This window comes from Micromonospora rubida (genome assembly GCF_009908295.1).
Classification (GTDB): Bacteria; Actinomycetota; Actinomycetes; order Mycobacteriales; family Micromonosporaceae; genus Micromonospora; species Micromonospora rubida.
In genome coordinates, this window is the sequence record NZ_JAAALO010000002.1 from 895,095 (window position 1) to 951,415 (window position 56,321).

Consider the following 56,321-nt stretch of genomic DNA (forward strand, 5'->3'; position numbering starts at 1 on the left):
CTTCGCCGCCTGGGGCTCGTCCCGGCCGAGCTGGTTCGGCCCCATGGGCACCGCCCCGGAGGCGGAGGGCACGGGGATCGGCGGGGCGCTGCTGCGCCGGTGCCTGCGCGACCAGCGGGCCGAGGGGGTGGAATCCGCCCAGATCGGCTGGGTGGGCCCGGTGCCCTTCTACTCGGGCAGCGCGGGGGCCCGGATCGAGCGCGTCTTCTTCCTGTACCGGAAGGCGCTGCCGGCCACCAAATAAGCGAAGTCGCCCGGGCCGGTGCACGGGACGCCGGGCGCGTGGCAGGCCGGGACGGCGGATGCACGGCAGGCCGGGACGGCGGACGCGTGGCAGGCCGGGCGCGAAACGGGCATGGGCCTGTATAGCGCCGTTCGGCCGCGTCGGCCATCGACGGCCCCTACCGTCTGGGTAGAGGAGGCGGCCATGACCACGGACGACGAGCAGACCGACGACACACAGCCGGCCACCTGGGTGCCGGTCGAGGAGATCCCGGGGCAGCTGCCGTTCGACCGGCTGGACTACGGCGACGCAGAGCAGCTCGCGGAGATGACGGACGACGCGCCCCCGACCGAGGAGCCCGTGGTCCTGGTGGACGAGCCGATCCGGATCCACCCGCCGTACGGCCGGACCCGGAAGCGACGCAACCAGCGGCCCCTGCCGACGTGACCGGCGGCCCGGCAGACGACGGAAGGGGCGGGCCGTTTCAGCGGCCCGCCCCTTCGGCGTTCGGTGGAGCTGGACTCAGAAGTCCATGTCCCCGCCACCCGGGCCAGCCGGGGCGGCCGGGGTCTTCTCCGGCTTGTCCGCGACGACGACCTCGGTGGTGAGGAAGAGCGCCGCGATGGAGGCGGCGTTCTGCAGCGCCGACCGGGTGACCTTGGCCGGGTCGATGATGCCCGCGGCCAGCAGGTCCACGTACTCGCCGCTCGCGGCGTTGAGGCCGTGGCCCGGGTCGAGGTTACGGACGCGCTCGACGACCACGCCACCCTCAAGGCCGGCGTTGACGGCGATCTGCCGCAGCGGGGCGTCCAGCGCGATCTTGACGATCTGCGCGCCGGTCGCCTCGTCGCCGGTCAGGTCCAGCTTCTCGAAGGCGGTCTTGCCGGCCTGCACCAGCGCGACGCCACCACCCGGGACGATGCCCTCCTCGACGGCCGCCTTCGCGTTGCGAACGGCGTCCTCGATGCGGTGCTTGCGCTCCTTGAGCTCGACCTCGGTGGCCGCGCCGACCTTGATCACCGCAACACCGCCGGCCAGCTTGGCCAGGCGCTCCTGCAGCTTCTCGCGGTCGTAGTCGGAGTCGCTCTTGTCGATCTCGGCCCGGATCTGGTTGACCCGGCCCTGGATCTGCTCGGCGTCACCGGCACCGTCGACGATGGTGGTCTCGTCCTTGGTCACCACGACCTTGCGGGCGCGGCCCAGCATGTCGAGGCCGACGGCGTCCAGCTTGAGGCCGACCTCCTCGCTGATGACCTCGCCACCGGCGAGGATGGCGATGTCGGCCAGCATGGCCTTGCGGCGGTCACCGAAGCCCGGCGCCTTGACGGCGACCGACTTGAAGGTGCCACGGACCTTGTTGACCACGAGGGTGGCCAGGGCCTCGCCCTCGATGTCCTCGGCGATGATCAGCAGCGGCTTGCCCGACTGCATGACCTTCTCCAGGATCGGGAGCAGGTCCTTCACCGACGAGATCTTGCTGTTGACGATCAGGAGGTATGGGTCGTCGAAGACGGCCTCCATACGCTCCGGGTCGGTCATGAAGTACGCGGAGATGTAGCCCTTGTCGAAGCGCATGCCCTCGGTGAGCTCAAGCTCCAGGCCGAAGGTGTTGCTCTCCTCGACGGTGATGACGCCTTCCTTGCCAACCTTGTCCATCGCCTCGGCGATGATCTCGCCGACGGTGCTGTCACCGGCGGAGATGGAGGCGGTGGAGGCAATCTGCTCCTTGGTCTCGACGTCCTTGGCGAGCTTGGACAGCTCCTCCGAGACGCTGGCCACGGCGGCCTCGATGCCCCGCTTCAGGGCCATCGGGTTGGCGCCGGCGGCCACGTTGCGCAGGCCCTCACGGACCAGGGCCTGGGCCAGGACGGTCGCCGTCGTCGTGCCGTCACCGGCAACGTCGTCGGTCTTCTTCGCGACCTCCTTGACCAGCTCAGCGCCGATCTTCTCGTACGGGTCCTCGAGCTCGATCTCCTTGGCGATGCTCACACCATCGTTGGTGATGGTGGGGGCACCCCACTTCTTCTCGAGCACCACGTTGCGGCCCTTGGGGCCGAGGGTCACCTTCACGGCGTCGGCGAGCTGGTTCATGCCCCGCTCGAGGCCACGGCGGGCCTCTTCGTCGAACGCGATCATCTTGGCCATACGGCGTTGTCCTCCTGGACACTCACGGGCCACCCGAGTGTGTGTCCCGGATGGGCCGCCTGGTGTACGCACCTTGGGACGTCGCCACCTGGCGACGACGACGTCTCCTCGGCCGGGCCGGATAGCCCGCGACGACCGGCCATGCGCACCCGACAGTTGCCCGCCGGGGGCCCGTGGCCCCACCGTCCCGACCATTGGCACTCACGGTATGCGAGTGCCAATGACCTGTTTAGCACTCTGCCTTGCCGAGTGCAAGCACGATGCCGTGTCCGGACCCGGCCCGCGCGCCCTGACCAGCGCCGTCCGGCCGCCGACTCGGCCAAGTTCACCCGCCCGCCGGACGGCGGTCACCGGGCCACCGCACGCCCGCCACCCGGGCACGCCCGACGCGGCGGGGCGCCCGCCGAGGACACCTCATGCCATTCAACGAAGATCGACTTACGGGCGGGCTGGTCCGATGCCGGACAGCTCACGCGATCAGTTACAACGATTGATGTAAACAGTGGCGAGGCGAGACGGAGGGAAACAGCAATGCGACGTATCGCTGACCTGCCAGCGCGGGCCCTGGCAGGCGTGGGCCTGCTCGCGGCCACGGCCACGCTGGCGGGCGGGTGCGCGGCCGGGACCACCGACGCCGGCCCGGCCGGGCCTCGGTCGGCTGGCGTACAGCAGTCCCTCGACCGGCTCGCCGGGCAGATCGGCGGCGGCCTCGACGATCGCCGCGCAGGCCAACTCCTGACGTACGTGGCGTATCAGCGGCCCATCCGTGACTGCATGGCCGACGCGGGATTCGACTACACGCCACCACGGTTCGTCAACCCGTACGAGCACTGGCCGGCGGTGCGTCCGCTGAGCATGTATGACGAGATCGTGCCGGTGGACCCCGCCCACGTCACCGCCAACGGCCTCTACGTCGCCGCCGACCTGGCACGAACGCCGACCCCCGACAGCGACGATCCCGGCCACGACCGGCTGAACAAGGCGGGCAAGGCCGGGTACGGCGCACAGGTCGACAAGTGCGAGCCGCCGTCGAAGCAGTACCAGGACGTGGGCACTCCGGCGCTGGCCGCCAAGCTGTTCGGCGACCTCGACACCCTGGTCGGATCCGTCGCGGGCACCTCGAAGGTCAAGGCGCACTCCGCGGGCTACGCCACGTGCATGGCGAGACGCGGCATCAGCGCGGCGAACAGGGAGGAACTGACCGGCGTGGTCCGCGACAGCTACGCCGCGCTCCTCGACACCGAGTCCGGTCGGCTGGCCGTCGCCACGACCAGCCCGCAGTTCGTCACCGCGAAGGCCGGCGAGCAGGCGGCCGCTCAGGCGGACGCAAACTGCCGACGGGCCGCGTACGAGCTGACTCTCGCGCTGCTGGAGCCGAAGTTGGCCGCGTTCGAGGCTGACCATGCCACCGAGCTGACGCGGTTGGCTGCCGACTGGGCCGATGTTCGGGCCCGGGCGGCTCAGGCGGAGAAGACCATCGACTGGTAGCCGGTTCCGGCCCGGCCCGGGCCCGCCCAGCCACGGGCCGCGGACCTGGTCGGAGGGTCAGGCGACGACGCGGACCCGCTCGGCCTGTGGGCCCTTCTGCCCCTGGGCGATCTCGAACTCCACCCGCTGTCCGTCGTCCAGCGCCTTGTAGCCGTCCATTTCGATCGCGGAGAAGTGGACGAAGACGTCCTGCCCCCCGTCGACGGCGATGAAGCCGTAGCCCTTTTCGGCGTTGAACCACTTCACGGTGCCCTGTGCCACGGTGCACTTCCTCACGTCGCGCGGCCTGCCAACCCGGCGGGACGCCGGCACGAACCGGCGGCCCCGGACCACCGACTCCGGGGTCGACGACGACCCCGAATTCAGTGACCAAAATCGCACGGTACACGAGCCGTCACGGAGGCGCACGACCGCAAATCAGGCAATATCGGACCGACCTCCACCCGGAAGTACATAGGCGGGCGTCATTGCGGTAGGCATGCGGGATGACAGCAGGTTCCCGCCCGTCGGTCGCCGGGCGTCCCAGGCCGGACGGGACGGTCGCACTGGCCACCCGGGCGGCCGTCGTCCGCCGGGTGACCCCGTGGGACGCGGCCCGGATGCGCGCGCTGCGGCTGGAGATGCTCGCCGACGCCCCGCTCGCCTTCCTGGAGACCCTGGCGGACGCCGCCGCCCGCCCGCACGCCGACTACGCGGCCCGGATCGCCTCGGTCGCCGTCGGCCAGCACACCGCGCAGTTCGTCGCCGACCCGGGCGCCGACCGCCCCGGCGGCCCCGCCGGCCGATTCCTGGGGCACGCCGGCGGCACGGTCGCTGCAAACGAGCCGGGCCTGACCGTGGTGTACGCCGTCTACGTCACCCCGCAGCGGCGGGGCACCGGCCTGCTCGCGGAGCTGATCGACGCGGTGGCCGGCTGGTCCCGCGCGTGCGGCCGGCCCGAGCTGATGCTGGAGGTGGTGGTCGGCAACGAGCGCGCCTACCGGGCGTATCAGCGGCTGGGCTTCGTGGACACGGGCGTCCGGGTCCCCCACCCGGTGATTCCCGATCTACGCGAGCTTCAGATGCGCCGCCCGGCCTGAGCGCCCCGGTGGGTGGGGCCCTGGGGCCCAGCCCGACGCCCCGCGCGCCGAGAGGGCCCCTTCCCGCCCCGTCAGGCGGGGCGGCGGCTCTGCACGACGCGGAACCGGTTCGCCACGTACGCGCCGTCGGTCAGGGCCGCGTTGGCGGCCGGGTTGGCGCCGCTGCCGTGGAAGTCGGAGAACGCCGCCGACTGGTTCACGAAGACGCCGCCGGTAAGGTTGCACGACAGGTGCACCCCCGCGTCGACCGCAGCCGCCTCGGCGGCGTCCAACACCGCCTCGTCGGTGGAGTAGACGGCCGCGGTCAGCGCGCCCTTCTCCTTCACCGTGGAGCGCAGGATCTCCAGGCCGTGGGCGGTCGAGTCGGCCGCGATGACGAACGAGATCGGCCCGAACCACTCCCGCGAGTACGTCCCGGTGTCGCCGGCCGCCAGCTTCACGATCGTCGGGGTGCGGACCACCGCGCCGGGGAAGGACGGGTGCTCGACGGCCCGCGACTCCAGCACGGCCTCGCCGACCTTGGTGACCTCGTCGAGGCGCTCCAGCACCCCGTCGTTGACGATCGCCCCGGTCAGCTCGACGCCCCGGGCCGGGTCGGCGGTGATCTTGCCGACCGCCGCGGCGATCCCGGCGGCCACCTCGTCGAAGCTCTTGTGCCCCTGGTCGGTGGCGATCCCGCCGGACGGGATCAGCAGGTTCTGCGAGGTGGTGCACATCTGGCCGCTGTAGAGGGTCAGCGTGAAGCCCAGGTTGCGGCACATCCCGGCGAAGTCGTCGGTGGAGTCGATCACCACCGTGTTCAGGCCGGCCTTCTCGGTGTAGACCGCCGCCTGCCGGGCGTTGGCCTCCAACCAGTCGCCGTACTCGGTGGAGCCGGTGAAGTCGACGATCTTCACGGCCGGGTGCAGGGCGAGCGTCGAGGCGAGCTTCTCGCCGGGGGCCTCGGGGGCCAGCAGCACCAGGTTCGGGTCGAAGCCGGCCTCGGCGAGCACCTCCCGGGCGTACCGCACGGTGATCGCCAGCGGCAGCACCGCGCGCGGGTGCGGCTTGACCACCACCGGGTTGCCGGTGACCAGCGAGGCGAACAGCCCCGGGTACGAGTTCCAGGTCGGGAAGGTGTTGCAGCCGATGACCAGGGCCACCCCGCGCGGCACCACGTGGAACGTCTTGCTCATCCGCAGCGGGTCGCCCTTGCCGGCGGGCTTCTCCCAGCCGGCCGTCCCCGGGAGCCGGGTCATCTCCGCGTACGCGTAGGCGATCGCCTCCAGCGCCCGGTCCAGCGCGTGCGTCCCGCCGGCCTGGAAGGCCATCACGAACGCCTGCCCGCTGGTGAACTGCACCGCGTTGGCCAGCTCGAAGACGTGCTTGTGCAGCCGGTCCAGGATCTCCAGGCAGACCCCCGCCCGGGCCTGCGGGCCGGCGTCGCGCCAGGCCGGCAGCCCGGCGGAGGCGGCGGCGACCAGCTCGTCGGCGCCGGCGTGCGGGTACCGGACGTTCAGCTCCAGCCCGAACGGGCTCGCCTCGGTGGCGACCCGGTCGCCGGAGCCCGGCTGGTCGAGCGGGAAGTCGCCGTTGAGGTACGCCTCGAAGGCGGCCTTGCCGTCGGCGGCGGCGGTCTCGCCGTACACCCGAGGGCTGGGTGATTCCGGGTAGGCGGACCAGTACCCACGCTCCGCGATCGCGGTCAGCGCACGGTTGAGGGTGTCGGCGTGCCTGTCGTGCAGGGGATGCGGGGTCTCCGTCATGCCCGCCATCATGCCCCAGCCGCGAACCGGACAGTAGGGGCCAGCGACCGCCGTCGGCGTGCCGGGACGTCGGCGAGGTGCAGGCCGGTGGTCGGCTCGTCGAGGACGCCGCCGGCCGGGACGGCGCGGCGCTGAACAGCCGGGCATCGCGCCGGCGGGCCGGTCAGAGGGTGAGCTGCCAGTCGGTCCAGGCGTCGACGGGGCGGAAGCCGAGCCGCTCGTTGATGGCGATCATGTGCCCGTTGGCCGCCGCGTTGTAGGCGTCCACGAAGCGCAGCTCCGGCTCGTGGGCGAGGGCGTACCGGAGGTTCTCCACCTTCGCCAGCAGCCCGAGCCGGTGCCCCCGGTGTGCCGGGTCGACGATGGTGATCTGCTGGAACGCGTGCCACGACGCGCTGGGGCCGACGTCGAGCAGCGTCCAGGCGACCAGCCGACCGGAGGCCACGTGCACCGCCCCGTGGTGGTAGCAGCGGCGGCCCCGGGCGTCGAGCGCCCGTTCCATGCCCCGCATCCGCTCGACGTCGATCCGCTCCGGCTCCCACTCCAGGTCCCCCAGTGGGGCGTCGGTCATCAGCCGGCCTTCGAGGTAGGCCACGTCGGCGACGTATTCCTCGGGGGCGGGCCCCCGCCAGCGGACGATGCGGTAGCCGGCCGCGCCGGTCCGGGCGTCGGCGAGCAGGGCGTCGAGCGCGGCCGGGTCGAGCCGGGCGGCGTCGAGCCGGCGGCGGACCTGGGCGAGCACCGGTCGCCCGCCCACCGCGGCGGCGAACGCTCCGCCTGCCTCGTCGCGCTCCGGCCCGTCGGGCAGGGCCGAGACGGCCATCCCGACGACCCGCTTGCGCCCCCGCTCGCGCAGCACCCGCAGGCCGTGCTCGTGCAGCGCCCGGCCGACCCCGTGCCGGCGGTGGGCGGGGTCCACGAACAGGTTCGCGGTGGCGTTGTCGGTGTTGTCGAGCTGCGGCAGGTCCAGGCCGAGGTAGCCGGCCGGCACGCCGTCGCGGCGGGCGAGCGCCCAGACCGGCACCCCGCCCGGCATCGGGTGGCGGAGCCACCCCTCGAACCGCCGCCGGCACAGCGGCGGGAAGTCGGGGACGTCCGCAGCTTCGGCCGCCGCCCTGATCCGGTACGCCGCGTCGACCGCGCCCTGGTCTGCCGGTTCGATCGGCGTGATCGTGATGCCCATGGGCTGAGAGTGACCCGGGAAAGACGATCGGGCCAGCGAATTAATCACTGGCCCGATCGGACGTTGGTCGGGAGGGACGATCGCACAACGCCTTCGGCGTTGGGTCGCAAGAACTGAAAGTCTTCGGCGAAACGCCCTCCCGCACCGAGCATCCTGCGCCGTCCGGTTCCTGCCGTCAAGTCCTCGACGGCGGGTTTCTCTCACCCAGGGCAAAAATTCGGTTACCCGGTGGATCCGCCGGCTCCCCCGTCCGGGTGATCCACCTGTCCACCGAACGGTCGGGGCGGCCGGGCACGCGTGCGTCTCCGGGCCAGGTCAGGGGAAGGGCCGCAGGCCGCACCGGGGTCGATCGGGCAGGTCAGCCGAGCAGGCCGGCGTCCCGGGCGGCGCGCAGCGAGGGCCTGATCCGGTGGGTCGGGCCGACCTGGCCGGCGACGGCGTCGATGGTCTTCAGCCCTTCGCCGGTGTTGAACACCACAGTCTCCGCCGTCGGGTCGAGCCGGCCGGACTCGACCAGCTTGCGCAGCACCGCCACGGTCACCCCGCCGGCCGTCTCGGCGAACACCCCGGTGGTCCGGGCCAGCAGCCGGATGCCGTCGCGGATCTCGTCGTCGTCGGCGTACTCCATCCAGCCGCCGGTGCGTCGGACCGCCTCCAGGGCGTACAGGCCCGCGGCCGGGTCGCCGATGTTGAGCGACTTGGCGATGCCGGTCGGCCGGACCGGGGTGATGGTGTCGGTGTCGGCGTGCAGCGCGGCGGCGATCGGGTTGCAGCCTGCGGACTGGGCGCCGAAGACCTTCCAGCCCCCGGCCGGGGCCTCGACGAGGCCGATCTCGACCAGCTCGCTGAACGCCTTGTCGATCTTGGTGAGCAGCTCGCCGCTGGCCATCGGGATGACCACCTGGGCCGGGATGCGCCAGCCGAGCTGCTCGGCCACCTCGTACCCGAGGGTCTTGGAGCCCTCGGCGTAGAACGGGCGGACGTTGACGTTGACGAACGCCGTGTCCTCGAACTCGTCGGTCTCCACCAGCTCGCCGCAGAGCCGGTTCACGTCGTCGTACGAGCCGTCGACGGCGACCAACTCGCCGCCGTAGACGGCGGTGGTGACCACCTTGCCCGCCTCCAGGTCGCTGGGGATGAACACGACCGAGGGGACCCCGGCGCGGGCCGCGTGCGCGGCGACGGAGTTGGCCAGGTTGCCGGTCGAGGCGCAGGCGAACCGGGTGAAGCCGAGCGCCCGGGCGGCAGTGAGCGCCACCGAGACCACCCGGTCCTTGAACGAGTGGGTGGGGTTCGCGCTGTCGTCCTTGACCCAGAGCGGGGCGGTGATGCCCAGCTCGGCGGCGAGGTTGGGCGCGGCGACCAGCGGAGTCAGCCCCGGGTCGACGGTCACCCGGGTCGCCGGGTCCTGGCCGGCCGGGAGGAGGGCGGCGTACCGCCAGATGTTCTGCGGGCCGGCCTCGATCTGCTCGCGGGTCACCCGGGCCAGCGCGGCGGCGTCGTAGTCGACCTCAAGGGGGCCGAAGCACTCGTAACAGGCGTGCTGCGCGGCGAGCGGGTAGCGCGCGGCGCAGGCCCGGCAGACCAGGGCGCGGGCGGGGCTGGCGGTGGTGTCGATGCCGCTGCCGGGGGTGGTGGTGGCGGCGCCGGACGCGGCGAGGGTCGACGTCATGTCGAGGAGGTCCTCTCATCTTTCCCCGCATCGCACCCTGCGGCGGGGACGGAATTGGCACCTGTCCGCACCGCTCGTCTTCGAGCGCGCGGGTGGTTGCCGGGGCTTCGTCGGGCCGTATCCCTCTGCCCCTCTGGATGAGGTATTCAGTTGTGGCCACGAGTCTACGGCGAATCCCCCGCGCCGCCACCCGGGGTTCCCAGGGTGTGGGCCATGCCGCGGACGCAGATCAGTCACACCGTCACCGTCGGCATCGGCGCCACCACTGCCCGACAATTCGGCCCTGATCAATGCATTGGGGGGTCTGCGTGCGGGGTGGCCTGGGGTTTCTACGCTCACCGCGTGACGTACCCCCCGATGCCCGGCACGCCCGGGCCACCGCCACCCCAGAAGTCCCGCGGGCTCAGCCGGACGACCCGCACCGTGATCATCGTGGTCGCCGTGGTGGCACTGTTCTGCTGCGCCGGAGCGGTCGGCGGCGGCTTCTGGCTGTTCCGCACCGTGCAGGGCACCATCACCCCGGCCCGGGACGCCGCGACGGGGTACCTGGACGACGTGGAGGCGGGCAACTACCCGGCCGCGTACGCCCGGCTCTGCGAGCGACTGCGCGGCCGGCAGACCGAGGCGGAGTTCACCCGGGCCCGGCAGGCCGAGCCACCCCTGGACGGGTACAAGGTCACCGACACCCAGGTGCACACCACCACCAACGGCGACACCAGCGCCGAGGTGACCGTCAAGATCGCGGACCGGAACAGGGTCATCAACCTGGTCAAGGAGGGTGGCGACTGGCGGGTCTGCGGGACCTGACCGGGTGACCCCGGCCGGCCGGGCCCCGCGTCCACCCACCCACCCACCCACCCCACCCCACCTTCCCTGCGCGCACTTTCACGGAATGTGTGGCATCGGCGCACGCCATAGCCACACATTCCGTGAAAGTGCGCGCACCGGGAACAGCGGGAGGCGGGAGGGACGGGAGACGGGGCCCGGCCGGGGCCTTGATCACCTGGGTGGCGCAGGGCCGCTACGGTGCGGGCAACCCGCCCTCCGAGAGAGGAACTGGCCGATGCGCCGGACCCTGCCCAGCCTCGCGCTCCTCGCCCTGGTCTGCCTGTTGACCGCGGGCTGCGACCCCGGGGGGTCGGCCTCCTCGGCGGGTACGACCACCGCCCCGGCCGCCGCCGATCCGGCCGACCCGGCGGAGGAGGACGGCCCGGAGCCGGCCCCGGGGACGACGGGCCCCGCCGCCCCACCGGAGCCGACCGTCGCCGCCACCGCGCCGCCGAAGCCCGCGCCGAAGAAGGTGCCCGCGCTGACCTGCAAGCAGCTCGCCGGCGCCCACGTCGGCAGCACCAAGGTCCCCTACCAGGGGTACGCCGACTACCTCCCGCTGGCCGAGGGCGTCTGGTCCGGCGAGGACGGCGACACGGTCACCCTCCAGAAGCCCTGCGGGATCGGCGACCTGGACGGCGACGGCGCGGCGGACGCGGTCGGCGCAGTCGCGCTCAACGGCGGGGGCAGCGGAACCTTCTACACCCTCGTCGTGTGGCGCAACGCCGACGGTGAGCCGGTCTACCGCAGCCTGGCCGAGCTGGACGACCGGACCCCGGTCGTCTCGATCACCGTGTCGGGCGGCAAGGCCAAGGTCGTCTGGCTGACCCGGTCGAAGGATCGCAGCATGGCCGAGCTGGACATCCGGCGCACCTCGTACTACCAGCTCTCCGGCAGCACGTTCACCGAGGTCAGCCACACCGACGAGGCGTACAAGCCGTAACGGATCGCGCCGCCGGCGGGGCGGTGTCCCCACGCCCCGGACACCGCCCCGCCGCTAGGTGTTTCGGGCGAAACGGGTCACGCCTTGAGGACGTCCACGTCGTACAGCGCGATTGACGCGTCGCGGGAGACCAACGTCAGGCCTTCGGTGACCGCTTGTGCCACCAGCATCCGATCGAAGGGATCACGGTGATGGAGCGGGAGGCGGCCGGCGGCGATCGCGTGGGCGTGGGTCACCGGCAGTTCGCGGAAGCCCATGTCCCGCACCCGTTCGACGAGGTCCGCCGGTCCAGCAAGCTTGCCGGTGGTCTGCTTGATGGCGATCTCCCACAGACTGACCGAGGACAGGAAGATGTCCGGGTCATGGCGCAGCCGATCGAGGAACTCCTCGCCGAGGTTGGCGTCGCCGGCGATGGCCCAGAGCGCGACGTGGGTGTCCAGCAGCAGGGTCATTCGCCGAGCCCGAATTCCGCAGCGATCTCGGCGTTGGTGCGGGCCGAATCCCAGTCCCCCGACAGGTCGACCTGCCCGGCGAGCGAGCCGACGGCGATGCGGTTCACCCGACGCACCAGTGGAACCACTCGCGCCACCGGGGTGCCCGCCCGGTCGATGATGATCTCCTCACCGCCCTCCACCCGCTCGATGATGCGCGACAAGTGCGTCTTTGCGTCATGCATGTTGAAATGCACAGCCTCCGCCGACACGGCCCACCTCCCCGGTTAGCTAAGATATTAGTCCACCCGACCCAGGCCGGGTCCCAAAACCTCACCGCTGGGCCACGAACGGCGGGTGGCCGCGATGAGGGATCCCACTGGATCATCGGCGCGACGTCCCGGTCCGAGGAACTCCGCCAGTCGGCGCGTACCACCGCCCCGTCGGAGGGGCCGTTTGCAACCAAGATCTTCTGAGGGCTGGCGATCTGCGCGACGGCAAGGCGGGCTGTGTTCAGGCCGTCAACCTGCGTGACCGTGACCAAGCCACCGAACACGGCAAGCTGCGTGCAGGTTCGACCGAATAAGAGGGTGCCTGGATTCGGCTACCGATCCCGATACCTGGATGCGGAAGCCTTAGCCTGCCACGCTCGGCGCTGCCGGCTTGAGGTCAGGCGGGGTTGCGCATGGCTGGATGGGCGTTGCCGTGTGCGGCCCGCCTCGACGGGCAGTGAGCGCTGTTCATCAAGGTTCTCGATGTCTTGCTGATCTGTCCAAGGTGAGCCGTGCCCGCCCCGCCCCCGCCCCCGTGCGCTTCCTCATGGGCCGGCCCTTGATCGTCTGCTGGTCACCGGAACGACACGCCGGGCGGGGTGCCGGTACGCGACAGACGATCTCCGTGGCTGGCCGTCGGGCACCGCTGGCGTCGGCAGCATCCGCGGGCGGGATCGGCAGGAGTTGGGGCGGTGACCAGTGTGGCGGGGCGGGGCTCCGTGGGGCGGGACCGGCGGCGGGACGGGCGACCGGTTGCGCGGTGACCGCGGCACCGGGAGCATCCGCGCACGCGGCTTCGAGCCACACCGACGAGGCGTACAAGCCGTAACGGATCGCGCTGCCGGCGGGCGATGTTTCCGTACTCCGGACACCGCCCCGCCCCTGGGTGTTCCACCAGCCCGGTCGGTCAGCTTTCATACCGGGCGGAGGCAGCCCGCGTCTGAGCTGCCATCCGCGCCCGGAGCGTGGCTGGTGCCAACACCTGTACCGCTGGCCCGAGCCCCAACAGGGCCGTGCACGCCCAGTTCTCGCCTTCGAAGGGGATGGTCAGTTCCACGTCGTCGCCCGTGGCGGTGAGGTCGATCCGGTCCTGCCCCGTCACGGCAACCAGACGACGCAGCCGAGGCAGGGCTGCTGTCGTGATCCGGACGGTGACCTCGATGAGGGCATGCTCGGTCTCCATCGCCTGGCGGGACTGGGTCCAGGTGTCTGCGAGGACGAAGCCGGCAGGGCGGTGCACGGCTTCGTCGAGGAGTTCCACCGTGCGGATCCGGGATGCTCGGTAGGTACGCCGTTGCCCGTCTCGCAGGGCTACCAGGTACCAGTCGCCGGCAGCAAGTGTGAGCCCAAGGGGGGCAACGGTCCGTTCTGTGAGCGTGCCACCGCGCACGTAGCCGATACGGATCCAACGGTCACGCCAGACTGCGGCGGCCAGATCCGCGAGGCAAGGCGTCGGTTCCCGCCGGCCGTACCAGCGGACCGGGTCAAGGTGGAACCGTTCCGCGCTGCGTTGAGCTCGCTGCCTGGCCTCTCCGGTCAGTGACGCCAACACTTTGGTGCGCGCGGTATCGAGCATCGCGGTCAGTCCGAGGTCATCGGCGACCCCATGCAGTCCGAGAAAGGCCAGCGCCGTCGCCTCGTCAGCGCCCAGGCCGGTGAGCCGGGTGCGGTAGCCGCCCTCCAGCCGGTAACCGCCAGCAGGGCCACGGACCGACCGCACCGGCACGCCGGCCGCGGCAAGTGCCTCCACGTCGCGTTGGACCGTACGTTCGTTGACCTCCAGACGCTGTGCGAGCTCACGAGCGGTGAGCTGACCGCGTACCTGTAGCTGCATGAGCAGGGCCAGCATCCTGGAAGCGCGCACTACGGAAGTTTGCCATCCGTACTGGACAAGGGTTGTCGGGTATCGGTGGCACGGTGGTGGCGAAGCGAACGAACGAAGGGAACTCGATGGCTGCCACAGCGAAGCTGATCATGTTTAACGTCGACTGTTCTGATCCTCGCCAGTTGGCTGCGTTCTACGGGCGGGTACTGGATTGGCCGGTCACGCACAGCGAGGAGGAATATGCGATGATCACCGATTCCACGACGGCGATCGGGTTCGGCCGCGTACCGGACTACAAGCCGCCGGCCTGGCCCACGGACACCGACGCCAAGCGGTATCACCTTGACCTTGCGGTTGATGACCTCGGCGAGGCTGAGGCGAGCTGTCTTGCACTGGGTGCCACAGTGCCCGACTTTCAGCCTGGCGGACAACGCTGGCGGGTCTTGCTCGACCCCGAGGGCCACCCATTCTGCCTCTGCCTGAGCAGCCAGAACTAGTGTCGCGGGTCTGAGCTGATTTGACGCTTTGGGTGCGGGAGACTGACCTCGGACTCGCGACACTAGGCCCCTGGTAGGCGTACCCGGCCGAAGTGGCGAGTCCGTTCACCCACCCGCACCCGCCCAGCCGAGGTCCTCTCGACTGCTCTTCCCGCGCCACCAAAAATCCCCACCCCGCCGGCAAATTCACGGAAAGAGTGGCTATTGCTGCGAGAATAGCCACTCTTTCCGTGAATTTGCCGGCGGGGTGGGGATTCGGTTGTGTCCGGGGTGTGCCAGTTCCTGTCTGAGCAGGCACGGAGGAGGTACGGTCGGCCGGGCTCCAGCAGGCGGTGGGGGGCTCGGCGCACCCGTGCGGCAGAGTCGTGCTGGGCCGCTCGATCCGACGGCGCCGCTGCGACCGGGGCGTCGTCGCGACCATGTCCCTGAGGCACCCGGCTTCTACCGCCGTCACGGCTATCAGGAAGTCGGGCTTACGCCAGATATGCCGGACGGGACCGCGAAGCACCACTTCTACAAGCGGTTGAGTGCGGTGGATCCAACAGATTCTGCGAACTCCTGACCACCCCGGCGGAGCGGCGCCGGTGGCCGATGGCGGCGCCACCGATCCCCGTCACCAATCCCCGCCTTTGACGCACGGCCCGCACGCCGATGGGGCCCCACGATGTCGCACCTGAATCTTGGACAGCCTATGTCCATGGTGGACGACAACTGTCCAAGAATCATAGTTGGGGGTGCCTTATCCCTGCCGCGCCGCGCTACCAAAGGGCAATTACTCCGCCGCCTCCGGTCTGTCTGATTTGTGCGCCAGCGTCGACTGCCGCGAACTGGTGCCACTTCGCGGATGAACGCGCTCTCCATGATCGTCTGCTGAAATCGGGAAAGACACCCGACGCGTCGTCTCATCAATCATCAAACGATCAAGGTGCTGCGCCGGCAATCGGCCGCGAGCGGCGGTCAGCTCGTGATGTCCTTGCGGGTGAAGCGCCAGAAGGCCAGCGACCAGAACAGGGTGGCGTAGGCGATCGCCGAGATGCAGCCGCGCACCACGTCGTCGGTCTGCACCGGGGTCGACAGCAGCCCCAGCCAGGCGTTGGCGTAGTGGGTGGGCAGGAACGCCCGGATCCCGCCGAGCGCGGTGATCTGGTCCAGGATGCTGGACAGGATCCAGAGCAGCACCGCACCGCCGACCGCGCCGAGCGCCGCATCCGTGACGACCGAGAGCAGGAACGCCAGCCCGGCCACCGCCAGCAGGACGACCGCCAGGTAGCCGAGCACGGCCAGCAGCCGCAGCAGCCCCTCCCCCGGGTCGAGCTGGGCCGACACCTGGCTGCTCAGCGGCTCCCAGCCGTACCGGAGGGTGCCGGCGAGCAGGGCGGTGCCGGCGAGCAGCAGCAGGGCCAGCCCCGAGTACGCGAGCGCGACCACCAGTTTCACCGCGAGCAGCCGGGCCCGGGGCACCGGGACGGCCAGCAGGTAGCGCAGGCTGCCCCAGCTCGCCTCGCTGGCCACCGTGTCGCCGCAGAACAGCGCCACCACCACGACCAGCAGGAACGATGCCGAGACCAGCAGCGCGAAGAGGGTGAAGTTCAGCCCGCCCGAGGTGGCCAGGTCGGACAGGCTGGCGAACTCGCCCCCGCCGTTGCGGTCGTCCTCGCCGGAGTCGAACTGGAACGCGATCAGGATGATCAACGGCAGCAGCACCATGAACCCGAGCGCGAGCTGGGTACGCCGCCGGGACGCCTGCCGGCGGAACTCCGCCGCGAACGGCAGGGTGGCCGAGGGGCGGTAGCCCGCCGCCGCGCCCACCGTGGAGGACGACTGCGTCATCACCGGTCCCCGCTTCCCCGAGAGTTCTCGCCCACCAGGGCGAGGAACGCGTCCTCCAGGCGGCGGCGCGGCACCACCCGGTCCACCCCGATCCCGGCCCGGACCAGCTCGGCCACCACCTCGCTGCGCGCGGTGCCGTTCGTGTCCACCACCAGGTTCCCGTCGGAGTCCGGCAGCACCGTGACCCCGTCGAGCCGGCCCAGCACGTCGCGCGCCGCCGCCGGGTCGGTGACGTCGAGCAGCACGCTCGGCGACTCGCCGACGATGTCCTCGACCGGGCCGGACGCCACGATCCGCCCCTTGTTGACCACCACGGCGTGGGTGCAGGTCTGCTCCACCTCGGCGAGCAGGTGGCTGGAGACCAGCACGGCCCGCCCGTCGGTGGCGTAGCGCTGGAGCACCCGGCGCATCTCGGCGATCTGCGGCGGGTCCAGGCCGTCCGTCGGCTCGTCGAGCACCAGCAGCTCGGGCAGGCCGAGCATGGCCTGCGCGATGGCCAGCCGCTGCCGCATGCCGTGGCTGTACTTGCGGGTCCTGCGGTGCACCGAGTCGCCGAGCCCGGCGATCTCCAGCGCCTCGTCGAAGTGCGCGTCCGCCCACGGCCGGCCGGTGGCCCGCCAGTACGCCTTGAGGTTGTCCAGGCCGGACAGGTGCGGCAGGAAGCCGGGGCCCTCGACCAGCGACCCGATCCGGGACAGCACCGGCGAGCCGGGCACCAGCTTCCGGCCGAAGACGTAGATCTCCCCGGCGGTCGGCTGGGTCAGCCCCATCAGCACCCGCAGCGTGGTGGTCTTGCCCGCGCCGTTGGGCCCGAGCAGGCCGACGACCTGGCCGGGGTGCACCTCGAAGTCGACGTTCGACACGGCGACGAAGCCGTCGGCGTACTCCTTGCGGAGCTGCCGGACGGCCAGCGGGACGCCCGCGTACTCGGGGTGGACCGAGCTGTCCTGGCGGCGGTGCCGGCGGCGGGCCAGCAGGACGACCGCGACGAGCCCGACGGCGATCGCGGCCAGCAGCCCGGCGAGCACCCAGCGCCAGACGACGGCCGTGGTGGGGATCGGCTCGCCGGCCACGGTGGGCAGCACGAGCGGGCCGTCGCCGGCCGCCACGGTGTAGACGGTCGGCTCGGCCGGCGTGGTGTACGCCTGGTCGGTGGTGGCCACCGTGATCCGCAGCCGGTGCCCGGCCTCGACCCGGCGGACGATCGCCGGGAGGGTGACGGTGACCGGCGTCGCGGCACCGATCTGCGCCGGCAGCCCGGTGAGCCGGACCGGGGCGACCAGCCCGTTCGGCAGGGTCGCCGCGCCTTCGGGATCGACGTCGTAGAGCTTGACGAACAGCACCGCCTCCCCGGTGGGCGACGCGGCCCGGATCGAGACCGTCGGCGAGCCGGCCACGTCCACCGCCTCGGCCAGCGGCTGCGACTCGAACCGGGCGTGCTGGCCGGGGACGTCGCCGGCCACCCCGTCCAGCAGCGAGCCGAGCGCACCGGCGAACGGCACCGACGAGATGGCCGCCGGGTTGCCGTTCGGCGGGTTCGCGACGGGCTGGGCCGGGCCGGTCACCGCGACCTCGCGGCGCCCGTCGCCGGCCAGGCCGGGGTAGTCGGCGGTACGGAAGCCGGTGGCGACCAGGCCGCGGTCGAGGGCGTCGAAGCCGGCGATCCGGGAGTACGTGAAGTCGTCACCCGGGGCCGACCCCTCGCCCTTGACGTAGTGGTCGAGCCACTGGACGGTCAGGTACTTGACCCGGTCGGAGTCGTTTCGCGGCCCCGCGCCGCCGTCGTGGCCGCCGGTGTACCAGGCGACCCGGACCGGGGTGCCGTTCGCCGCGATGCCCCGCGCGTTGGCGTCCGCCTCGGCGATCGGGAAGAGGCTGTCCGCCTCCCCCTGCACCAGCAGGGTCGGTGCCTTGATTTTGTCCAGCACGGGGGCCGGGCTGGACCGGCGCAGCAGCTCCACGTCGGCCTGTTCGGCCCGGCCGGTGGTGGCGATCCGCAGGTACGCGGCGCAGACGTCGGCGGCGAACCGCCCGCAGGCCGGGTCCGCCGCGCCCGCCGGGGTGCGCCCGGAGCCGGTGCCCGGCCCCGAGCCCGGTGCCGGGCTGGGCGGCCCGGCCGAGGCGGGGGCACCCTCCGGCTCGGCGGCCGAGGTGCCGGAGAGCCCTGCGGGGCCGGAGCCGGCGTTGCCACCGCCGCCGAAGAAGATCCCGGCCCAGCCCTTCTTGAACACGCCGGAGGTGGCGTCCTTGCCGGTGCTCTCCGGCAGGAACGCGCGGGACAGGTCGTTCCAGGTGATCATGGGGACGATCGCGTCGACCCGCTGGTCCTGGGCGGCCAGCAGCAGGGCCAGGCCGCCGCCGTACGAGCCGCCCACCACGCCGACCCGGGGGTCACCGGGGGCGTCGGTGCGCACCTCCGGGCGGGCGGCCAGCCAGTCCAGCAGCCGCTCGCCGTCGCGCACCTCGTGGTCGGGGCTGTCCAGGTGGATCTGGCCGCCGCTGCGGCCGAAGCCCCGGGCGGTCCACGCGAGCACCGCGTACCCCTGGGCGGCCAGGTCCTCGGCGTCGGCCCGGACCGACTCCTTGGTACCGCCGAAGCCGTGCGCGAGCAGCACCGCGGGCACCTTGCGGCCGGCCGACGCGCCGTCCGGCAGGTAGAACGTGGTGTCCAGGTCCACCGGCTCGTCGCCGGCCGGCCCGGACCGGACGGTGACCAGCGCGGACTCGGTGCGGAAGCCGGCCTCGTCGGACCGGGTCGCCCACACCGCGACGGCGGCCACCAGCACGGCCGCCACCGCCCCGGCGACGATCCGGCGGGGGCGGGTGCCCAGGGCCCGTCGGACCGGCGCGGCCCGCAACGGCGATCTCATGGGGCACAACGGTACGGGGCCGTTCCTGACCGTTGGCTGAGATCCTCCGTACGTCCGTCCGGTGAGGCCGATCGGCTGCCGGATCGGATCGACCGCGCAGGGTCCGGCGCGGCCCAGTGAGTTGAATTCGGATCACGTGAATTCCGATGTTCCTCTCAAAATCCATCCGATCCATCCATGTCAACCGAGCTACCGACACCAGGAGTGCAACCGATGCCCACACGGCGTGATGTCGCTCGAAGTGACGCAAAACTGACCGACCGGCGGCTCTGCACGCCCTGCCTGGTCGGTTAGTTTTCCGGTCCGGTGAGCGGGACTGCATCGGCGACACCCGACACCTGCCCGTCCACCGTCGTCGCCGGAGGAGCCACCCATGACCGTCCCCGCGGAGCGGGTCCCCCGGCGGCCCGCCCTCCCGGGTCAGGCGCTGCCGCTGCTGCTCGTCGTGGCACTGCTCGCGCCGGTGTCGTTCCTCTTCGCCCAGCAGCGGCTGCTCACCGAGGACGACCGGGGGCTGGCGGTCCGCGAGCGGATGGGCGTGGAGTACCTGCGGGCCCTCGGCCCCGTCACCCTCGCCCTGGTCGACGCCCAGTCAGCCGCCGTCGCCGGGCAGACCGCGTCCCGCGAGGCGCTGACCCGGGCGGTGGAGGAGGCCGCCTCGGTGGACACCCGCCTCGGCGACCAGCTACGCACCCACGACCGGTGGACCGGGCTGCGGGCCAAGCTGGAGGCGCTGCCCGACCGGGCGCTCACCGACCCGGAGGCGGCCTTCGTCGCGTACGGCGAGGTCACCGACCTGCTGCTGGCCCTGCACCGCAAGGTACGGGAGGGTTCCGGCCTGATGCGGGACCCGCAGTCGGACTCGTTCTTCCTCCAGGACGCCGTCAGCGAGGAGCTGCCCGAGGCGCTCGTGACCGCCGGCCGCCTCGCCGACCTGGCCACCCTCGCCGCCCGCCGCCCGGCCGCCGAGCGGCTCCGCACCGGGCCCGAGCTGGCCGGCCTGCGGGTGGCCGCCCTCACTCCCGCCACCGACCTGGTCACCGACCTGCGCGCGGCGGTCGACAACACGGAAAGCACCAAACTCGGCGCAAACGTGCTCGCCCCGCTCGACACGTACCAGCGGGCCGTCGAGCAGCTCGCCGCGCTCTCCGCCCCGACCGACCCGCCCCGGGCCGGGGGTGCCCCGGGGGCGGGCGGGCCGGCCGAGCTCACCGCCGCCCGGGACAACGCGCAGAGCGCCGCCAGGCAGCTCCAGCCGGTCATCCTCGACGAGCTGGACGAGCTGCTGCGGGAACGGATCGACCGGCTCGACCGGGGGCGGTGGCTGGCCGGGACGGCTGCCGGAGTGGCCGTCCTGCTGGTCGCCGCGCTCGGGGCGGTGCTGCTCTCCGCGTACCGTCGGGGCCGCCGGCAGGCCGTCGGAGGGCACCGGGCCGACGAGGACTCCGGCGCGGCACCGGGCGGCACCGGCTGGGAGCCGCCGGGCGAGCCCCGGGGGCCCGCCCCGCTCGGCACGCTCGCCCCGGCCGAGCCCCGGATGCTCCAGCCCGCCGGGCGAGGCCCCGCCGCCGGCACCGGCACCGGCACCGAACGGTGGGGGCCCTTCGATGCTGCTCGGTAGGCTCCGCATCCGGGGCAAGCTCGCCCTGCTGGTGATCATTCCGCTGCTCAGCATGGCCGGGCTCGCCGTGCCGGTGGTGCTCGACCGGGTCGCCACCGCCGGGCGGGCCGCGGACACCGCCGAGAGCGTCCGGGTGGCCAGCCGGGTCGGCACCCTGGTGCAGGGCATCCAGCAGGAGCGCCTGCTCTCGGTCGGGCTGCTGCTCGGCCGGGTCACCCGCACCGAGCTGATCCAGGCGTCGGCCACCGTGGACGACCGGGTCGCCGACCTGCGCGCCGAACTCGGCGACCAGCTCCCCGCCCCGGTCGCCGCCGCCCTGGACGGGGTGCGGCGGCTGGCCGACCTGCGTACCGCCGTGCTGGCCGGCCGGGCCACCCCGGCGCAGGTCATGGAGACCTTCGGCCCGGTCTCCATGACGCTGATCGACTCGCTGCGGCTGCCCTGGCAGGTCGACACCACCACCACGATCGGCCAGCAGGTGCTGGCCCTTGACTCGCTGCTGCGCACCGACGAGTCGATCGGGGCGTGCGCCACCCTGATCGTCCTGGTCCGGGCCACCGGCGACCCGGCGGTCTCCGCCAGCTACCTCGCCTGCATGGCCAGGCTCAACGTGAACAACGAGCGGTTCCGCAGCCTGATCACCCCGGAACAGCGCCAGCTCGCCCGGCTCGACGACGCGGCGGTGGCCGCCCGGACCAGCTCGACGTTCCTCGCCGACAGCGCGCGGGACCCCGTCGCCGCGATCTCCATGATCCCGCTGGACACGCTCTTCCCGTCGGTCCGCTCGCTGATCACCCTCGGCCAGTTCGTCGAGAAGAAGATCGTCGCGGACGTCACCACGCAGGTACGGGCCGAACAGCGGCGGGCGCTCATCGCCGCCTGGTTGGTCGGCGACACGGCGTTCGCCATCCTGCTGGTCGTGGTGCTGCTCAGCGTGGCGGTGGCCCGGACGGTGGCCCGCCCGCTGACCCGACTCACCCAGAGCGCCGATCGGGTCGCCCGGGCCGCCGAGGCCGAGCTGGTCCGGATCGCCGACGACGAGAGCGAGAGCGCCCCGCCGATCCGCCTCGACCCGGTCGACGTCCGGGGGCGGGACGAGGTCGGCGACCTGGCCCGCGCGTTCGAGCGGGTGCAGACCACCGCGGCACGGCTGGTGGAACGGCAGGTCGCCGGGCGGCGCAACGTGGCGCAGATGTTCGGGCACGTGGGACGCCGCACGCAGAACCTGGTGGGCCGGCAGCTCGCGCTCATCGACCGGCTGGAACGGCAGGAGACCGACCCGACCCGGCTGGAGCACCTGTACCGCCTCGACCACGTCTCCAGCCGGCTGCGCCGCAACGCCGGCAGCCTCGTCGTGATCTCCGGGTCGACGGACGCCGACGGGCACGTCGCCCCGGTGCCGCTGGCCGACGCGGTACGCCTCGCCCTCGGCGAGATCGAGGACTACACCCGGGTCGACGTGCAGGTCCCGCCCGGCGTGTCCGCGGCGCCGGCGATCGTCGGCGACCTGGTGCTGGCGGCCGCGGAGCTGATGGAGAACGCCACCGTCTTCTCCCCGCCGCACACCAGGGTGACGGTCACCGCCGCGCCGACCGAGGGCGGGGTCCGGCTGTCGGTGGTGGACCGGGGCATCGGGATGGCCGAGGAGCGGCTGGCCGAGTCGAACGCCCGGTTCACCCGCCGGGAGCGACTCGACCTCGCCCCGACCGAGGTGCTCGGCCTGTTCGTGGTGGGCCGGCTGGCCCGCCGGCACGGCTGGACCGTGGACCTCGTCCCGACCGTCGGCGGCGGGGTCACCGCCCGGCTGGAGATCCCGTCGGCGCTGCTGGTCGTCCCGCCCCCCGACCGGGCGGGGGCCAGCGTGGCCCGGGCGTCGGTGCCGGACCGGGACCGGCGGACCAGCCCCGCCCGGCCGGAGCCGTCCGGCCCCAGGCGGGCCCTGGCCGCCGTCGCCGCGTCGCCCCACCCGACGATCGGGGCCGACCCGCTCGACCCGACAATGTCGCCCGGGTTCGACCCCGAGCTGCTAAGCCGGGCCACCCGGTCCATGGAGTCCGGCGAGCCCTGGAACGCCTTCGGGGCCAGCGCCGAGGCCCCGACCGCCGGGGCCGCCGGGCCGGGCCGGGCCGCAGTTCCCGCCGCCGGCCCGCCGCCACCCGTGATCACCCCGCCGACCGCCGACGTCACGCCGACCGCGTCCGGTGCCGCCGCTCCCCCGGCGGCCCCCGGCGCGGCCCGGCCGCACCGTGACGGCGCGGCGGTCGGCGGGGCCGGCCCCGCCGCCGCGCCGCCGCTGCCCGTGCGGACCCGGGGCGCGTCCTTCCCCGTCGGGCCGCTGTTCGGCAGGCCCGGCGACCGTCCCGCCCCGCAGACCGGGCCGCCGACCGGGCTCCCGACCGGGCCGCAGACCGGGCTCCCGACCGGGCTCCCGACCGGACCGCCGACCGGGCCGCAGACCGGGCCGACGCCCTGGGCGAGGGCGGGTGCCGGGTTGGCCCCGCCAGTCGCCGGGTCGGGTGGATCGGTGGCCGGCGCGCTGCGCGGGGGCTCGGGCATCCGGCAGCGCATCCCCGGGGCGAGCCTGCCCAGCACCGGGCCGGTGGCCGGCCCGGTGGACGTGCCCGCCGCCGACCCGGCCGCAGCCCGCGCCCTGGTCGAGGAGTTCGAGGCCGGGGTACGCCGGGCGGGGCTGCGGGGCCCGACCGGCGACCCGGCCGAGGCGGACACGCCGCCGACCCCGCACCAGCTGAGCCGGCGGGTCCCCGGCGCCAACCTGACCGTCTCGCCGCCCCGCCCCCTGCCGGTCACCGACCCCGGCGACCCGGCCGAGGTGCGGGACCTGATCAACCAGTTCGAGGCGGGCGTCGCCCGTGCTCTGCGCGAAGTCCGTCCAGCCCGTCGCTATGAAGAGGGATCAACACGGTGACCAGCCCGTTCCTGCACGACAACGTCGAGCACCAGAACCACTCCGGCGCCGGGGACCTCAGCCCGGAGGCCCGAACGTTCAACTGGCTGCTGGACTCGTTCACCTCCAGCACCGCCGGGGTGATGGAGGCGATCGCGGTCTCCTCCGACGGGCTGCTGATGGCCATGTCGGCGATCAAGGACCGGTCGAACGCCGAACGCCTCGCCGCCGTGGTCTCCGGCATGACTAGCCTCGCCGGCGGCGCGGCCAGCTGGTACGCCCTCGGCGGGCTGAACCGGGTGATCGTCGACATGACGGAGGGCTACCTGTTGATCAGCGCGATCAGCAGCGGATCCGTGCTCGGGGTGGTCGCCGACCGGTCAGCGAACCTCGGCACCGTGGCGTACGAGATGACTCTCTTCGCCGGGCGGGCCGGCGGCGCCCTCACCCCGCGACTGATCGCCGAGCTGAAGAACGCCGTCCAGCAGTGAGTTCGGACGCCGCCGGCATCGGGCCGGATCCGGAACCCGTGGTCCGGATCCGGCCCTACCTGCGGGCGTCGTCCCCGGGCGGCGACGGCAGGCCGGGCGGCGTCCCCGACACGCCGGCCGAGCCGGAGCCGCCGGCCGGTCCGCGCCCGTTCGTGTTGACCGCCGGCCGGGTGGCCGGGGCGGACCCGGCGATCGGGCTGGAGACCCAGGTGACCGCCCGGGCCGAGACCGGCGGTTGGAACGCCACGCCCGCGTCCCGGCTCGCCCCGGAACTCCAGGCGATCATCGCGCTCTGCGGCGAGCCGATCTCGGTCGCCGAGATCTCGGCCCGAACCCGGATGCACTTCGGCGTCACCCGGGTCCTGGTCGGCGACCTGCGGGGCGCCGGCCACCTCGACGTGCACGTCGGCACGGCCGAGGACGCCCTTGACCCCGACATCATCCTGCGAGTGATTGATGGACTTCGTGCGATCTCCTGAATGGCCGGCGGCCCCGCTCGGCGGGCTCGCCGCCAACAGCGCCACCACCCGCTACGGCACTCCGGTGGGCACCGCGCCGGCCACCGGGCGTGCCACCCCGCCGGCCCCACCGCCGACGGCTTCACTGCCGACGGCCCCACCGCTGCCGTACCGGCCGCCGGTCGGGCCGCAGCACGCCGCGCCGGGCCGCGGTCCGGGTCGGGTCGCCCCACCGATCCCCGTCAAGATCCTCATTGCCGGCGGCTTCGGGGTCGGCAAGACCACCACGGTCGGGGCCATCTCCGAGATCACGCCGCTGACCACCGAGGCGGAGATGACCAGCGTCGGGATCGGTGTCGACGACCCGGGCGGGCGGTCCGGCAAGACCACCACCACGGTGGCGATGGACTTCGGCTGCGTGACCATCGACCGCAGCCTCAAGCTGTACCTCTTCGGCACCCCCGGCCAGGCCCGGTTCGGGTTCATGTGGGACGACCTGGCCCGGGGAGCGCTGGGCGCGCTGGTCGTGGTGGACAGCACCCGGCTGGACGACTGCTATCCGGCGATCGACTTCTTCGAGCGGGCCGGGCTGCCGTTCGTCGTCGGGGTGAACGCCTTCGACGGCCAGTTGGCCCTGGACCTCGCCTCGATCCGGTGGGCCCTGGCCATCGGCGACCAGGTGCCCCTGATCCGGTTCGACGCCCGGGACCGACTCTCGGTGCGGGACGCCCTGCTGGTCGTCCTGGACCGGGCGCTGGACCGGGCCACCCGGGAGGGTCGGGACTGAAACGAGCCCTGCCTCGGGGTCCGGCTCACGGAAGGGGTGGCGACATGAGAGGTGGCCTGGACGAGACACTCGCCCGGATGGCCCGGCGCGAGGAGGCACTCCGGCGACGGGGCGCCGAGCCCGCCGAGGAGCCCGGCCAGGAGGCAGCAGCCCCGTCCGCCGCCGCCGACGCCCTCGGGATGCCGCCGGGAGGCGACGTCGGGCCGGGCCGGCCGACGAGCGCCCCCGCCCCGGGCCCGGGGGGCGGTGACGTCGACCTGAGCAGGGTTGCGACCGGCGCCCCACCGGACCGGGCGGGCGGGGAGGCGGCCCGGTTGGTCGGCCCGACGGGCCGGGCAAGGGCCCTCCGCGCCCTGCCGGCCGGCCCAACAACCGGCACGACGGGCGGCACGACGACCGGCAGGGTGGACGGCGCTACGGGCGGCAGGGTGGACGGCGGAGTAGGGACTGCCGGCGGCACGGCGGGGTCTGCCGAAGGCAGGAGGGAGGCGTCCGTCGGGCGGGACCCGGTGGCGGAGGTCGCCGAGGCGGTCGCCCGGGTGGTGGCGACGCACCCCGGGGTGACGGTCACCGTCAGGGTGGAGCACGACGGGCAGGCGTACCCGCTGCGGGTCGGCTGGTCGGGCGGGCGGGTGACGGTCGGCGCGGAGGCGGCCACCGTACCGCCGCCGGTCTGGCCGCTGTCGGTCAAAACCGTGCCGGCGTGGATGCCCGGACCGGAGCGGCTCACGGCGGACCCGGCGGCCCGGCTGGCGGAGCTGATCCGGCACGACCCGTCCCTGCTCGGCGACCCCGGCGACCGCCCCTGATCCCACACCGCCCTGCCCCGGCCGACACCACCGACCGACACCGATGGGCGACACCGCCGGCCGACACCGATGGGCGACGCAGACGGGCGACGCAGACGGGCGACGACGTGGGGCGTTCCGACCCGGCGTCGAGGCGCTTGTGCGGGTCTTCCTTTTCCCGGCGGCTACCCTCGGGCGGTGGCCGCACCCGACCTGACCCTCACCGCCAGCCTGCGTCCCGCCGCGCTGGACGCCCGGCGCGGCGTCGTCCGGCTGCACCCGGAGGTGCTGACCGCACTGGCGCTGCGGCCCGGCGACCCGGTCCGGCTGGCCGGGCGGCGGGTGACCGCCGGCATCGTCGCCCCGGCCGAGCCGGCCGCGAGCACCGTCCTGCTCTACGCCGACGATCTGCTGCTGGGCAACCTCGGCATCCGCGACGGCGGGCAGGTGACGGTGAGCCGGGCGCCGGTGGTCCCCGCCGGCCGGGTGACCCTGGCCGGGCCGGTCCAGGTCGTCGCCGCCGTCTCCCCGGAGATGCTGCGGCTCGCCCTGCTCGGCAAGGTGGTGACCACCGGGGACGACGTCTCCCTGCTGCCCCAGGACGTGCTGCCGGACGCCTCCGTGCGCACCCTCGTCGAGGCCGCCCGGCGCAGCCTCTCCAACACCGTCGGGTACGCCTGGACCAGCACCCTGCTCACCGTGACCGCCGCCGAGCCGGACTTCGGGGCGCTGGTCACCATGGACACGGTGGTCGGCTGGGAGCACGGCCAGACCACCCGGACCGGCGGCCGGACCGGCGCGGCCCGGATCGGCGGCGCGGCGCGCGGACCCGGCACCGGGCCGGACGGCGGTGCGGCCGACCGGTCCGCAGGTGCCGGCGACGCCTCGGCCGACCGGGCCGCCGGGATCCACGAGCCGACCGACCGGGCCGACGAGGCGGGCGGGGCCGAGGACGCGCCCGGCGTGGACGAGCTGCCCGGGCTGCGGGCCCAGGCCGAGGAGCTGACCGAGCTGCTCGACCTCGGGTTCCACCACCGGGAGGTGCTGGGCCGGCTGAGCACCGCCGTGTCGCTCGGGGTGCTGGTCGCCGGGCCGGCCGGGTCGGGCAAGTCCGCGCTGGTCCGGGCCGTCGCCGCCCGGGTGGGCGCGACCGTCCACCCGCTCTGGGCCCCCGAACTGGCGGCGCTCACCAACGACGCGGCGGCACGTCGGCTGCGCGCCGCCGCCGACGAGGTACGCGGAAACGGCCCGGCCGTGCTGCTGGTCACCGACGTCGAGGCGCTCACCCCGGCCGAGAACCCCGGACCGCTGTCCACGGTCTTCCGGCAGCTGCTCGCCGAGACCGTCCGGGCCGGGACGGCGGTGGTCTGCACGACCAGCCGCCCCGAGGCGGTCGACCCCGCGCTGCGCGCGCCGGACCTGCTCTCGCTGCGAATCACCGTTCCCCTGCCCGACCAGGCACTGCGCCGGGAGCAGCTCACCGTGCTGACCCGGCAGGTGCCGCTGGCCGGGGACGTCCGGCTCGACGAGGTCGCCGGGCGTACCCCGGGGTTCGTCGCCGCCGACCTGGCGGCGCTGGTCCGGGAGGCCGGGGTACGGGCGGCCCTGCGGCAGAAGTCGGCCGAGTCGCCGACGGTGGCGATGACCGACTTCACCGCCGCCCTGGAGGTGGTCCGGCCGACCACGATGGCCGGGTCCACCCTGGAGCTGGCCGACGTCACCCTCGACGACGTGGGGGACATGGTCGAGGTCAAGGAGACGCTGACCGAGTCGGTGCTCTGGCCGCTGACCTACCCGGACACCTTCGCCCGGCTCGGGGTGCAGCCGCCGCGCGGGGTGCTGCTCTACGGGCCGCCCGGCTGCGGCAAGACGTACCTGGTCACGGCGCTGGCCGGGTCGGGCCGGGCGAACGTCCTCTCCGTGAAGGGCGCGGAGCTGCTGTCGAAGTGGGTCGGCGAGAGCGAGCGGGCGGTCCGGGAGCTGTTCCGCCGGGCCCGGGAGGCCGCCCCGACGCTGGTGTTCCTCGACGAGGTGGACGCGCTCGCCCCCGTACGCGGGCAGGCCAGCGACGGGGGCACCACCGACCGGGTGGTCGCCGCCCTGCTCACCGAGATGGACGGGGTGGAGTCGCTGCGCAACGTGGTGGTGGTCGGCGCGACCAACCGCCCCGACCTGGTGGACCCGGCCCTGCTCCGGCCCGGGCGGCTGGAGCGGCTGGTGTACGTGCCCCCGCCGGACGGTGCGGCCCGGGCGGAGATCCTGCGCGCCGCCGCCCGCAACGTCCCGCTGGCCGACGACGTCGACCTCGCGGCGCTCGCCGACGGGCTGGACGGCTTCTCGGCGGCCGACTGCGCGGCGCTGGTCCGGGAGGCCGCGCTCGCCGCGATGCGGGAGTCGCTGACCGCGTCGACGGTCACCGCCGGGCACGTCGAGTCCGCGCGGCAGCGGGTCCGCCCGTCCCTGGACCCCGACCAGGTCGCCTGGCTGGCGGCGTACGCGGAGGCCCGGGCGGCGCGCTGACCGATGCCGACCGCCGGCCAGCTCGGCGAGGCCTACGGCAGGCGGTCACCCTCCGCGACCCCGCCGGAGATCCGCAGGTCCTGCGGGGCGGGCGGTCAGAGGGCGGGCGGGGTGGCGTCGAGGGAGATCTCGGCGCGCACCGCGTCACCGTCCTCGACCAGGGCTGCACCGCACCTGCCCAGCACCGAGAGGGCACCGAGGTTCTTCCGGGTGGTCACCGCCACGACGGTACGCATCCCGGCCGCCGCCGCGAGGTTGAGCAGCTCGCGCAGGGCTGCGGCACCCACGCCCTGCCCCCGGGCGGACCGGCCGAGCCAGAGGCCGGTCTCGACCGTGCCGGGTGCCGGGCAGCGGGTCATCCGGATCATCCCCATCACCTCGCCGCCCACGAGGATGGCGTACATCCGGGTACGGGTCGGGCCGTCGAACCCCGCGAAGCCCGTGCGGTAGTAGTCGCGGAACGCCTCCCGGCGCGCATGCGACCAGCCGGCCGGCGCGTCGACCGGGGGCATCACGTCGTCCGGCTCGGCCTCGGCGACCGCCACCGAGAGCAACGGCTCCAGGTTCCGCTCGTCCACCGGCTCCAACCGGACCACACCTGTCACGTGCCGCAGTCTGCCGGCCGGAGCCCGTCCGAGTCCACCCTTCCGGCCGGCGCCACCGCGGCGGCGGCGGGTACGAGCCGGCCGGACCGTGGCTGCGACCGGCGTCACGCCGGGCCGAACTCGCAGAGAACGACCGAGGCGTCGTCGGTGCGCTTGTGCCGGCGCAGCCGCTCCGGCAGGTCGCGCTCCGCGGACCGGACCCGGTCGATCAGCGCGCCCGGCCCTTCGGCGGTCACCAGGTCCACCAGCCCCGCCCAGTCGAACAGCCCGAACTGCTCGACCGCGCTGGAGGCGCCGTCGGTGAGCAGGACCGCCCGGCGCACCGCGTCGGGCCCGTGCAGCGGGGCCGTGCCGGTGACCGCGTGGTACGCGGCGTCGGGGTCGGCGGCGGCGACCCAGTAGCCGTGCGTGCGGTTCATCCGGCCTCGTTGCAGTCCGACGGCCTGCCGGAACCAGGCTGCCCGGTCGCCGTCGGAGGACAGGGTGGCCGCCATCCGGCGCAGGTCGGCCATCGCGGTCTCCAGCCGGTCGTCGTCGACCACGTCGACCCGGTCGCCGACGTCGAGCACCAGCGGGCTGTCGCAGAGCACCAGCCAGTCCACCTCGTCGCCGCTCTCCCGGAGCAGACAGACCGTGGACGAGGGCGTGCCGGAGTCGTCCAGGTCGCACGCGCCGCCGTGGTCCGCCCGAACCGCGAGGATCGCCGCCGCGAGGCTGCTCATCAGCGTGGCCGCCGGTCGGGCCGCGACGGCCAACCCGATCCGGGCGGCGAGGTGCCGGACGTACCAGGCGGTCCCGTGCCGGCAGCCGGTGTCGAAGCCGTCCGGCACGGTCGCGCCGTCCAGCACCCCGACCAGCGGGCCGAACCGGAAGACCAGATCCTCGTTGACCGCCCGGCCGGGCGCCGGGGCGGACGCCGACCGTACCCGCATCATCGGGCCCGTCGAGGCGGCCCGGGTGCCGGGCGCGGTCGCCGTCCCCATCGCCCGAGCTGGCCGGGCGTCCCCGCGCGGTACGCCCCCGTTTGCCGCCGCCATCACCGCGCTCCCTCCGTCACCGGGCCGGCTACCCCATGCCGCAGGGGACATGCCGATCACGGGGCACGGCGACCGACCATTCTCACCACTTTGCATTATGCCCCAGTCACTGACGGTAGCGTCAAAAGTGGTTGGCTACCGGAGCGGCCCGACGCGGCACACGCCGGGGCCAGCGACTCGGGAGCCGTTCGACGACAGGGGGATCGCATGTTGGCACGGTTGCATCAGTCGGGCATCAAGGCAGAGCACGCCTACCTGGCCGGGTTCGTCAGTATCGGCCTGTCGTTCACCAGTTGGTTCATGTCCAAGCACCTGGAACGGGCGGGCTTGGCGCGGGCGGACCGCTGGGGCATCTTCATCGGCGAGTGGGCCCCGACGTTCTTCGCCATCGGCAACGGGCTGCGCAGCTACGAGAAGCACTGAGCGGGTGGAGTGCCGGCGGGCGGCCGACACCGGTGCGGGCCGCGCAGCTCAGCGCCGCCGGTTGCGGGCCCGCGAGGAGCGCAGCCGGCGCAGCCGGCCGACCAGCAGCGGCTCGGCGGCCAACGCGGCCGGGTTGTCCAGCAGCCCGTTGAGCAGCTGGTAGTAGCGCGTCGCGGAGACGCCGAAGGCGTCCCGGATCGCCTGCTCCTTGGCTCCGGCGTGCCGCCACCACTGCTGCTCGAAGGCGAGGATGCGCAGTTCCCGCTCGGTCAGGCCGGCGGCGGTGGCCGCGACCGGGCCGGCCGTACCCGCGTCGTCGGCCCCGTCGGCGGACTCCGCCAGGGCTACGGTCACCGGTTCGGGGGCGTCGTGGCCCGAGGCGTCGTGGCAGGGGGTCGCGGGGCCGGGAATCGCAGGGCCAGTAGCCGCAGGGCCGGCCGGCCCGCCGGGCAGCGGGGACCCCGGGGTAGCCGGGGTGGTCGACTCGGGCGCGGAGCGAGGCGGGGGAACGGTCACGCCCTCCCGGACGTTGGCGCCCGACGGCTCGGGCCGGTCGGTGGCGGCCGGGGAGGCGTCGGCAGGCGGCATGGCGCTCCTCACGCGGGCGGGCGAGGGGCCGGCAGCGGCGTGCCGACCGGCGGGACCCCCAGCCTAACCAGGGCCGACCCGGGCCGCATCGGACGAGCGGTGCGGCCCGGGCCGGCCGGTGTGGCGGATGCGCCGCAGGTCAGGCGATGTCGCGCCGGCGCATGGTGACCAGCGCCGCGCCGAGGGCGGCCACGAGCCCGACGGCGAGCAGGATCGAAGCGTGCTGCCAGGTCAGGTCGAGGGTCTCCGGCTTGCACTCCCCGTAGTAGGTGGCGTTGCAGGCCTCGTAGTTCTCCAGGGTGATTTTCTTCCGCATCCAGGCCAGCGCGTATGTCGGCAGCAGCCACGCCTCGATGAACCGCGTCCCGGCCATCGACAGCAGGATGCCGACGCCGAACTGGCCGACCACGACGAGCCCGATCGCCCCGCCGAGGGCCATCGCGGTGTGCCGGCCGAGCGAGGCGAGCGCGAACCCGATGGTCGCCGCGACCACGATCAGCACCAGCCCGCGCAGCCCGGTCAGCGCGAACGACTGCCACGCCCCGCCGGTCATCTTCGCGGTGCTGCCGCGCAGTGAGCCGACGAGCCAGAACCCGGCGGTCCAGACCGCAGCGGCGGCCACGGTCAGGGCGACCAGCCCGGTCAGCAGCGCCGCCAGCTTGGTCAGCAGCACGGTGAGCCGCCGGGGCCGCCAGAGCAGCAGGTTCATCATCCCGCCGGAGCTCCACTCGGCACCGACGAAGGAGGCGCCGACCACAAACCCGACCAGCGCCAGGATCGCGGTGAACGTGACGATCATTTCCTCGAAGCTGCCGCGGAAGTCGAACGTCGACGGCAGGAACCACCTCGCCTCGACGCTCCCCTGCGGCGGCGGCTCGATCATCGCGCAGTCCGGCGGGTACCGGCCCTCCGACTGGTTCTCACCGGCCGCCTTGGCCCGCTCGCAGGAGGCCCGTTCCTGCTCGGCCCAGTGCACCTGTTCCTGGTACTGCTGATCGGCCTGGCGCTGCGCGGCGGCCTGCTGGTCGGGGCCGATCTTCTCGTTGGTGAAGAAGACCCCGACGAGCACCGCCCCGAGGACCAGCAGGCCGAGCAGAGTCGCCCAGCGGGTGAAGCGCCGCTTGCCCAGCCGGCGCAGCTCAGTGCGATAGAGGCTCATGCGCCCCAACCTCCTCCGGCGACGCCGGGCTGGCCCGCGCCGCCGACCTTCGTGGACTCGTCGACTTGGCGGTGCTGACCCGGCACGGCGGCGGTCGCGGTCAGCTCCAGGAAGACGCTCTCCAGGTCGACCGTGACGGGTGCCAGCTCGCTGACATAGAGGCCCTGCTCGGCGAGCAGCCGGCTCACCATGGCCGGCTTGTCGACCCCGGCGAGCATCAGGTGGTCGGGCTCGGCGGTCACCGCCACGCCCGCCCGGGTCAGCGCGTCGGCCGCCCTCGGCAGGTCGGTGGCCGCCTCCAGGCGGACCCGCACCCCGCCGCCGGAGTGCTCGGCGAGCACCTCGTCGACCGGGCCGAACGCGACCCGCCGGCCGAGCGAGATGATGGTGACCGAGTCGCAGATGAGCTGGATCTCGCCGAGGATGTGGCTGGAGAGCAGCACGGTCATCCCGGAGGCGGCCAGGTCGCGGGTCAGGCTGCGCATCTCCCGGATGCCGCCCGGGTCGAGGCCGTTGGCCGGCTCGTCCAGGATGAGCAGCTTCGGGTTCTTGAGCAGGGCCGAGGCGACCGCGAGCCGCTGCTTCATGCCCAGCGAGTACGTCTTGACCCGCTCGCCGGCCCGGTCCCGCAGGCCGACCTGCTCCAGCACCTCGTCGACCCGGTTCTGCGGCACCTCGCCGGCCCCGGCGAGCAGCGACAGCGTGTCGCGGGCGGTGAAGTGCGGGAAGAACTGCGGGCTCTCCACGATCGCGCCGACCTGGCCGGCCACGGCGGGCAGCGCGGCCGGCACCTCCTGACCGAGGATCACCATCCGGCCGCCGTTGGGCCGGATCAGGCCGAGCAGGGTACGCAGGGTGGTGGTCTTCCCCGACCCGTTGGGGCCGAGGAAGCCGTGCACCTGGCCCTGCTCGACCAGCATGTCGAAGCCGTCCAGGGCATGTCGCACGCCCCGGCGTCGACTCTTGTACGTCTTGCGTAGACCTTCTATTTCCAGGACAGCCGGCAAAGCTGCGCCTCCCCCGATAGCTGCGGTGACGACGCACACCATACGCGGTATGCAACGGGTCACAATACCGGGTATGCAGTTCGGCGTGTCGGCCGCTCAGGCGCAGACCACGTGCACGCCCGCCGCCCGGAACGCATCGACCACCCCGGGGTCCGCGCCGGAGTCGGTCACCAGCGTCTCCACCCGGTCGACCGGGCAGATCCGGGCGAACGCGTGACCGCCCAGCTTGGACGAGTCCGCGATGATCACCACCCGCTTCGCCCGGGCCACCATCAGGTTGTTCATCGCCGCCTCGCCCTCGTGGTGAGCTGCGGCGCCGAGCTGCGGGTCGATCGCGTCCACACCGAGCAGGGCCACGTCCAGGGTGACCTCGCGCAGCAGCGCCCCGCCCAGCGGGCCGACCAGCTCGAACGACTTGGGCCGGACCACCCCGCCGGCCACCACCACCTTCATCCGGGACCGAACCAGCAGCTCGTTGGCGATGTTGAGCGCGTTGGTGACCACGGTGAGCTGGGCGCCCTCGGCGTTGGTGTTCAGGTCCGGCCGGACGGCCAGCGCCCGGGCCACCTCCGTGCTGGTGGTGCCGCCGTTGAGGCCGACCACGGTGCCCGGGGAGACCAGCGCGGCGGCGGCGGCGCCGATCCGCTGCTTCTCGGCCGAGTGCTTGGCGGTCTTGTAGCGCAGCGGCAGGTCGTAGGAGACGCCGTTAGCCACCGCGCCACCCCGGGTCCGGGTGATCATCTGCTGCTGGGCGAGTTGGTCGAAGTCGCGCCGGATGGTGGCCTGGGAGACGTCCAGCCGCCCCGCGGCGTCCTCGACGCTCACCCGGCCGTTGTCAGTGAGCATCTCCAGCAGTGCGTTCCATCGGGCGTACCGGTCCACTGCGGGGCCTCCACTGACTCTGCACGAAGGGTGATTGATTGCGTGCACAGTAGTGCGCGAAACTACGTAGGCGCAAAACTTCGCTCTGCGCGATCGGGCAGCCGGTTGCCAGGGTCCCGATGTTTCGCGCACAATGACGCGCGAAAGACGGCCATATTGCGCCGTATTGCGCACGACCTCCCGGCGAGGAGTTCTCATGGCGTTCGTCCACGCGGAGATCGCGAGTCAGCCCGACTGTTGGCGGGAGGCAGCGCTGCTGACCCCCACTGTCGCCGAGCACCTGCCGCGCCCCGGGGAGCGGGTCGCCGTCGTCGGCTGCGGCACGTCGTGGTTCATGGCGACGGCGTACGCCGGGCTGCGCGAGGCCGCCGGCCACGGCGAGACCGACGCCTTCCAGGCGTCCGAGTTCCCGGCCGGCCGGCGCTACGACCGGCTGATCGCCATCACCCGGTCCGGCACCACCACGGAAGTGCTGGAGTTGCTCGCCGCGCTGCGCGGTCAACTCCCCACCACCGTCATCGTCGGCGACCCCGGCTCCCCAGCCGTCGAGTTCGCCTCCGCCGCCGTCACCATGCCTTTCGCCGATGAGCGCTCGGTCGTGCAGACCCGGTTCGCGACCACCGCGCTGGCCCTGCTCCGCGCCCACCTCGGCCACAACCTCGCGGCGCTCTCCGCCGACGCCGAGGTCACCGTCCGGGCCCCGCTGCCGATCGACCCGGCCCGGGTCGAGCAGGTCACCTTCCTCGGCCGGGGCTGGACGGTCGGCCTGGCCCAGGAGGCCGCGCTGAAGTGCCGCGAGACGGCCACCTTCTGGGCCGAGGCGTACCCGGCCATGGACTACCGGCACGGCCCGATCTCGATCGCCGCCCCGGGCCGGCTGGTCTGGGCGTTCGGCGACATCCCCGAGGGGCTGGCCGAGGACGTCGCCGCCACCGGGGCCGCCTTCGTGCACAGCCGCACCCACGGCTGCCACACCGTGCTCACGAGCTGGGCTGCCGGGCGCACCCCGGTCGACCCGATGGCCGACCTGATCCTCGCCCAACGCTTCGCCGTCGCCCTGGCCACCAGCCGCGGACTCGACCCGGACGCGCCCCGGCACCTGAGCCGATCCGTGGTGCTCGCGTGAGCCCAGCCGACGTCGTCGTCGCGCTGGACGTGGGCGGCACGGGGATGAAGTGCGCCCTGGTCGGCCCGGACGGCGACACCGTGCGCGCCGAGCGCCACTCCACCGACGCGGGCCGGGGCCCCGACGCGGTGGTCGACACCATCCTGGACGTCGCCGAGGGGCTGGCCGGAAAGGCTCGGGCCGACGGGTTCGAGCCGGTCGCGCTCGGCGTCGCCGTCCCCGGCGTCGTCGACGAGGCCGCCGGGGTGGCGGTGTGGTCGGCGAACATCGGCTTCCGGGGCGTACCGCTGCGGGACCTGGCGGTGGCGCGGCTCGGGCTGCCCACGGCGCTCGGCCACGACGTGCGCGCCGGCGGCCTGGCCGAGGCCCGGCTCGGCGCGGGCCGGGGCACCGGGCATGTGCTGTTCGTGGCGATCGGCACCGGCATCGCCGCCGCCCACGTGGTCGACGGGTCGGCCGCCACCGGCGCGCACGGCGCCGCCGGGGAGATCGGCCACATCCTGGTCCGTCCCGGCGGCCCGCGCTGCGGCTGCGGCCGGCGCGGCTGCCTGGAGGCGGTCGCCTCGGCCTCGGCGATCGCCCGCCGGTACGCCGAGCTGGCCGGCGTCACCGCGACCGCCGCCGAGGTGGCCGACCGGGCCGCAACAGGCGAGCCGGTGGCGACCCGGGTCTGGGCGGAGGCCGTCGAGGCGCTGGCCGACGGCCTGGCCACCGGCCAGTCCCTGTTCGACGTGGAGACCGTCGTGGTGGGCGGCGGCCTGGCCCAGGCCGGGCCCCTCCTGTTCGACCCGCTGCGCGCGGCGCTGCACGAGCGGATGACCTTCCACCGGGAGCCGCGTCTCGTCGCGGCGGCCCTCGGCGACGAGGCCGGCTGCCTCGGCGCCGCCCTGCTCGCCCTCGACAATCTGGAGAAGTGATGGCGCTTCGGGTGAACGGCAAGGTGGTGACCCCGACCGGCGTGGTCCGGCAGGGCTGCGTGGAGCTGGACGGCGACCGGATCACCGCCGTCGCCGAGTATCCGTCCGCGCGCGACGGGCACTGGATCGTGCCGGGCTTCGTGGACATGCACACCCACGGCGGGGGCGGGCACACGTTCACCACCGGCGACGCCGACTCCGCCCGGCAGGCGGCGGCCTTCCATCTGGGACACGGCACCACCACGCTGCTGGCCAGCCTGGTCAGCTCACCGTACGAGCTGATGCGGGACGCCACCGCCGCGTTCCGGCCGCTCGTCGAGGAGGGGGTGCTGGCCGGCGTCCACTTCGAGGGGCCGTACCTCTCCTCGGCCCGGTGCGGCGCGCAGAACCCGGAGTTCCTGCGCGACCCGTCCACCGAGGAGCTGGCCGCGCTGGTCGAGCTGGGCGGCGGCGCGGTGCGGATGGTCACCCTGGCCCCGGAGCGGGACGGCGCGCTGGAGGCGATCAAGCTGCTCACCGCCCACCGGGTGGTCGCCGCGATCGGCCACACCGACGCCACGTACGACCAGACCCGGGCCGCGGTGGCGGCCGGTGCGAGCGTCGGCACTCACCTGTTCAACGGCATGCGCCCGGTGCACCACCGCGAGCCGGGCCCGGTGGTGGCCCTGCTGGACGCCCCGAACGTGGTCTGCGAGCTGGTCGCCGACGGGGTGCACCTGCACGACGGGATGCTCACCTTCGCCACCTCGACGGCCGGCCCGGAGCGGGCCGCCCTGATCACCGACGCGATGGCCGCCGCCGGCATGCCCGACGGCGAGTACGAGCTGGGCGGCCAGGCCGTCACCGTGGCCGACGGGGTGGCCCGGCTGAGCCGGGACGGCGCGATCGCCGGCAGCACCCTCACCATGGACGCCGCTCTACGGCACGCCGTGCACGCCGGAATCCCGATGGCGGACGCCTGCCGGATGGTGGCCACCACCCCGGCCCGGGCCATCGGCCTCGGCGACCAGGTCGGCGCACTCCAGGTCGGCCTCCGCGCCGACCTGGTCGTCCTCGACGACGACCTGAAGGTGGTCCGGGTGATGAAGGGCGGCTCCTGGGTGGAGTGACGCCCCGCCCACGCGCCCAGGCCCGACGGGCAGGGCCTGGTTCGGCCCCGTCTGCTGCTGCCCCGTTTATGCGGGCAGCTCCAAAGGGGCCGACTTGGCATGCCCGCTGGACGTGCTGGCCACCCCCGCGAGGAACCCCGGGGCGTTCCGCGCCGGGCAGGCGTCGCGGCCCGGCAGGCGTTCAGCCGAGGGCGTCGGCCTCGACGCCGAGGACGGCCTGCTCGTCCGGGCGGTGCACCAGCACGTCGGACAGGAACGACTGCACCGCCGGGCCCATGCCGACGTCCCGGCCGGCCCGCTCTGACAGCAGCCACTTGTGCTCGATGATCTGCGCGAACAGCTCCTGCGGCTCCAACTTGCGACGCAGGTGCGCCGGCACCGCCCGGACCACCGGCTCGAACACCTCGGTCAGCCAGCGGTGGGCTGCCTGCTGCTCGTCGGTCAGGTCGCTCTCCGCCCGGTACGCGTCCAGGTCGTTGAGGAGCCTGCGGGCCTGGTTCTCCTCGGCGTCCAGGCCGGTCAGCCGCAGCAGCCGGCGGGTGTGGTAGCCCGCGTCGACCACCTTCGGCCGGACCAGGTACCGCCCGTCGGCGATGGTGGACAGGGCCACCTCGGCCACGTCGAAACCCAACTCGTTGAGGCGGCGGATCCGGCCCTCGATGTCGTGCCGGGCCTCCCGCTCGATCTGCTGCTCGTAGGTGATCTCGTGCCAGAGCCGCTCGTAGCGCTGCACGACCTCCTCGCAGACCACCTCGGGATCGATGGACTCGTGCAGCAGCCCGGCCGCCTGGAGGTCGAGCGCCTCGCCGAAGATGTTGACCTGGGCGATCTCCAGGTCCTCGCCCCGCTGGCCGTTGGACAGGGTGTTGTGCAGCGCCCCGGTCTCGGCGTCGACGAGGTAGGCGGCGAACGCGCCGGCGTCCCGGCGGAACAGGGTGTTGGACAGCGAGCAGTCGCCCCAGAAGAAGCCGGTCAGGTGCATCCGGACGATCAGGGCGGCCAGCGCGTCGAGCAGCCGGCCCATCGTCTCCGGCCGCAGGGTGTGCGAGAAGAGCGCCCGGTAGGGCAGCGAGAACTGCAGGTGCCGGGTGATCAGCACCGATTCGAGAGCTTCCCCGTCCTCGGTCTGCCGGTCGGCGACGACCGCCACCGCCTCGACCGACGGGAAGTCGATCCGCTCCAGGGCCCGGAGCAGGTCGTACTCCCGCTCGGCGATCCGCTCGCGGGTCTCCTTGAACGCATACACGTACCCGCCGAACCGGACGAACCGGACGATGTGCCGAGAGATACCCTGCGGCAGCGCCACCAGGTGCTCGGCAGGCCACTCCTCCAGCGGGGTCGACCAGGGGAGGTCGAGCAACGCCGGGTCCACAAGGGCAGAGGTGATCCGCACGTTGACAAGCATGCCGGGTAACCCGGCCGAGCGCCTCCCTTCGTGGCTCGCCCCACAGCCGCCGGGCGGCGGGCCGGTAGCGTGGTCGCGTGCGGGAAACCCAGACGGTACGGCGGAAGGTCCAGCTCAGGCCCGTACGGCCGGCGGGCTGGTGGTGGGACGCGCTGCTGGTCGCCGCCCTGGTCGGTCTGACGGCGGCGCTCGCCGCCGACCGGCTGTTCGGTGTCGACCGGGCGGTGGCCGACTGGGCCGAGGCGCACCGGCCCACGGCGGCGTACTGGGTCGCGGTCGTGTTCAACTACCTGGGCCAGGGCAGCCCGCTGACCCTGATCGCGCTGGGCATGGGGGTGCTGCTGGCCGTCCGGGCGCGGTCGGTGCGGCCGGTGCTGCCGCCGGTGCTCGCCTTCGTGTTCACGTACCTCACCATCGGCCCCCTGAAGGTGTGGACCGCACGGCCCGCGCCGAGCGCCGGCGTCAAGGAGCCCTTCCTGCCCGCCGACGCGACCCTGCCACTGTTCCAGCACGACCTGCCGGTGCGGTTCGCCCAGTCCTACCCGTCGGGGCACGTCGCCAACGCGATCATCTGGTACGGCGTCATCGCGCTGCTGCTGGCGCCGCTGCTGGCCACCTTCGGCCGGACCGTCCCGCCGTCGCTGGTCACCGTGGTCCGGGCGGTGCCGCCGGTGGTCGTGCTCTGCACCACCACGTACCTGGGCTGGCACTGGCTGACCGACTCGATCGCCGGGCTGCTGCTCGGGCTGTTCCTCGACCGGCTGCTGCGCCGGGTGCCGTGGGACGACGTTCCGCTGCCCGGACGGCTGGGCGCCTGGAACCGGCCCGCGCTGTTCACCCCGGCCCGCTAGCTCACTCCCCGCTCGCCCGGGGCGGGGGCGGGCCGGCAGGCGCGGCGGGCGGGTGCTCCGGCGGGGGCGGGGTGGTCTCGCGGAGCAGGGCGGTCAGCCCGGCCCGGCGGGCCACCACGGTCAGCCGGTCGCCGGCGGTGATCACCAGGCGGGGATCGGCCGACCAGTCCGCTTTCAGCCCGGCGCGGGCGTGCGCGAGCAGGCGTACCTCGCCGGGGTGGGCCACGGCGGAGAGCGGGCGGCCGTCCAGCGGCGACCCGGCGGCCACCGGCACCTCGGTGACCAGCAGCGCGTGCCGGCCCACCGGGATGGTGGCGATCACCGCCCGGTCCAGCAGGGCGGCGGCGAACGAGGGCGCGGCCAGGTACGACACGCTGCGCGAGATGCCGATCCCGAAGGCCTTCTGGATGCGCTCGGCGAAGTCGCCGTCGAACAGCCGCAGCACCACCCGCAGGTCCGGGTTGAGCCCTCGGCCGTTCAGCGCGGCCCGCAGGTTGACCCCGTCGTCGGTGGAGGCCACGACGAGGGCCTGGCAGGTCTCCACGGAGGCGGACCGCAGCGTCTCCTCCCGCGCCGCGTCGCCGATCAACACGGGCACCCCGAGCCGGTGGGCCAGCGAGGCGCCCCGCGCGTCCGGGGTCCGGTCGATGGCCACCACCTCGACGCCGAAGTCGTTCAGCTGGGCCATCACCCGGGTGCCGATGTTGCCCAGCCCGACGACCACGACGTGCCCGGACCGGTGGGGCTGGATCCGCCCGGCGTGCATTGCCAACCGGGCGTTGACGATCCCGTCGACCACCACGGCGGTGATCAGGGGGATCAGCGCGAGCCCCGCCAGGTTGAGCACCACCTGCATGACCTGCGCGGCGACGGGTTTGGCGACGTCCGGGTCCTCGCCGGTGAGCGTGGTGACCAGGGTGAGGTAGAGCGCGTCGGCCCAGTTGACCCCGGCCGCGCGGGAGTTGAGCCAGCCCAGCGCGGCGATGACCGCGAGCAGCACCAGCACCGCGATGCCGATCTTGCGGGTGGCGAAGCTGCGGACCGCGCGGAGCAGCACCGCGAGCGGCTGGCGGCGGCGCCGGGCGCGAACCAGCCGGCGGGCGGCCAGCTCGGTGCCGGGCGGCTGGCCGGTCGCCTCGGCGAGCACCACGTCGGCGGTCGCCTCGTCGGCGGGCAGCACCCGGGCCCGGGCGGGGTCGCCGGTGTCGGCCACCCCGCACACCACGTCCTGCGGGCGGACGTCGGCGCGGCGGGCCACGTAGAGGGTGCGCCCGCCGTGTCGGAAGTGGGTCGGGGCGACCTCGCCGAGCGCGGCGGCCACGAACGCGGGGGCGGCCATCGACGCGTCGGAGAGCACCGCCGAGTCGGGGAAGAGCTGCCGCACCCCGTTGGCCAGGCTGGTGTTGAACATCCGCACCACCAGCCGAAGCTGGGGCTCCACCTCCTGGGCGCAGAGCGCGGCGTGCATGTTGCCGACGTCGTCCTGGTGCAGCAGGGCCAGCCCGTCCGCGCCGGCCAGCCCGGCCCGGCGGAACGTCGCCTCGTCGAGCCGGTCCGCCCGGACGACCTGGATGCCGTCGACGTCCCGGCCGTCGGGGCCCTCGGAGCGGCGCCGCTCGGGCACCACGAGGGTGATCCGGACGCGGCCGGTGTCCAGCTCGGCGGCGAGCAGCGCCCGCACCACCCAGTACGCCAGCGGGTCCGACCCGCAGACGACGTAGTGCGGGCGGTTCTCCCCGTTCATCCGCAGCCGCCACCCGGTCGCGCGACGCGCACGGTCACGCAGGGGCTCCGCCATGCGCCGAATCGTAGTCAGCCGGCGGTTGCCGCGCAGCCCCACACGATCATGAACGAATGTCGCGGCACTGGACGGGTAGAGCAGCGGCATGCAGACGTTCCTGCCCTACCCGGACTTCCTGGCCAGCGCCCGGACGCTGGACCAGAGGCGGCTGGGCAAGCAGCGGGTGGAGGCCATCCAGGTCCTGCGCGGGCTGACCTGGCCGGGGTACGGCTGGCGCAACCACCCGGCGGTCAAGATGTGGGCCGGGTACGAGGAGGCGCTGGTCCGCTACGGCCTGGACGTCTGCGCGGTGTGGTGCGAGCCGGGCCGGGCCGACACCTGCGCGGCGACGCTGGCCACCGACCTCGCCGCCGCCTGCGGCGTCGCCACCGTGCGCACCCAGGGGGTGCTGGCGCAGTCCGGGGAGCTTCCCCCCTGGCTGGGCCGCGACGACCTGCACCGCAGCCACCGCTCCTCGCTGCTGCGCAAGGACCCGGAGCACTACCGCCCGTTCTTCGACGACGTCGGGCCCGACCTGGAGTACGTCTGGCCCGCCTCCGACCGCGAGCCGCACTGCCGCCCGTCGTGAGCTGAAGGCCCTTCCCGGCCGCCCCGCGTCGGAGGGTGCCCCTCCCCCGCTCCCTCGGGCAGACTGGGTCGCATGGCGCTGTCGCGGGTGATGGGCCGGTTCATCGGCGTACGAGAGCACGTGGTGGACCCGGGCGGCGGTGCCGCCCCGCGCGTGCCGCACCCGGTCGAGGCCGTGGTGGTCGGCGGCGGGATCGCCGGCATGTCGGCGGCGGTGGTGCTCGCCGAGCGCGGGGTGCGGGTGACCGTGTTGGAGGCCGCGCCGGCCCTCGGCGGCCGGTTGGGCGCGTGGCCGGAGCCGCTGGCCGACGGCACCCAGGTGAACGAGCACGGCTTCCACGCGTTCTTCCGGCAGTACTACAACTGGCGGTCGATCCTGCGCCGGATCGACCCGGGGCTGGCGTTCCTCAGGCCGGTTCCCGGGTACCCGGTCCTGAGCGCCGAGTGGCCCACGGAGGAGTTCGGGAAGCTGCCGCCGGCCCCGCCGGCGAACCTGCTCGCCCTGCTGCTGCGCAGCCCGAGCCTGCGCCTGGCCGACCTGCGCGGGATGGACCGGGACGCCGCGCTGCCGCTGCTCAGCTACGACCCGGTGCGCACGTACGCCGAGTTCGACGGCGCCACCGCCGACGACCTGCTCACCTCGCTGCGGCTGCCGGACCGGGCCCGGGCGATGCTGTTCGAGGTCTTCTCCCACTCGTTCTTCAACCACGAGGCGGAGATGTCGGCCGCCGAGATGATCGCCCAGTTCCACTTCTACCTGCTCGGCAACCCGGAGGGGTTGGCCTTCGACTGCCCGGACGCGGACTACGCCACCGCGATCTGGCAGCCGCTGACCCGGCACGTGCAGAAGCACGGCGGACGGGTGGTCACGGGGGCCGCCGCGACCCGGCTGGACCGGGGCCCGGGCGGGTGGCGGGTGACCGCCGCCGACGGCACGGCGTACCGGGCCGGGCACGTGGTGCTGGCCGTCGACCCGCCGGCGCTGGCCCTGCTGGTGGGCGCCTCGCCGGTGCTCGCCGGCGCCGCCCCGGAGCTGGTGGCGGCGATGCCCGCGTTCGGCGCCCCCGGCCCGCCGTACGCGGTGGCACGGTACTGGTGCGGCGGGGACGTCGACGGGGGGCGGGCGGTGTTCAGCGGGGTGTCCCGGCAGCCCACGCTGGACTCGGTGACCCTGTACCACCGGCTGGAGGACGAGTCGCGCCGCTGGGCGGAGCGCACCGACGGCTCGGTGGTGGAGCTGCACGCGTACGCCTGCGACGAGGGTGTGCCGGCCGAGGATCTGGCCGAGCGGATGCGGGTCGAGCTGGTCGCGCTCTGGCCGGAGGCGGCCCGTTTGCGGGTGCGCGAGCTGCGCGCCCGGGTGGAGGCGCGGGCCCCGGCGTTCACCCCGGGCAGTCACGCGTGGCGGCCGGGGGTGCGCACCGGCGCCGACGGGCTCTACCTGGCCGGCGACGGCATCCGGACCGACTTCCCGAGCGCGCTGATGGAGCGGTCGGCGGCGACCGGCATCATCGCGGCGAACCACGTCCTGCGGGCCGAGGGGGCGGCGGCCGAGCCGGTCCGCTCGATCCGCCCACGTGGCCTGCTCGCCCGACGGGAACCGAAAAGGCCCTGATTCACCACAAAATGCCACAAATCTGATCTATCCTCGACTGACATCCACCGGCGTCGCCGGCACGGGAGGTCGAGAGGGTGTCCACGGTGCACCGGCGCGACGCGGCCGGCGGGCCGCCCGGCGACGAGGCGGGCGGCGGCCGGCACGACGACGCGTACGGGCGGCTGCGCGACGAGCGGGCCTGCATCGTGACGGCGTTGCGGCTGGGCTGGTGGCTGGCGGACGCGTACCACCACGCGCGGACGGCCGACCTGTCGACGGACGGGCGGCCGGCGCAGCCACCGGCGAAGCTGACGAACTTCACCGAGATGTCCGGCCGGCGGCGGCTGCGGATGTACCTGGACGGGATCGACGTGGCGCTCGCCCAGATCGCCGGGCTGACCGGCGGCGGCACCGCAGCGCCGCCCGTGGTCGCCCCGGGCGGCGGCACCCCGTCCACCGGGGACACCCGGGCCGCCCTGTCGGCCGGGGCGGGGGCGCTGCTGCTGGCCCTCGACGATCTCAACGTGGACGTGCTGCGCTGGGCGATGGCGACCAACCACCGGGTCGGGCTGGCCTACCGGCTCGGCAGGTCGCTGGCCGACACCGTCCGGCGCGGCGACGCCGACCAGGTGCCGTGGCGCTTCGCCGGCCGCCAGGTCGAGATCAGCCGCTGGCTCGACGAGCTGGCCAGCGTGCTGCCGCCGTACTCGGCCTCGGTGGTGCGCCGGTCGCTGCGGGCGTGGGCCGACGCGGTCACCCGGGCCGGGGTCGGCGACCCGGCCGAGGCCGGCCTCGCCGAGCTGGCCCGCGAGCTGCGCAACCAGGGCGACCTGTGGCGCAGCGTGCTGACCGGCGGGCTGCACCCCCGGGACCTGCTCGACGAGGAGGACTACGCGGTCGTCGCGCGAAACGTGATCATCCGGGACCGGAGGCTGGTGACGCGGGCGGCCCGGGGCATCTTCTGGCCGGTACTGGCCCCGCTGCTGGTGGTGCTCCTCGCCGTGGTCGGGGTGAGCGCCGCCGCGGCCGCCGGCTCCCCCACCGCCCGGGCCGCCGTCGCCCTGGTCGGCCTGGGCGCCGGGCTGACCGCGATCTGGCGGACGGTGTCCGGGCCGGCCCTCGCGGTGGCCGGGGAGGTGAACCGGCCGCTGCTGGAGGGCGAGCTGACCGTCCGGATGGCCGACCGGGTGACCCGGCCGCTGGCCGCCGCCCGCGCCACCGCCCGGTCCCGCCGCCGAAGCGGGCCCGGCGAGGTCGCCGGCGGATCGAAATACGTTGCCGACCTCACCCCCGCCGACCTACCGTGATCGCGCAAGGTCAACCAGCCCGACGGGAGCAAGTCATGCCGTTGTCGCACGTCAGCACGGTGCCGACAATGCTGCCCGTCGATGGTTTTCGCAGTGAGGCCCCCCGGGACGGGTGGCCCGGCTGACGCGTGCCCCCACGCGTCGAGCCGCCCGTCCCGCACCGGACCGGACGGCTCCTCGCCGGCCGGCCCACCTACCGTCGATTCTGGAGGGAGTGCCCGGTGGACGCCGTTCTCGTCATCAACGCCGACCTCGGCCCGCTGCACCGGGTCACCGTGCAACACGCGATCCGGATGCTCTGCCGGCGGGTCGCCGAGATCCACGAGGCCGAGCCGGACCGCGTGATCGGGGTCTTCCCTGTCCCCCGGGTGGTCCGCCTCGTCCGGTACGTGGTGACCCGCTGGCGGTTCAGCGCCGGCCCGGCCTGGTCCCGGGCGAGCGTGCTGCGCCGCGACGGCCACCGCTGCGCCTACTGCGGCGGGCCGGCCGGCACCGTCGACCACGTGCTGCCCCGCTCGCGCGGCGGCCGGAACACCTGGCGTAACACCACCGCCGCCTGCTACGGCTGCAACCAGCGCAAGAGCGACCGGACGCCGACCGAGGCGGGCATGCCGCTGCGGCACGAGCCGGTCGTGCCGAGCTGGGCGGCGCTCGCCGGGCGGTGACGGACCGGCCGGCGGGAACGGGGGGCCGCGTCAGGGGTACGCCCCGGCGCGGCACCCGCCGGCCCCCGGCAGGCCGAACCGGACGCAACCGGGTCAGTCGGTGGCGGGCGGGGCCCAGCGGAACCGGGGCGGCCGGCGCTCGTTGGCCGCCGCCACTCCCTCACGGGCCTCCCCGCTGGCCCGGACCTGCCCGTGCCACCAGGCGATCCGGTCCTCGTCGGCCCGCTCGTCGACGATCTCCTTGGCGGCGGTGACGGTGAGCCGCGAGCGCTCGGCGATCGTGGCGGTGACTGCGGCGACCCGAGCGGCGAGTTCGTCCGGCGGCAGCACCTCGTCGACCAGGCCGATCCGCAGGGCCCGCTCGGCGTCGATCAGCTCGGCGGTGAAGAGCAGGTGCTTCGCGGCGGACGGGCCGACCAGCCGGGCCAGCCGCCGGGTGGTGGGCGCGGGGTAGACCAGGCCCAGCCGGGCGGGCGGCACGCCGAACCGGGCGTCGGCGGCGGCGAGGCGCAGGTCGCAGGCGACCGCGAGCTGGCAGCCGCCACCGACGCAGGCGCCGGAGATCGCGGCCACGGTCGGCTGGGCGAAGGCGGCGAGCCGTTCCTCGGCTGCCACGGCGAGGCTGGCGTCCCCGGCGTCCAGCAGCTCGTCGAGGTCACCCAGGTCGGCCCCGGCGCAAAATGTTCCGGCCGCGCCGGTGAGCACCAGCGCGCGGACCCGCTCGTCCGCCTCCAGCCGGTCCAGCAGCACCGGCAGCTGCCGCCACATCGCGGCGGTCATCGCGTTGCGCCGCCTTGGATTGGAGATCACGATCGTGGCCACCGGTCCGGCCGTCCCGACGGTCAGCTCCGCGTCCGACACCCCCACCAACTCCCTCGCCTCGCCGGCCCCGGTCCGCAGTGCGGAAGCGCCCGGCCGGTGCGGCGACCATAACGAGGCGGGCCCGACGACCACCCGAGTGGGGTGGCCGCCGGGCCCGCCGGGGTACGGCTACGTCAGGCGACGTTGAGCGCGGTGTCGTCGATGACGAAGGAGGTCTGGAGCGAGACGTCCTCCGTGCCGGTGAACTTCAGGGTGACGGTCTGGCCGGCGTACGAGGCCAGCGAGAACGACTTCTGGCTGTAGCCGGCGGCCTTGTTCAGGTTCGAGTAGGTGGCCAGGGTCGCCAGCACCGTCCCGGACGAGTTGAGCACCTGCACCGAAAGCTTGTCGTACTGGGTGCTGGTGGTGGTCTCGGCCGTGTCGATGTGCAGCCAGAAGCTCAGGTTGTACGAGGTGCAACCCGCCGGCACGCTCACCGACTGGGAGAGCGTCTCGGTCCGGGTGGAACCGACCCCGTTCAGCCAGGCGGCGTAGGTGCCGGTGCGAGCCGGCTGGCTCGTGCCGTGCTGAGCGATGACGCCGGAGCTGGCCGTCCACACCGTGTTGCCGGACTCGAAGCCGGGGTTGCCGAGCTTCTGGCCCGCGCTGGTGCAGCCGCCGCCGGTGCCGGTGACGGTCAGCGTGTAGGTGGCGCTGTGGGCCACCGCGCCGGTGCCGGTGACCGTGACGTTGTAGGTGCCGGCCGGGGTGCCGGACGTGGTGGCGATGGTGAGGGTCGACGAGGCGCCCGAGGTCACCGAGGCCGGGCTGAACGACGCGGTCGCGCCGGTCGGCAGGCCGGACGCGGAGAACGTCACGGTCTGCGCGGTGCCGCTGGTGGTGGCGGTGGCCACGGTGGTGGAGACGGAGCCGCCCGCGGCAACCGAACCGGAGGTCGGCGACAGCGTGACGGAGAAGTCGTTACCGGTCGACGAGCAGGGCACGTCGTTGCCGGCCACGTTCACCGCGGTCCACGCCGCCTGGACGGCCTTGTACTCCGTGGAGCAGTTGCCGTACAGGTCGGTCGCCGCCTTGAGGCTGTACGCGCGGGAGGTGTTCGCCGGGGTGGTCGTGTTGACGTACGACGTGTTGGAGGTGAAGTACACGTCGAGCGCCCGGAACCAGATCTTCTCGGCCTTGACCCGGCCGATGCCGGTCACGGCCGGGGCGGAGCCGCAGACCGGCGAGGTGCCGTACGCGGTGGCGCCGGTGCCCTCGGCGAGGTTGAAGAAGAAGTGGTTGCCCACGCCGGAGGAGTAGTGCACGTCCTTGTTCTTCGTGCTGGTCGACCAGCACGAGTCGGAGGAGCCATCCAGCGTCGGGTTGTACATGTACCGCAGCGGGGTGTTGTTGCCGTTGATGTTGATCTTCTCGCCGACCTGGTAGTCACCCGGGTCGCTCGGCGCGTTGGCGTAGAACTCCACCATGTTGCCGAAGATGTCGCTGGTGGACTCGTTGAGGCCACCGGACTCGCCGGAGTAGACCAGGCCAGCGACCGCCTCGGTGACGCCGTGGCTCATCTCGTGGCCGGCCACGTCGAGGGAGACCAGCGGGCGGTTGTTGCCGGAGCCGTCGCCGTAGGTCATCTGGGCGCCGTCCCAGAAGGCGTTGACGTAGGCGTTGCCGTAGTGCACCCGGCTCGGCACGCCGGTGCCGTTGCCGAAGATGCCGTTACGGCCGTGCACGTTCTTGAAGTAGTCGAACGTCATCGCGGCGCCGAAGTGGGCGTCCACGCCGGCGGACTGCCGGTTGGTGTTGGCGCCGGTGCCCCAGACGTTGTCGGCGTCGGTGAACGTGGTGCAGGTCGACGTGCCGTTGTTCATGTCGCAGGTACGGCCGTTGCCGCGCACCGGGTCGATCATCGAGTACGTGCTGCCGGAGAGCGTGGTGTCGACGCTGACCGCGCCGGTGTAGATGCCCGTGCCGCTGCCGGTAACCGTCTCGATCTCGTCGTACGAGCCGATCACCTTGCCGGTGACCGCGTCGGTGACGACGTGCAGCTTCGAGGGGGTCTGCTTGTCGGCCTTCCAGCCGGAGGCGACGGTCTCCCAGGCGAGCCGGCCCTTGCCGGAGCTGGCGTCGACGAAGAGCTCCGGGGCGCCCACGGCGGTGAGCGAGCCGGAGAACTCCTTGCGCGCAGCCTCCTTGGCCTTGGCCGAGGTGACCTTCGGGCTGGCGGCGAGGGTCAGCGGGGCCGCGAGGCCGACCGAGGCCCCGGCGTACTCGCCGTTCGCCTTGGCGTGGATGACGAAGTCACCGCCGTAGACCCGCAAGCCCTGGTAGGTCCGGGAGTAACGGGTGTGCGAGGCGCCGTCGGCGTCCACCTTGGTCCGAACTGCCTGGTATGCCTCTCCGCTGGCACCCTGGACGGCGCCGGGGTTACTGCGGAGGACCGAGTCGGCACGGGCTGCCGACGGGTCCGGGGCGGGGGCTGCCGCTTGCGCCGTGGTGGCGACGCAGGTGAGCAGGCCGCCGGTAAGCAGCGCTGCACTAGCGGCGGCGAGGGTTTTCTTCACGTGCCCTCCTGGCAAGGAATGTGTGACGGGGGTAGTCACGTATGTAGATATAGTGATCGCTTGACGAAAGGGGAAGGGGGCAACCACTTCCGGACCCCAACACTGGCCGAACGGATGAGGAGGGCAAGGTGACGGAACCGGGCGGAGTCCGGACACGTCCGACGGGCATGAGACCGACTCCCCTTCGCGTCGCCATGATCGCCGCGCTGCTGGCGGCGGCGAGCGGATGCTCGGCCGGCGACCCCGGCGACCCCGGCGACCCCGCGCCGACGCCGTCCGCCGCCGTCTCGGCGTCCGCTTCCGTCTCGCCGCCCGCCGCGACCGCCTCCCCGGGCGCCACCGCCGGAACCCCCGACGCCAGTGCCCCGGCCGAGGCGTCCCCGGCCGCCCGGGTGGTCGTCCGACGTTCGGGCGGCTTCCCCGGGGCGAGCGACACGGTCACCGTCGAACCGGACGGCCGATGGGCGGCGGTCGACCGCGCCGGCACCCGGCGCACCGGCCGGCTCACGGCCGCGGACCTCGACCGGCTGCGGCGGCTCGCCGCCGACCCCCGGCTCACCGAGGGCAGCACCGCCGACCCCGCCGTCCGCTGCACCGACGCCTACGAATACCGGCTCACCGTCGGCACCGCCACGATCGACTGGACCGACTGCCCGGTCGCGGGCACGCCGCCGCAGGCCGCGTCGGCGCTGGCCGCGCTCGTGCTCACCGCCGCCGGCTGACCCGTCGCCGCCCGGAGGAGCGCCTCGTCGAGGCGGGCGCGACCCGGCCGACCGTCAGAACCGGTAGCCCGGGGGCAGCCCGGTGCCGCGCAGCTCGGGCGGCAGGTGGGCCACGTCGTTGACGGCGATCAGGGTCGGCGGGCCGCCGTCGGAGTAGCGGATCACGGTCAGCCCCGCGTTGTGGTGGCTCAGCCCCAGCCAGCGCCCGGCCGGGGCGTCCAGCGCGTGCCGGACCAGCCAGGCGATCAGGAACGTGTGGGTGACCACCAGCACCCGGTCGTCGCCGTCCTCCGGCGCGGTGGCGAACCGCGCGACGGCCGCCGCCGTCAGTCGCGGCCCGTCGACCCGCTCGCTCGCGGAGAACCCGGCCAGGAGCCTCGCGTACGCCGGGGGCAGGCCGGCCGGGTCGGTGTCGTGCGGCAGGTGGTCGCCGGCCAGCTCCGTCGCGTACACCGGGATCCCGGGCAGCGACCGGGCGACCAGCCCGGCGGTCTGCGCGGCCCGGGGCAGCGGCCCGTGGTGGACGGCGGTGAACGGCACGCCGGCCAGCCGCTCGCCGAGCAGCGCCGCCTGCCGCCGGCCCCGGGCGGAGAGCCCCACCTCCGGCGGGTCGTCCGTAGTGCCGGCGGGCACGTCCTGCTCGCCGTGCCGGGCCAGGAACAGCAGGCGGCTCGCCATCATCACCTCGTACGGGTCGGGAGGCGCGATGCTAACTGACGCCTCCCGACCCGCCCGCCCCGCTCAGCCGCGCGGGAACATCTGGCCGATGCGGATCTTGTTGCCGAACGGGTCCCGGACGCCGAAGTCGATGCCGTACGGGCGCTCGGTCGGCTCGTCGGTGATCTCCACGCCCTTGGCCACCAGGTCCTCGTACGTCTTCTGCGCGTCGTCAGTGGTCATGAAGAGGGAGCCGGGCAGGGCACCCTTGGCGAGCAGCTCGCGGACCTGCTCGGCGGTGGCCGGGTCGAGGGCCGGCGGGCCGGGCTTCTCCAGCAGGATCTCCCGCTTCGGGTCGCCGGGCAGGTTGACCGTCAGCCAGCGCATGAAGCCGAGGTCCTGGTCGGTGTTGACCTCCATGCCGAGCTTGCCGACGTAGAAGTCGAGGGCCTCGTCCTGGTCGAGCACGTAGATCTGGGAGCGGCTGATCGCGTTCATCGTCATGCCGAGAACGCTATTCGACCGCTCCGACCTGCTGCTTATCCAAAACTGCTGGGTCGCATCCAGGCCTTGGCGAAGCACGCGGGCACGTCCGTCGGCACCCTGCGCCGGCGGTACTCCGTCGGCGACTCGCCGACGATCTGACGGAACGTCCGGCTGAAGGTGCCGAGGCTGTTGAACCCCACCGCGAAGCAGACTTCCGTGACATCCCGGTCGGTCTGGGCGAGCAGGTACATGGCCCGCTCGACCCGACGCCGTTGCAGGTACCGGTGCGGGGTCTCGCCGAAGGTGGCGCGGAAGGTGCGGATGAAGTGCGCCTCGGAGACGTGCGCGATCCGGGCCAGGGCGGGGATGTCGAGCAGCTCGGCGTACGCCCGGTCCATGGCGTCCCGGGCGCGGAGCATGGCCCGGTTGGACTCCTCCACCGCGCGGCTCATCCCACCTCCGTCCAGCGAGGGCGAACGCCGACGCCGCACCGGAATCCCGTCCTCCAGGACACCGGTGAAATCTGTGGAGCCCCCGGCTGGAATCGAACCGGCGACATCTCGCTTACAAGCTCTTCAGAGTACGCGGGCCAGTCCGGCAATGGCCGTGCCCGGACCGGGGCTCCTCGCTGGGCTCTTCCGCACGTCGCCGTTCGGGCTCGTTGCTGCCAACGTCGCTCTCGACGTTCGGATGTGCCACCGAGCGCGAACCCCGCCGGTGGATAGTGACCTGACGTAGCAGCGAGTGTGGTCAAGTGCCGCATCGCGTGGTCAGACGTATCGATCGTGTCGTCGGCATGATCGAGAGTCGCCACGTGAAACGGATTAGTCAAGATCATCGCACGCGCTCTGCACGGTCCGTGGCCCGGCGTGGCCCAGACGAAACCGGGCAGCAAGGTCATCGGCAAGGTCAGAAGCATCACGTGAGCCGTCGATGGTTACCACCGGCAGGTGCAGTTCGACGGCCTCCCGCCGGACTTCTGCATCCCACAGTTCATCGCGAGCAAGTCGCCGAGCGAGCGCCTTGCCGTGATCGCTGTCTCCCCAGTTCATTCGGGCTCTCTGGACGTCGGCGAATCGAGCCCGCAATGCCCGTTCCCTGAACTGTGGCGTTGGCAGGAGGAAGGCGGCCTGCTGGGGCCAGATCAGCAGCGGAGCAACCTCGCGGGGCAGGGTTCGGAAGTCATCGACCAGGACCGGATGCTCCGTGGGCATCGCCAGCAGGTCATCGACAACAAACCCGAACGTTTCCCCGCGCATGCTCGGCATCGACTCGAAGACTTCCTGTGCGCTGCGGCCATTCCACGTCTGCGCCAGTGGAGCTTGCAGCAACGCCCACAGGTACGGCTGCTTCTGGGCGGTGCACCGGCTGACGTAGTCGCGCTCCGCGCGGTCCCCGTCGTAGATCAGCACGTCGTAGCGCTCGGCTAGGACCTGGGCGAGGGTGCTCTTGCCTGAACCCGTGCCCCCCGCGAGCCATCGAACATGCGAAAGGCGGCGAGCTAGGTCTACAGGATGATTGTCAGCGGCCATGCCAAGAGACTGCCGCCTGCGGGCAGAGAAAAGCCGCCAGTTTGGAAGATCGTTCTCGGGCAGCAGCACGGCTTTTGCAGTCAGCGGTGGCGCGCACCTGCGCGTCGGGCGTGCGGGATACGGTCGCGAACATGACGTTCATGATGGATGACCCTGATGAGATCGCTGCGGTCTTGCGAGGAACGGCTTTGGAAGGGCATCCGGTGGAAGAGGGCATCGGGGGCACCTTCCTGATCACCGACGTTGTGCCGGAACATCTCCTCGACGCGTGGCGAGCGGCGCGTTCGGCGCTACCGAGGACTGGCCGCTGGCCGCTCCTGACTGGCCCCGGCGAGCTTTATCACGAGCCGACAGCCGAGGAAGTCGCTGCACTGACCCAAGCCGCCTGCACTCTAGACCCATGGTCTATCTATCACCGCCGGAACGGCGATGAGTTAATTCCCAAGGATGCACTGGACGGCTATTTGACCAGCCTGCTGGTCATCGATCTCGTTCCACGGGCTAAGAGAGAGTTGGAGCTGCCGACGAAACGGGCGGCGATCGAACGATGGATCTGGGAAACCCTGCTGACGGATCCGGAACTCGCGGAGCGCGGCCATCGGAGCGCCGCAAGCTTGGTCGGTACTCGGATCTGGTACACGCCGCGAGAGGTGCAACTCGTGCTGCTGCCGACCTCGACGCAGTGGCTGGCACCTGCCTGGATCAGCTACTTCGGAGCCACAAGTCCGCAGGGAGTGGAAGGACTTGCTGCGGCCATGCGGCAGTGGGAACGGCAGTGGGGAGCCGAACTGGTGGCCTGCTGGTCAACCATGCTGCAGTTCGTCGTCACCAGACAGCCGAAGCCTGGTGAAGAGGCGTGGCAGCTCGCGCTTGCCGTGACCCGAAGCGACGAGAGATCTACGTCCAGAAGGCGGGCCTCCAGCGGGCGGCTCCCCCGCCGGCCGAGGTCCGACAACGCCTGGCGCGCCCCGATGGGGTCGACCAGGCTCAGCCGCTCGTTCGCCCGACCCTCACGAGCCCGACTACTGTCGGCACTGCTGACACTCCGGCGAGCAACGGCGGCGAGTGCCACCGAACGCCTTGTGAAACTGGAGCCCCCGGCCGGGATCGAACCGGCGACATCTCGCTTACAAGGCGAGTGCTCTGGCCAGCTGAGCTACAGGGGCAGGTCTTGCGTGGCCAGCATAAGCGACAGACCTCGGGAGTTGTCCCTCGGCAGGCCCTCCCAGCACGGAAAACGCCGATTTGCCGACCCTGTCGGCTGTCATCCGCCAGCGGGCGGGCGGAACCACGCGGAGATTGATGCCTGCCTGTGCCCGACTGCCCGGAATGTGAATGCCGTCCGTCCCACCCCATGCTTCTCGTCTTGGCAGGCTGCGGAAACCCGTTTACGGTGCAGTGACACGGATGACAGTTCCGGCGGCCCCCGCTGCCCGGAGCGTCGCCCGGATGGCCGGCGCCACAGGGCGCCGGCTGCTCCTTCACTCGGATCGTCCGGCACGTTCCTGCCGGTGAGAGGAAGCGCTCCAGCATGGCCACGGTCACTTACGCGAAGGCGTCCCGGATCTACGCGGGCACTGAGCGTCCCGCAGTGAATCAGCTCGACCTCGAAATCGGCGACGGCGAGTTCCTCGTCCTCGTCGGCCCCTCCGGTTGTGGCAAGTCCACCAGCCTGCGCATGCTCGCCGGCCTGGAGGACGTCGACGACGGCGCGATCTACATCGACCAGCGCGACGTCACCCACCTCCCGCCGAAGTCCCGCGACATCGCGATGGTCTTCCAGAACTACGCCCTCTACCCGCACATGTCGGTGTACGAGAACATGGCGTTCGCGCTGAAGCTGCGCAAGACCCCCAAGGCCGAGATCGACCGGCGGGTCAAGGAGGCGGCCGGGCTCCTCCAGTTGGAGGACTTCCTCGGCCGCAAGCCGAAGGCCCTCTCCGGCGGCCAGCGCCAGCGGGTCGCGATGGGCCGGGCGATCGTCCGCGAGCCGCAGGTCTTCCTCATGGACGAGCCGCTGTCGAACCTCGACGCCAAGCTCCGGGTGCAGACCCGTACCCAGATCGCGTCGCTGCAGGCGAAGCTCGGCATCACCATGGTCTACGTCACCCACGACCAGGTCGAGGCCATGACCATGGGCCACCGGGTGGCCGTCATGCTCGACGGCGTCCTCCAGCAGGTGGACACCCCCCGGGCGCTCTACGACACCCCGGCCAACGTGTTCGTCGCCGGCTTCATGGGCTCCCCGGCCATGAACATCAAGACCGTCCCGCTGAACGAGCAGGGCGCGACGTTCGCGGAGCTGAACATCCCGCTGACCCGCGAGCAGGTCGAGGCGGCCCGCGCCGAGGGCGGCGACGGCAAGGTGACCGTGGGCTTCCGCCCGGAGGACTGCGAGATGGTGAGCCCGACCGAGGGCGGCATGCCGGTCGTGGTCGAGCTGGTCGAGGACCTCGGCTCGGACGTCAACGTCTACGGTCACGCCGCGATGGAGGGCCACAACGAGCGCTTCGTGGTCCGCACCGACCGGCGCACCATGCCGAACATGGGCGACACCGTGTTCGTGAAGCCGCGGACCGGCCGTACCCACGTCTTCAACGCCGCCAGCGGCAAGCGGATCTGACGTACGACGCAGAGGGGGTGCCCGCCGATCGGTGGGCACCCCCATCGTCGTCTCCGGGCCGGTATCCGGGTGATCACCGAGGTGCCGCCGCGCCGGCGCGGCATAGGTTCGACGCGACCTGCGGAGAATCGAGGACACCATGCCGACCACGGTCGACACCCCGCACCGGGCCCGTCCGTCCCGACCCCGCCGGGCGCACCGGGTCGTCCGGTCGACGATCCGGAGCCTGATCTACTGTGCGGCGCTGCTCCCGGTCGCGCTGGTCGCGCTGCCGGCCGGGCTGCTCGGTCAGGGGCGGTCGGTCGCGGGGTGGTGGGACGTCCTGCACACCCGCCTGCTGGGCGCGCACGGCGCGGACCCGACACGCCGGCCGGGGCCGGTGGCCGTCGTCAACCACGCCCTGCTGAGCCTGCTGCTGGGTACCGCCGCGCTGGTGCCGCTCGGGGCCATCCTGCTCATCGTGGCGCGCGGTGCCCTGTACGGCTTCGTCGAGCCCGGTCCGTTCGACAACTCCTGGGGCGGTCCTACCCTGGCCGGCGCCTGGCTCGCGCACTTTTTGATCGGCATCCCGTTCGCCCTGGCCGGGCTGGCCGCCCTGGCCGGCATCGCCGCCGTTCACCACCGGCTGACGCTGGCCCTGCACGGCGCACGACGGGCTCCCTGGCTCGTTCCGGCCACCGCGCTGGTCGCGCTGTTCGGAGCGTTGGTCATCTTCGCCTGGAGCCGGCAGTTGTAGGCCCCGGACAGGCAGAAGGGGCGGCCCACCATCTCGGCGGACCGCCCCTTTCCGTGTCTGCGGGATCAGCCCTCGGCGGCCCGGCGGCGGGACACCTCGGCGAGGGCCACCGCGGCGGCGACGCTGGCGTTGAGCGACTCCACCTCGGAGATCATCGGGATGCTCACGGTCAGGTCGCAGGTCTCGCCGACCAGCCGGGACAGCCCGCGTCCCTCCGAGCCGACCACCACGACCAGCGGCCCGACGGCGGCCTCCAGGTCGTACAGGTCGGTCTCGCCGTCGGCGTCAAGGCCGACGACCATGAAGCCGGCGTCCCGGCAGGCCTTGAGCGACCGGGTCAGGTTGGTGACCTGGGCGACGGGCACCCGCGCCGCCGCGCCGGCGCTGGTCCGCCAGGCGGTCGCGGTGATCCCGGCAGCCCGCCGCTCCGGTACGAAGACACCCTGCGCGCCGAATGCGGCGGCGGACCGGATCACCGCGCCGAGGTTGCGCGGGTCGGTGACGCCGTCCAGCGCCACCAGCAGCGGGGCGGTCTGCTCCA

At 73.2% G+C, this 56,321-nt stretch carries 50 protein-coding genes, 1 tRNA gene, 3 pseudogenes and 1 riboswitch (2 of these 55 cut by a window edge); of the genes and pseudogenes, 28 read left to right on the plus strand and 26 right to left on the minus strand.

Going from position 1 to position 56,321, the window contains the following annotated elements:
• A protein-coding gene (locus GVV04_RS08620) for a GNAT family N-acetyltransferase (RefSeq protein WP_161686291.1) crosses the window boundary here: on the plus strand, positions 1 to 244 show its final stretch. Its footprint begins 695 nt before the window's first position; 244 of the gene's 939 nt are visible here — the last part of the coding sequence; the start codon falls outside the window, past its left edge; the stop codon is at positions 242 to 244.
• A 183-nt stretch (positions 245 to 427) separates the two neighbouring features.
• A complete protein-coding gene (locus GVV04_RS08625) occupies positions 428 to 670 on the plus strand; it encodes a hypothetical protein (protein WP_201753269.1) in 243 nt (80 codons plus the stop codon).
• A 75-nt stretch (positions 671 to 745) separates the two neighbouring features.
• Here the strand turns inward: GVV04_RS08625 and groL are convergent, their stop codons facing one another.
• Positions 746 to 2,368 carry a chaperonin GroEL gene (gene groL, locus GVV04_RS08630; protein ID WP_161686293.1) on the minus strand — a complete coding sequence of 541 codons (1,623 nt, stop codon included), beginning with the start codon at positions 2,366 to 2,368 and terminating at the stop codon, positions 746 to 748.
• A 531-nt stretch (positions 2,369 to 2,899) separates the two neighbouring features.
• Between groL and GVV04_RS08635 the strand changes: the two genes are divergently transcribed.
• Entirely contained in the window at positions 2,900 to 3,856 is a 957-nt protein-coding gene (locus GVV04_RS08635) for a hypothetical protein (protein WP_161686295.1), read from the plus strand.
• Positions 3,857 to 3,913: 57 nt separating this feature from the next.
• On the opposite strand, the gene GVV04_RS08640 is transcribed toward GVV04_RS08635, so the two are convergent.
• Positions 3,914 to 4,117: a cold-shock protein gene (locus GVV04_RS08640; RefSeq protein WP_007073263.1), complete on the minus strand. Its 204-nt coding sequence runs from the start codon at positions 4,115 to 4,117 to the stop codon at positions 3,914 to 3,916.
• Between the two features lie 338 nt (positions 4,118 to 4,455).
• On the opposite strand from GVV04_RS08640, the gene GVV04_RS08645 reads away from it, so the two are divergent.
• Positions 4,456 to 4,935: a GNAT family N-acetyltransferase gene (locus GVV04_RS08645; protein ID WP_201753217.1), complete on the plus strand. Its 480-nt coding sequence runs from the start codon at positions 4,456 to 4,458 to the stop codon at positions 4,933 to 4,935.
• A 71-nt stretch (positions 4,936 to 5,006) separates the two neighbouring features.
• On the opposite strand, the gene paaN is transcribed toward GVV04_RS08645, so the two are convergent.
• The 3 genes from paaN to thrC all read right to left on the minus strand — a co-directional run bounded on the left by paaN (position 5,007) and on the right by thrC (position 9,535).
• Entirely contained in the window at positions 5,007 to 6,680 is a 1,674-nt protein-coding gene (gene paaN / locus GVV04_RS08650) for a phenylacetic acid degradation protein PaaN (protein ID WP_201753008.1), read from the minus strand.
• Between the two features lie 163 nt (positions 6,681 to 6,843).
• Complete coding sequence (locus tag GVV04_RS08655) at positions 6,844 to 7,863, minus strand: GNAT family N-acetyltransferase (RefSeq protein ID WP_161686301.1); 1,020 nt, start codon at positions 7,861 to 7,863, stop codon at positions 6,844 to 6,846.
• Between the two features lie 358 nt (positions 7,864 to 8,221).
• Entirely contained in the window at positions 8,222 to 9,535 is a 1,314-nt protein-coding gene (gene thrC / locus GVV04_RS08660; RefSeq protein WP_161686302.1) for a threonine synthase, read from the minus strand.
• Between the two features lie 12 nt (positions 9,536 to 9,547).
• Positions 9,548 to 9,679: riboswitch (SAM riboswitch) on the minus strand.
• A 198-nt stretch (positions 9,680 to 9,877) separates the two neighbouring features.
• Between thrC and GVV04_RS08665 the strand changes: the two genes are divergently transcribed.
• Both GVV04_RS08665 and GVV04_RS08670 read left to right on the plus strand, forming a co-directional pair.
• Positions 9,878 to 10,342 (plus strand): Rv0361 family membrane protein, encoded by a 465-nt coding sequence (locus tag GVV04_RS08665; RefSeq protein WP_161686304.1) that lies wholly within the window; start codon positions 9,878 to 9,880, stop codon positions 10,340 to 10,342.
• A 256-nt stretch (positions 10,343 to 10,598) separates the two neighbouring features.
• Positions 10,599 to 11,306: a hypothetical protein gene (locus GVV04_RS08670; protein WP_161686306.1), complete on the plus strand. Its 708-nt coding sequence runs from the start codon at positions 10,599 to 10,601 to the stop codon at positions 11,304 to 11,306.
• 77 nt (positions 11,307 to 11,383) lie between these two features.
• On the opposite strand, the gene GVV04_RS08675 is transcribed toward GVV04_RS08670, so the two are convergent.
• From GVV04_RS08675 to GVV04_RS08685, 3 genes are all read right to left on the minus strand, one after another.
• Positions 11,384 to 11,758, minus strand: coding sequence for a type II toxin-antitoxin system VapC family toxin (locus tag GVV04_RS08675; protein WP_161686308.1), 375 nt, complete (start codon positions 11,756 to 11,758; stop codon positions 11,384 to 11,386).
• On the minus strand, positions 11,755 to 12,009 hold the full coding sequence (locus GVV04_RS08680; RefSeq protein ID WP_161686310.1) for a type II toxin-antitoxin system Phd/YefM family antitoxin: 255 nt from the start codon (positions 12,007 to 12,009) through the stop codon (positions 11,755 to 11,757). Before GVV04_RS08680 ends, GVV04_RS08675 begins: the two co-directional genes overlap by 4 nt.
• Before the next feature lie 907 nt (positions 12,010 to 12,916).
• Positions 12,917 to 13,873, minus strand: a complete 957-nt coding sequence (locus GVV04_RS08685) for a helix-turn-helix transcriptional regulator (protein WP_161686312.1) — start codon at positions 13,871 to 13,873, stop codon at positions 12,917 to 12,919.
• A 56-nt stretch (positions 13,874 to 13,929) separates the two neighbouring features.
• Here GVV04_RS08685 and GVV04_RS08690 point away from each other — a divergent pair, with 56 nt between their 5' ends.
• A complete protein-coding gene (locus GVV04_RS08690; RefSeq protein ID WP_328822278.1) occupies positions 13,930 to 14,331 on the plus strand; it encodes a VOC family protein in 402 nt (133 codons plus the stop codon).
• Between the two features lie 957 nt (positions 14,332 to 15,288).
• Here GVV04_RS08690 and GVV04_RS08695 read toward each other — a convergent pair.
• The gene (locus GVV04_RS08695; protein WP_161686314.1) at positions 15,289 to 16,161 is read right to left on the minus strand and encodes an ABC transporter permease; all 873 of its coding nucleotides are present in this window, start codon (positions 16,159 to 16,161) and stop codon (positions 15,289 to 15,291) included.
• Complete coding sequence (locus tag GVV04_RS08700; RefSeq protein ID WP_161686316.1) at positions 16,161 to 19,031, minus strand: alpha/beta fold hydrolase; 2,871 nt, start codon at positions 19,029 to 19,031, stop codon at positions 16,161 to 16,163. The genes GVV04_RS08695 and GVV04_RS08700 overlap by 1 nt, the downstream gene beginning before the upstream one ends.
• A 373-nt stretch (positions 19,032 to 19,404) precedes the next feature.
• On the opposite strand from GVV04_RS08700, the gene GVV04_RS08705 reads away from it, so the two are divergent.
• From GVV04_RS08705 to GVV04_RS08735, 8 genes and pseudogenes are all read left to right on the plus strand, one after another.
• The gene (locus GVV04_RS08705; RefSeq protein ID WP_161686318.1) at positions 19,405 to 20,652 is read left to right on the plus strand and encodes a hypothetical protein; all 1,248 of its coding nucleotides are present in this window, start codon (positions 19,405 to 19,407) and stop codon (positions 20,650 to 20,652) included.
• Positions 20,639 to 23,578: a sensor histidine kinase gene (locus tag GVV04_RS08710; protein WP_161686320.1), complete on the plus strand. Its 2,940-nt coding sequence runs from the start codon at positions 20,639 to 20,641 to the stop codon at positions 23,576 to 23,578. The genes GVV04_RS08705 and GVV04_RS08710 overlap by 14 nt, the downstream gene beginning before the upstream one ends.
• The gene (locus tag GVV04_RS08715; RefSeq protein WP_161686321.1) at positions 23,575 to 24,048 is read left to right on the plus strand and encodes a roadblock/LC7 domain-containing protein; all 474 of its coding nucleotides are present in this window, start codon (positions 23,575 to 23,577) and stop codon (positions 24,046 to 24,048) included. Before GVV04_RS08710 ends, GVV04_RS08715 begins: the two co-directional genes overlap by 4 nt.
• Complete coding sequence (locus GVV04_RS08720; protein WP_161686323.1) at positions 24,045 to 24,527, plus strand: DUF742 domain-containing protein; 483 nt, start codon at positions 24,045 to 24,047, stop codon at positions 24,525 to 24,527. Before GVV04_RS08715 ends, GVV04_RS08720 begins: the two co-directional genes overlap by 4 nt.
• Positions 24,505 to 25,293, plus strand: coding sequence for a GTP-binding protein (locus tag GVV04_RS08725; RefSeq protein WP_201753010.1), 789 nt, complete (start codon positions 24,505 to 24,507; stop codon positions 25,291 to 25,293). Before GVV04_RS08720 ends, GVV04_RS08725 begins: the two co-directional genes overlap by 23 nt.
• A 44-nt stretch (positions 25,294 to 25,337) precedes the next feature.
• A complete protein-coding gene (locus GVV04_RS32940; protein WP_235965734.1) occupies positions 25,338 to 26,102 on the plus strand; it encodes a hypothetical protein in 765 nt (254 codons plus the stop codon).
• A gap of 177 nt (positions 26,103 to 26,279) precedes the next feature.
• Positions 26,280 to 26,859: pseudogene (locus tag GVV04_RS34750) on the plus strand (AAA family ATPase); the annotation flags it as partial.
• Positions 26,860 to 27,035: 176 nt separating this feature from the next.
• Positions 27,036 to 28,601: pseudogene (locus tag GVV04_RS08735) on the plus strand (AAA family ATPase); the annotation flags it as partial.
• Between the two features lie 95 nt (positions 28,602 to 28,696).
• On the opposite strand, the gene GVV04_RS08740 reads toward GVV04_RS08735, so the two are convergent.
• Positions 28,697 to 29,206, minus strand: coding sequence for a GNAT family N-acetyltransferase (locus tag GVV04_RS08740; protein WP_161686327.1), 510 nt, complete (start codon positions 29,204 to 29,206; stop codon positions 28,697 to 28,699).
• 104 nt (positions 29,207 to 29,310) lie between these two features.
• Positions 29,311 to 30,243 (minus strand): hypothetical protein, encoded by a 933-nt coding sequence (locus tag GVV04_RS08745; RefSeq protein WP_161686329.1) that lies wholly within the window; start codon positions 30,241 to 30,243, stop codon positions 29,311 to 29,313.
• Positions 30,244 to 30,450: 207 nt separating this feature from the next.
• Between GVV04_RS08745 and GVV04_RS08750 the strand changes: the two genes are divergently transcribed.
• A complete protein-coding gene (locus GVV04_RS08750; RefSeq protein WP_161686330.1) occupies positions 30,451 to 30,666 on the plus strand; it encodes a hypothetical protein in 216 nt (71 codons plus the stop codon).
• A gap of 48 nt (positions 30,667 to 30,714) precedes the next feature.
• Here GVV04_RS08750 and GVV04_RS08755 read toward each other — a convergent pair whose 3' ends face one another.
• From GVV04_RS08755 to GVV04_RS08770, 4 genes are all read right to left on the minus strand, one after another.
• The gene (locus GVV04_RS08755; protein WP_235965735.1) at positions 30,715 to 31,254 is read right to left on the minus strand and encodes a DUF3263 domain-containing protein; all 540 of its coding nucleotides are present in this window, start codon (positions 31,252 to 31,254) and stop codon (positions 30,715 to 30,717) included.
• 139 nt (positions 31,255 to 31,393) lie between these two features.
• Positions 31,394 to 32,413, minus strand: coding sequence for an ABC transporter permease subunit (locus tag GVV04_RS08760; RefSeq protein ID WP_161686331.1), 1,020 nt, complete (start codon positions 32,411 to 32,413; stop codon positions 31,394 to 31,396).
• Complete coding sequence (locus GVV04_RS08765) at positions 32,410 to 33,333, minus strand: ATP-binding cassette domain-containing protein (protein WP_201753223.1); 924 nt, start codon at positions 33,331 to 33,333, stop codon at positions 32,410 to 32,412. Before GVV04_RS08765 ends, GVV04_RS08760 begins: the two co-directional genes overlap by 4 nt.
• A gap of 183 nt (positions 33,334 to 33,516) precedes the next feature.
• Positions 33,517 to 34,302, minus strand: coding sequence for a DeoR/GlpR family DNA-binding transcription regulator (locus tag GVV04_RS08770; RefSeq protein WP_161686333.1), 786 nt, complete (start codon positions 34,300 to 34,302; stop codon positions 33,517 to 33,519).
• A gap of 196 nt (positions 34,303 to 34,498) precedes the next feature.
• Between GVV04_RS08770 and GVV04_RS08775 the strand changes: the two genes are divergently transcribed.
• Genes GVV04_RS08775 through nagA form a run of 3 tightly spaced genes read left to right on the plus strand, consistent with a single transcriptional unit; the run spans position 34,499 to position 37,454 of the window.
• On the plus strand, positions 34,499 to 35,428 hold the full coding sequence (locus tag GVV04_RS08775) for an SIS domain-containing protein (protein WP_161686334.1): 930 nt from the start codon (positions 34,499 to 34,501) through the stop codon (positions 35,426 to 35,428).
• The gene (locus GVV04_RS08780) at positions 35,425 to 36,345 is read left to right on the plus strand and encodes an ROK family protein (RefSeq protein WP_161686335.1); all 921 of its coding nucleotides are present in this window, start codon (positions 35,425 to 35,427) and stop codon (positions 36,343 to 36,345) included. The genes GVV04_RS08775 and GVV04_RS08780 overlap by 4 nt, the downstream gene beginning before the upstream one ends.
• On the plus strand, positions 36,345 to 37,454 hold the full coding sequence (nagA, locus tag GVV04_RS08785) for an N-acetylglucosamine-6-phosphate deacetylase (protein WP_161686337.1): 1,110 nt from the start codon (positions 36,345 to 36,347) through the stop codon (positions 37,452 to 37,454). Before GVV04_RS08780 ends, nagA begins: the two co-directional genes overlap by 1 nt.
• A gap of 181 nt (positions 37,455 to 37,635) precedes the next feature.
• On the opposite strand, the gene GVV04_RS08790 is transcribed toward nagA, so the two are convergent.
• The gene (locus tag GVV04_RS08790) at positions 37,636 to 38,859 is read right to left on the minus strand and encodes a DUF4032 domain-containing protein (protein ID WP_161686339.1); all 1,224 of its coding nucleotides are present in this window, start codon (positions 38,857 to 38,859) and stop codon (positions 37,636 to 37,638) included.
• A 77-nt stretch (positions 38,860 to 38,936) separates the two neighbouring features.
• On the opposite strand from GVV04_RS08790, the gene GVV04_RS08795 reads away from it, so the two are divergent.
• On the plus strand, positions 38,937 to 39,710 hold the full coding sequence (locus GVV04_RS08795; RefSeq protein ID WP_161686341.1) for a phosphatase PAP2 family protein: 774 nt from the start codon (positions 38,937 to 38,939) through the stop codon (positions 39,708 to 39,710).
• A 1-nt stretch (position 39,711) separates the two neighbouring features.
• On the opposite strand, the gene GVV04_RS08800 is transcribed toward GVV04_RS08795, so the two are convergent.
• Positions 39,712 to 41,508 (minus strand): potassium channel protein, encoded by a 1,797-nt coding sequence (locus GVV04_RS08800; RefSeq protein WP_201753012.1) that lies wholly within the window; start codon positions 41,506 to 41,508, stop codon positions 39,712 to 39,714.
• Positions 41,509 to 41,596: 88 nt separating this feature from the next.
• Between GVV04_RS08800 and GVV04_RS08805 the strand changes: the two genes are divergently transcribed.
• The 4 genes from GVV04_RS08805 to GVV04_RS08820 all read left to right on the plus strand — a co-directional run bounded on the left by GVV04_RS08805 (position 41,597) and on the right by GVV04_RS08820 (position 45,647).
• A complete protein-coding gene (locus GVV04_RS08805) occupies positions 41,597 to 42,079 on the plus strand; it encodes an MSMEG_6728 family protein (protein ID WP_161686343.1) in 483 nt (160 codons plus the stop codon).
• Between the two features lie 72 nt (positions 42,080 to 42,151).
• Positions 42,152 to 43,693 carry an FAD-dependent oxidoreductase gene (locus GVV04_RS08810; protein ID WP_161686345.1) on the plus strand — a complete coding sequence of 514 codons (1,542 nt, stop codon included), beginning with the start codon at positions 42,152 to 42,154 and terminating at the stop codon, positions 43,691 to 43,693.
• 77 nt (positions 43,694 to 43,770) lie between these two features.
• The gene (locus GVV04_RS08815) at positions 43,771 to 44,982 is read left to right on the plus strand and encodes a hypothetical protein (protein ID WP_328822280.1); all 1,212 of its coding nucleotides are present in this window, start codon (positions 43,771 to 43,773) and stop codon (positions 44,980 to 44,982) included.
• Positions 44,983 to 45,203: 221 nt separating this feature from the next.
• Positions 45,204 to 45,647 carry an HNH endonuclease gene (locus GVV04_RS08820; RefSeq protein WP_161686347.1) on the plus strand — a complete coding sequence of 148 codons (444 nt, stop codon included), beginning with the start codon at positions 45,204 to 45,206 and terminating at the stop codon, positions 45,645 to 45,647.
• A 93-nt stretch (positions 45,648 to 45,740) separates the two neighbouring features.
• On the opposite strand, the gene GVV04_RS08825 is transcribed toward GVV04_RS08820, so the two are convergent.
• Both GVV04_RS08825 and GVV04_RS08830 read right to left on the minus strand, forming a co-directional pair.
• Positions 45,741 to 46,514 (minus strand): enoyl-CoA hydratase/isomerase family protein, encoded by a 774-nt coding sequence (locus GVV04_RS08825; protein ID WP_161686349.1) that lies wholly within the window; start codon positions 46,512 to 46,514, stop codon positions 45,741 to 45,743.
• Positions 46,515 to 46,642: 128 nt separating this feature from the next.
• Positions 46,643 to 49,024 (minus strand): M4 family metallopeptidase, encoded by a 2,382-nt coding sequence (locus GVV04_RS08830; protein ID WP_161686351.1) that lies wholly within the window; start codon positions 49,022 to 49,024, stop codon positions 46,643 to 46,645.
• 167 nt (positions 49,025 to 49,191) lie between these two features.
• On the opposite strand from GVV04_RS08830, the gene GVV04_RS08835 reads away from it, so the two are divergent.
• Positions 49,192 to 49,746 (plus strand): hypothetical protein, encoded by a 555-nt coding sequence (locus GVV04_RS08835; RefSeq protein ID WP_161686353.1) that lies wholly within the window; start codon positions 49,192 to 49,194, stop codon positions 49,744 to 49,746.
• 54 nt (positions 49,747 to 49,800) lie between these two features.
• On the opposite strand, the gene GVV04_RS08840 is transcribed toward GVV04_RS08835, so the two are convergent.
• The 4 genes from GVV04_RS08840 to GVV04_RS08855 form a co-directional block, all read right to left on the minus strand.
• Entirely contained in the window at positions 49,801 to 50,424 is a 624-nt protein-coding gene (locus GVV04_RS08840) for a histidine phosphatase family protein (RefSeq protein ID WP_161686355.1), read from the minus strand.
• A 63-nt stretch (positions 50,425 to 50,487) separates the two neighbouring features.
• Complete coding sequence (locus GVV04_RS08845; protein ID WP_161686357.1) at positions 50,488 to 50,907, minus strand: VOC family protein; 420 nt, start codon at positions 50,905 to 50,907, stop codon at positions 50,488 to 50,490.
• A gap of 35 nt (positions 50,908 to 50,942) precedes the next feature.
• Positions 50,943 to 51,341, minus strand: a complete 399-nt coding sequence (locus GVV04_RS08850) for a helix-turn-helix domain-containing protein (RefSeq protein ID WP_161686359.1) — start codon at positions 51,339 to 51,341, stop codon at positions 50,943 to 50,945.
• Positions 51,342 to 51,713: 372 nt separating this feature from the next.
• Positions 51,714 to 52,490: a nucleoside/nucleotide kinase family protein gene (locus tag GVV04_RS08855; RefSeq protein WP_161686361.1), complete on the minus strand. Its 777-nt coding sequence runs from the start codon at positions 52,488 to 52,490 to the stop codon at positions 51,714 to 51,716.
• 74 nt (positions 52,491 to 52,564) lie between these two features.
• On the opposite strand from GVV04_RS08855, the pseudogene GVV04_RS34755 reads away from it, so the two are divergent.
• Positions 52,565 to 53,281, plus strand: a pseudogene (locus tag GVV04_RS34755) (DUF4253 domain-containing protein); the annotation flags it as partial.
• 229 nt (positions 53,282 to 53,510) lie between these two features.
• Here GVV04_RS34755 and GVV04_RS08865 read toward each other — a convergent pair.
• Positions 53,511 to 53,587 (minus strand) — tRNA-Thr (locus GVV04_RS08865).
• A 365-nt stretch (positions 53,588 to 53,952) separates the two neighbouring features.
• Here GVV04_RS08865 and GVV04_RS08870 point away from each other — a divergent pair.
• Positions 53,953 to 55,044 (plus strand): ABC transporter ATP-binding protein, encoded by a 1,092-nt coding sequence (locus tag GVV04_RS08870; protein ID WP_161686363.1) that lies wholly within the window; start codon positions 53,953 to 53,955, stop codon positions 55,042 to 55,044.
• Between the two features lie 139 nt (positions 55,045 to 55,183).
• A complete protein-coding gene (locus tag GVV04_RS08875) occupies positions 55,184 to 55,780 on the plus strand; it encodes a hypothetical protein (protein ID WP_161686365.1) in 597 nt (198 codons plus the stop codon).
• A 65-nt stretch (positions 55,781 to 55,845) separates the two neighbouring features.
• On the opposite strand, the gene rlmB is transcribed toward GVV04_RS08875, so the two are convergent.
• A protein-coding gene (gene rlmB, locus GVV04_RS08880; RefSeq protein ID WP_161686367.1) for a 23S rRNA (guanosine(2251)-2'-O)-methyltransferase RlmB crosses the window boundary here: on the minus strand, positions 55,846 to 56,321 show its 3' end. The gene runs 658 nt beyond the window's last position; the window shows 476 of its 1,134 coding nt (coding positions 659-1,134); its start codon lies beyond the right edge, outside the window; its stop codon occupies positions 55,846 to 55,848.

Coding starts and splice junctions, on each gene's coding strand:
- GVV04_RS08625 (WP_201753269.1), top strand. CDS start 428: ATGACCACGGACGACGAGCAGACCGACGACACACAGCCGGCCACCTGG.
- groL (WP_161686293.1), bottom strand. CDS start 2,368: ATGGCCAAGATGATCGCGTTCGACGAAGAGGCCCGCCGTGGCCTCGAG.
- GVV04_RS08635 (WP_161686295.1), top strand. CDS start 2,900: ATGCGACGTATCGCTGACCTGCCAGCGCGGGCCCTGGCAGGCGTGGGC.
- GVV04_RS08645 (WP_201753217.1), top strand. CDS start 4,456: ATGCGCGCGCTGCGGCTGGAGATGCTCGCCGACGCCCCGCTCGCCTTC.
- paaN (WP_201753008.1), bottom strand. CDS start 6,680: ATGACGGAGACCCCGCATCCCCTGCACGACAGGCACGCCGACACCCTC.
- GVV04_RS08655 (WP_161686301.1), bottom strand. CDS start 7,863: ATGGGCATCACGATCACGCCGATCGAACCGGCAGACCAGGGCGCGGTC.
- thrC (WP_161686302.1), bottom strand. CDS start 9,535: ATGACGTCGACCCTCGCCGCGTCCGGCGCCGCCACCACCACCCCCGGC.
- GVV04_RS08670 (WP_161686306.1), top strand. CDS start 10,599: ATGCGCCGGACCCTGCCCAGCCTCGCGCTCCTCGCCCTGGTCTGCCTG.
- GVV04_RS08675 (WP_161686308.1), bottom strand. CDS start 11,758: ATGACCCTGCTGCTGGACACCCACGTCGCGCTCTGGGCCATCGCCGGC.
- GVV04_RS08695 (WP_161686314.1), bottom strand. CDS start 16,161: ATGACGCAGTCGTCCTCCACGGTGGGCGCGGCGGCGGGCTACCGCCCC.
- GVV04_RS08700 (WP_161686316.1), bottom strand. CDS start 19,031: ATGAGATCGCCGTTGCGGGCCGCGCCGGTCCGACGGGCCCTGGGCACC.
- GVV04_RS08705 (WP_161686318.1), top strand. CDS start 19,405: ATGACCGTCCCCGCGGAGCGGGTCCCCCGGCGGCCCGCCCTCCCGGGT.
- GVV04_RS08710 (WP_161686320.1), top strand. CDS start 20,639: ATGCTGCTCGGTAGGCTCCGCATCCGGGGCAAGCTCGCCCTGCTGGTG.
- GVV04_RS08725 (WP_201753010.1), top strand. CDS start 24,505: ATGGACTTCGTGCGATCTCCTGAATGGCCGGCGGCCCCGCTCGGCGGG.
- GVV04_RS32940 (WP_235965734.1), top strand. CDS start 25,338: ATGAGAGGTGGCCTGGACGAGACACTCGCCCGGATGGCCCGGCGCGAG.
- GVV04_RS08745 (WP_161686329.1), bottom strand. CDS start 30,243: ATGGCGGCGGCAAACGGGGGCGTACCGCGCGGGGACGCCCGGCCAGCT.
- GVV04_RS08750 (WP_161686330.1), top strand. CDS start 30,451: ATGTTGGCACGGTTGCATCAGTCGGGCATCAAGGCAGAGCACGCCTAC.
- GVV04_RS08755 (WP_235965735.1), bottom strand. CDS start 31,254: ATGCCGCCTGCCGACGCCTCCCCGGCCGCCACCGACCGGCCCGAGCCG.
- GVV04_RS08760 (WP_161686331.1), bottom strand. CDS start 32,413: ATGAGCCTCTATCGCACTGAGCTGCGCCGGCTGGGCAAGCGGCGCTTC.
- GVV04_RS08765 (WP_201753223.1), bottom strand. CDS start 33,333: ATGCTGGTCGAGCAGGGCCAGGTGCACGGCTTCCTCGGCCCCAACGGG.
- GVV04_RS08775 (WP_161686334.1), top strand. CDS start 34,499: ATGGCGTTCGTCCACGCGGAGATCGCGAGTCAGCCCGACTGTTGGCGG.
- nagA (WP_161686337.1), top strand. CDS start 36,345: ATGGCGCTTCGGGTGAACGGCAAGGTGGTGACCCCGACCGGCGTGGTC.
- GVV04_RS08790 (WP_161686339.1), bottom strand. CDS start 38,859: ATGCTTGTCAACGTGCGGATCACCTCTGCCCTTGTGGACCCGGCGTTG.
- GVV04_RS08800 (WP_201753012.1), bottom strand. CDS start 41,508: ATGGCGGAGCCCCTGCGTGACCGTGCGCGTCGCGCGACCGGGTGGCGG.
- GVV04_RS08805 (WP_161686343.1), top strand. CDS start 41,597: ATGCAGACGTTCCTGCCCTACCCGGACTTCCTGGCCAGCGCCCGGACG.
- GVV04_RS08810 (WP_161686345.1), top strand. CDS start 42,152: ATGGCGCTGTCGCGGGTGATGGGCCGGTTCATCGGCGTACGAGAGCAC.
- GVV04_RS08835 (WP_161686353.1), top strand. CDS start 49,192: ATGAGACCGACTCCCCTTCGCGTCGCCATGATCGCCGCGCTGCTGGCG.
- GVV04_RS08840 (WP_161686355.1), bottom strand. CDS start 50,424: ATGGCGAGCCGCCTGCTGTTCCTGGCCCGGCACGGCGAGCAGGACGTG.
- GVV04_RS08845 (WP_161686357.1), bottom strand. CDS start 50,907: ATGACGATGAACGCGATCAGCCGCTCCCAGATCTACGTGCTCGACCAG.
- GVV04_RS08850 (WP_161686359.1), bottom strand. CDS start 51,341: ATGAGCCGCGCGGTGGAGGAGTCCAACCGGGCCATGCTCCGCGCCCGG.
- GVV04_RS08870 (WP_161686363.1), top strand. CDS start 53,953: ATGGCCACGGTCACTTACGCGAAGGCGTCCCGGATCTACGCGGGCACT.
- GVV04_RS08875 (WP_161686365.1), top strand. CDS start 55,184: ATGCCGACCACGGTCGACACCCCGCACCGGGCCCGTCCGTCCCGACCC.